This is a genomic window from Micromonospora sp. CMU55-4 (genome assembly GCF_011602315.1).
Lineage (GTDB): Bacteria > Actinomycetota > Actinomycetes > Mycobacteriales > Micromonosporaceae > Micromonospora > Micromonospora chalcea.
Genome location: NZ_JAAOLH010000023.1, coordinates 1 through 57,671 on the forward strand (window position 1 = coordinate 1; position 57,671 = coordinate 57,671).

49 protein-coding genes and 1 tRNA gene are annotated in these 57,671 nt (G+C 72.0%); 28 read left to right on the forward strand and 22 right to left on the reverse strand.

The annotated features are described in order from the left end of the window. Positions 1-92: 92 nt before the first annotated feature. Positions 93-1,724, reverse strand: a complete 1,632-nt coding sequence (locus HA073_RS28205) for a hypothetical protein (RefSeq protein WP_166457680.1) — start codon at positions 1,722-1,724, stop codon at positions 93-95. Here HA073_RS28205 and HA073_RS30800 point away from each other — a divergent pair, their 5' ends adjacent. Continuing rightward, positions 1,725-2,753, forward strand: coding sequence for a Replicase polyprotein 1ab (locus HA073_RS30800; protein ID WP_240926008.1), 1,029 nt, complete (start codon positions 1,725-1,727; stop codon positions 2,751-2,753). Between the two features lie 71 nt (positions 2,754-2,824). After that, the gene (locus HA073_RS28215; protein ID WP_176722855.1) at positions 2,825-3,820 is read left to right on the forward strand and encodes an HAD-IIA family hydrolase; all 996 of its coding nucleotides are present in this window, start codon (positions 2,825-2,827) and stop codon (positions 3,818-3,820) included. A 42-nt stretch (positions 3,821-3,862) separates the two neighbouring features. Here HA073_RS28215 and HA073_RS28220 read toward each other — a convergent pair whose 3' ends face one another. Further along, entirely contained in the window at positions 3,863-4,198 is a 336-nt protein-coding gene (locus HA073_RS28220; RefSeq protein ID WP_043324901.1) for an SCP2 sterol-binding domain-containing protein, read from the reverse strand. A gap of 112 nt (positions 4,199-4,310) precedes the next feature. On the opposite strand from HA073_RS28220, the gene HA073_RS28225 reads away from it, so the two are divergent. The 13 genes from HA073_RS28225 (at position 4,311) to HA073_RS28285 (ending at position 20,279) form a co-directional block, all read left to right on the forward strand. Continuing rightward, positions 4,311-4,889 carry a phasin family protein gene (locus tag HA073_RS28225; protein WP_166457681.1) on the forward strand — a complete coding sequence of 193 codons (579 nt, stop codon included), beginning with the start codon at positions 4,311-4,313 and terminating at the stop codon, positions 4,887-4,889. After that, positions 4,886-5,113: a hypothetical protein gene (locus HA073_RS28230; RefSeq protein WP_030502668.1), complete on the forward strand. Its 228-nt coding sequence runs from the start codon at positions 4,886-4,888 to the stop codon at positions 5,111-5,113. The genes HA073_RS28225 and HA073_RS28230 overlap by 4 nt, the downstream gene beginning before the upstream one ends. A 21-nt stretch (positions 5,114-5,134) precedes the next feature. Then, positions 5,135-5,983, forward strand: a complete 849-nt coding sequence (locus HA073_RS28235) for a TlyA family RNA methyltransferase (protein WP_104115246.1) — start codon at positions 5,135-5,137, stop codon at positions 5,981-5,983. After that, positions 5,980-6,864, forward strand: coding sequence for an NAD kinase (locus HA073_RS28240; RefSeq protein ID WP_043324900.1), 885 nt, complete (start codon positions 5,980-5,982; stop codon positions 6,862-6,864). The genes HA073_RS28235 and HA073_RS28240 overlap by 4 nt, the downstream gene beginning before the upstream one ends. Before the next feature lie 600 nt (positions 6,865-7,464). Next, on the forward strand, positions 7,465-9,222 hold the full coding sequence (gene recN, locus HA073_RS28245) for a DNA repair protein RecN (protein ID WP_043324899.1): 1,758 nt from the start codon (positions 7,465-7,467) through the stop codon (positions 9,220-9,222). A 118-nt stretch (positions 9,223-9,340) separates the two neighbouring features. After that, positions 9,341-10,519, forward strand: coding sequence for a putative cytokinetic ring protein SteA (gene steA, locus HA073_RS28250; protein WP_043330324.1), 1,179 nt, complete (start codon positions 9,341-9,343; stop codon positions 10,517-10,519). Between the two features lie 28 nt (positions 10,520-10,547). Next, a complete protein-coding gene (locus HA073_RS28255; RefSeq protein ID WP_069089175.1) occupies positions 10,548-11,486 on the forward strand; it encodes a copper transporter in 939 nt (312 codons plus the stop codon). Positions 11,487-11,545: 59 nt separating this feature from the next. After that, positions 11,546-12,409 (forward strand): hypothetical protein, encoded by an 864-nt coding sequence (locus tag HA073_RS28260; RefSeq protein WP_166457682.1) that lies wholly within the window; start codon positions 11,546-11,548, stop codon positions 12,407-12,409. Between the two features lies 1 nt (position 12,410). Next, entirely contained in the window at positions 12,411-14,105 is a 1,695-nt protein-coding gene (gene murJ / locus HA073_RS28265; protein ID WP_166457683.1) for a murein biosynthesis integral membrane protein MurJ, read from the forward strand. Then, on the forward strand, positions 14,102-15,235 hold the full coding sequence (locus tag HA073_RS28270) for a glycosyltransferase family 4 protein (protein ID WP_166457684.1): 1,134 nt from the start codon (positions 14,102-14,104) through the stop codon (positions 15,233-15,235). The genes murJ and HA073_RS28270 overlap by 4 nt, the downstream gene beginning before the upstream one ends. Continuing rightward, a complete protein-coding gene (locus tag HA073_RS28275; RefSeq protein ID WP_113974874.1) occupies positions 15,235-17,643 on the forward strand; it encodes a hypothetical protein in 2,409 nt (802 codons plus the stop codon). The genes HA073_RS28270 and HA073_RS28275 overlap by 1 nt, the downstream gene beginning before the upstream one ends. Positions 17,644-17,946: 303 nt before the next feature. Next, on the forward strand, positions 17,947-19,677 hold the full coding sequence (locus HA073_RS28280; protein WP_043324896.1) for a CTP synthase: 1,731 nt from the start codon (positions 17,947-17,949) through the stop codon (positions 19,675-19,677). After that, positions 19,674-20,279: an NUDIX hydrolase gene (locus tag HA073_RS28285; RefSeq protein ID WP_166457685.1), complete on the forward strand. Its 606-nt coding sequence runs from the start codon at positions 19,674-19,676 to the stop codon at positions 20,277-20,279. Before HA073_RS28280 ends, HA073_RS28285 begins: the two co-directional genes overlap by 4 nt. A gap of 66 nt (positions 20,280-20,345) precedes the next feature. Here HA073_RS28285 and HA073_RS28290 read toward each other — a convergent pair whose 3' ends face one another. Beyond that, positions 20,346-20,717: a TM2 domain-containing protein gene (locus HA073_RS28290; protein ID WP_082930962.1), complete on the reverse strand. Its 372-nt coding sequence runs from the start codon at positions 20,715-20,717 to the stop codon at positions 20,346-20,348. A 171-nt stretch (positions 20,718-20,888) separates the two neighbouring features. Between HA073_RS28290 and ald the strand changes: the two genes are divergently transcribed. The 9 genes from ald (at position 20,889) to HA073_RS28335 (ending at position 29,463) form a co-directional block, all read left to right on the forward strand. Beyond that, the gene (ald, locus tag HA073_RS28295) at positions 20,889-22,004 is read left to right on the forward strand and encodes an alanine dehydrogenase (RefSeq protein ID WP_064446395.1); all 1,116 of its coding nucleotides are present in this window, start codon (positions 20,889-20,891) and stop codon (positions 22,002-22,004) included. Between the two features lie 11 nt (positions 22,005-22,015). Then, positions 22,016-22,987, forward strand: coding sequence for a tyrosine recombinase (locus tag HA073_RS28300; RefSeq protein ID WP_166457686.1), 972 nt, complete (start codon positions 22,016-22,018; stop codon positions 22,985-22,987). Between the two features lie 196 nt (positions 22,988-23,183). Further along, positions 23,184-24,107 carry a ParA family protein gene (locus HA073_RS28305; RefSeq protein ID WP_013285595.1) on the forward strand — a complete coding sequence of 308 codons (924 nt, stop codon included), beginning with the start codon at positions 23,184-23,186 and terminating at the stop codon, positions 24,105-24,107. Between the two features lie 41 nt (positions 24,108-24,148). After that, the gene (locus HA073_RS28310) at positions 24,149-25,216 is read left to right on the forward strand and encodes a ScpA family protein (protein ID WP_166457687.1); all 1,068 of its coding nucleotides are present in this window, start codon (positions 24,149-24,151) and stop codon (positions 25,214-25,216) included. Positions 25,217-25,220: 4 nt separating this feature from the next. Then, complete coding sequence (gene scpB, locus HA073_RS28315) at positions 25,221-26,225, forward strand: SMC-Scp complex subunit ScpB (RefSeq protein ID WP_166457688.1); 1,005 nt, start codon at positions 25,221-25,223, stop codon at positions 26,223-26,225. Further along, positions 26,212-26,982 (forward strand): pseudouridine synthase, encoded by a 771-nt coding sequence (locus tag HA073_RS28320; protein ID WP_043324891.1) that lies wholly within the window; start codon positions 26,212-26,214, stop codon positions 26,980-26,982. The genes scpB and HA073_RS28320 overlap by 14 nt, the downstream gene beginning before the upstream one ends. Positions 26,983-27,152: 170 nt before the next feature. Continuing rightward, positions 27,153-27,833 carry a (d)CMP kinase gene (gene cmk / locus HA073_RS28325; protein WP_064446391.1) on the forward strand — a complete coding sequence of 227 codons (681 nt, stop codon included), beginning with the start codon at positions 27,153-27,155 and terminating at the stop codon, positions 27,831-27,833. Next, positions 27,830-29,236 (forward strand): ribosome biogenesis GTPase Der, encoded by a 1,407-nt coding sequence (der, locus tag HA073_RS28330; RefSeq protein WP_166457689.1) that lies wholly within the window; start codon positions 27,830-27,832, stop codon positions 29,234-29,236. Before cmk ends, der begins: the two co-directional genes overlap by 4 nt. Positions 29,237-29,389: 153 nt before the next feature. After that, positions 29,390-29,463 (forward strand) — tRNA-Pro (locus tag HA073_RS28335). A 114-nt stretch (positions 29,464-29,577) separates the two neighbouring features. On the opposite strand, the gene HA073_RS28340 is transcribed toward HA073_RS28335, so the two are convergent. The 3 genes from HA073_RS28340 to HA073_RS30985 form a co-directional block, all read right to left on the reverse strand. Further along, positions 29,578-30,789, reverse strand: a complete 1,212-nt coding sequence (locus HA073_RS28340; protein ID WP_166457690.1) for a site-specific integrase — start codon at positions 30,787-30,789, stop codon at positions 29,578-29,580. A 3-nt stretch (positions 30,790-30,792) separates the two neighbouring features. After that, positions 30,793-31,002: an AlpA family transcriptional regulator gene (locus HA073_RS28345; protein ID WP_030504821.1), complete on the reverse strand. Its 210-nt coding sequence runs from the start codon at positions 31,000-31,002 to the stop codon at positions 30,793-30,795. Positions 31,003-31,782: 780 nt separating this feature from the next. Continuing rightward, entirely contained in the window at positions 31,783-33,705 is a 1,923-nt protein-coding gene (locus HA073_RS30985) for an Hsp70 family protein (RefSeq protein ID WP_166457691.1), read from the reverse strand. Between the two features lie 394 nt (positions 33,706-34,099). On the opposite strand from HA073_RS30985, the gene HA073_RS28355 reads away from it, so the two are divergent. Next, entirely contained in the window at positions 34,100-36,589 is a 2,490-nt protein-coding gene (locus HA073_RS28355; protein WP_309228068.1) for a LysM peptidoglycan-binding domain-containing protein, read from the forward strand. Here the strand turns inward: HA073_RS28355 and HA073_RS28360 are convergent. Next, a protein-coding gene (locus HA073_RS28360; RefSeq protein ID WP_225980853.1) for an IS5 family transposase occupies positions 36,573-37,438 on the reverse strand; the annotation gives its coding sequence in 2 pieces (ribosomal slippage) (positions 36,573-37,105 and positions 37,105-37,438; 867 coding nt in all). The genes HA073_RS28355 and HA073_RS28360 overlap by 17 nt on opposite strands. 411 nt (positions 37,439-37,849) lie before the next feature. Between HA073_RS28360 and HA073_RS28365 the strand changes: the two genes are divergently transcribed. After that, positions 37,850-38,938, forward strand: coding sequence for a hypothetical protein (locus tag HA073_RS28365; RefSeq protein WP_146074803.1), 1,089 nt, complete (start codon positions 37,850-37,852; stop codon positions 38,936-38,938). A 276-nt stretch (positions 38,939-39,214) separates the two neighbouring features. Here the strand turns inward: HA073_RS28365 and HA073_RS28370 are convergent, their stop codons facing one another. The 3 genes from HA073_RS28370 to HA073_RS28380 form a co-directional block, all read right to left on the reverse strand. After that, positions 39,215-40,072, reverse strand: a complete 858-nt coding sequence (locus HA073_RS28370; protein WP_104112994.1) for an IS5 family transposase — start codon at positions 40,070-40,072, stop codon at positions 39,215-39,217. A 100-nt stretch (positions 40,073-40,172) separates the two neighbouring features. Continuing rightward, complete coding sequence (locus HA073_RS28375) at positions 40,173-40,658, reverse strand: hypothetical protein (RefSeq protein ID WP_116510039.1); 486 nt, start codon at positions 40,656-40,658, stop codon at positions 40,173-40,175. Positions 40,659-40,951: 293 nt separating this feature from the next. Continuing rightward, positions 40,952-41,980, reverse strand: a complete 1,029-nt coding sequence (locus HA073_RS28380) for a C40 family peptidase (protein ID WP_166457693.1) — start codon at positions 41,978-41,980, stop codon at positions 40,952-40,954. Between the two features lie 362 nt (positions 41,981-42,342). On the opposite strand from HA073_RS28380, the gene HA073_RS28385 reads away from it, so the two are divergent. After that, positions 42,343-43,389 (forward strand): serine/threonine protein phosphatase, encoded by a 1,047-nt coding sequence (locus tag HA073_RS28385; protein ID WP_166457694.1) that lies wholly within the window; start codon positions 42,343-42,345, stop codon positions 43,387-43,389. Positions 43,390-43,721: 332 nt separating this feature from the next. On the opposite strand, the gene HA073_RS28390 is transcribed toward HA073_RS28385, so the two are convergent. From HA073_RS28390 to HA073_RS28445, 12 genes are all read right to left on the reverse strand, one after another. Further along, the gene (locus HA073_RS28390; protein WP_225980528.1) at positions 43,722-44,081 is read right to left on the reverse strand and encodes a hypothetical protein; all 360 of its coding nucleotides are present in this window, start codon (positions 44,079-44,081) and stop codon (positions 43,722-43,724) included. Between the two features lie 198 nt (positions 44,082-44,279). After that, positions 44,280-45,269 (reverse strand): DUF932 domain-containing protein, encoded by a 990-nt coding sequence (locus tag HA073_RS28395; RefSeq protein WP_166457695.1) that lies wholly within the window; start codon positions 45,267-45,269, stop codon positions 44,280-44,282. A 68-nt stretch (positions 45,270-45,337) separates the two neighbouring features. After that, on the reverse strand, positions 45,338-46,567 hold the full coding sequence (locus HA073_RS28400) for a MarR family winged helix-turn-helix transcriptional regulator (RefSeq protein WP_166457696.1): 1,230 nt from the start codon (positions 46,565-46,567) through the stop codon (positions 45,338-45,340). A gap of 170 nt (positions 46,568-46,737) precedes the next feature. Continuing rightward, complete coding sequence (locus HA073_RS28405) at positions 46,738-47,331, reverse strand: hypothetical protein (RefSeq protein WP_166457697.1); 594 nt, start codon at positions 47,329-47,331, stop codon at positions 46,738-46,740. A 12-nt stretch (positions 47,332-47,343) separates the two neighbouring features. Further along, positions 47,344-48,072, reverse strand: a complete 729-nt coding sequence (locus HA073_RS28410; protein WP_166457698.1) for a hypothetical protein — start codon at positions 48,070-48,072, stop codon at positions 47,344-47,346. 87 nt (positions 48,073-48,159) lie between these two features. Further along, positions 48,160-48,855: a hypothetical protein gene (locus HA073_RS28415; RefSeq protein ID WP_104113266.1), complete on the reverse strand. Its 696-nt coding sequence runs from the start codon at positions 48,853-48,855 to the stop codon at positions 48,160-48,162. 308 nt (positions 48,856-49,163) lie between these two features. Then, complete coding sequence (locus HA073_RS28420; protein ID WP_205798871.1) at positions 49,164-50,015, reverse strand: replication-relaxation family protein; 852 nt, start codon at positions 50,013-50,015, stop codon at positions 49,164-49,166. Between the two features lie 202 nt (positions 50,016-50,217). Beyond that, positions 50,218-52,683, reverse strand: coding sequence for a type IV secretory system conjugative DNA transfer family protein (locus HA073_RS28425; protein WP_166457699.1), 2,466 nt, complete (start codon positions 52,681-52,683; stop codon positions 50,218-50,220). Next, complete coding sequence (locus HA073_RS28430) at positions 52,680-54,431, reverse strand: VirB4 family type IV secretion system protein (protein ID WP_166457700.1); 1,752 nt, start codon at positions 54,429-54,431, stop codon at positions 52,680-52,682. The genes HA073_RS28425 and HA073_RS28430 overlap by 4 nt, the downstream gene beginning before the upstream one ends. After that, a complete protein-coding gene (locus HA073_RS28435; protein ID WP_166457701.1) occupies positions 54,428-55,321 on the reverse strand; it encodes a PrgI family protein in 894 nt (297 codons plus the stop codon). The genes HA073_RS28430 and HA073_RS28435 overlap by 4 nt, the downstream gene beginning before the upstream one ends. A 3-nt stretch (positions 55,322-55,324) precedes the next feature. After that, positions 55,325-56,305, reverse strand: coding sequence for a conjugal transfer protein TrbL family protein (locus HA073_RS28440; RefSeq protein WP_166457702.1), 981 nt, complete (start codon positions 56,303-56,305; stop codon positions 55,325-55,327). A gap of 2 nt (positions 56,306-56,307) precedes the next feature. Further along, positions 56,308-56,598 carry a pilin gene (locus tag HA073_RS28445; protein WP_166457703.1) on the reverse strand — a complete coding sequence of 97 codons (291 nt, stop codon included), beginning with the start codon at positions 56,596-56,598 and terminating at the stop codon, positions 56,308-56,310. Positions 56,599-57,054: 456 nt separating this feature from the next. Between HA073_RS28445 and HA073_RS28450 the strand changes: the two genes are divergently transcribed. Continuing rightward, positions 57,055-57,378, forward strand: coding sequence for a hypothetical protein (locus HA073_RS28450; protein WP_166457704.1), 324 nt, complete (start codon positions 57,055-57,057; stop codon positions 57,376-57,378). The last annotated feature ends 293 nt before the right edge of the window (positions 57,379-57,671 follow it).

Consider the following 57,671-nt stretch of genomic DNA (forward strand, 5'->3'; position numbering starts at 1 on the left):
TCTTCCAGTCGAGGGCCGCCCCAGCAGGGGCGGCCCTCGACTGCGTTAGCGTTCTCGGCGGAAACGCCATCAGGAAGGATGTACCTGTGAGCTCAGGACCCCAGGGCGGGGACCGCCCCCGTCGTTACGAGGATCGCGCCGACCGTGGCCAGGGGCGTGGTGACGCCGGCCGCGACGGCCGTCGCGATGACCGTCCCTCGTACCGGGGTGGCCGCGACGACCGCCCGGGCGGCTTCCGCGGTGGTGACCGTGACAGTGGCGCCCGTGGTGGCGACCGTCGCGAGGGTGGCTTCCGTGGTGGTGACCGCCGTGAGGGTGGCTTCCGTGGTGGTGACCGCCGTGAAGGTGGCTTCCGCGGTGGTGACCGCCGCGAGGGCGGCTTCCGCAGTGGCGATCGCGAGGGCGGTTTCCGCGGTGGCGACCGTCGTGAAGGCGGGTTCGGCGGTGGTGAGCGTCGCGAGGGCGGTTTCCGTGGTGGCGACCGTGAGGGTGGCTTCCGGAGCGGAAGCCGTCCGGGCGGCGACCGTCGCGAAGGCGGGTTCCGGGGCGGCGACCGTGACAGTGGCGCCCGTGGCGGCGACCGCCGTGAGGGTGGCTTCCGTGGTGGTGACCGCCGTGAGGGTGGCTTCCGCGGTGGCGACCGCCGTGAAGGTGGTGCCCGTGACGGCGGCTTCCGGGGCGGTGAGCGTCGCGAGGGCGGCTTCCGGGGCGGCGACCGCCGTGAGGCCGGCACCCGCGACGGCGGCTACCGCGGCGGTGACCGCCGTGAGGGTGGCTTCGCCGGCGGTGACCGTCGTGACGGCGGTTTCCGCGGTGGTGACCGTCGTGAAGGCGGCTTCCGGGGCGGCGACCGTGACGGCGGCTTCCGCGGCGGAGAGCGCCGTGAGGGTGGCTTCGCCGGCGGTGACCGTCGGGAAGGCGGTTTCCGCGGTGGCGAGCGTCGTGAGGGTGGCTTCCGCGGTGGCGACCGCGAGGGCGGTTTCCGCGGCGGTGACCGTCGTGAGGGTGGCTTCCGGAGCGGTGACCGTGACGGCGGTTTCCGCGGTGGTGACCGTCGTGAGGGTGGCTTCCGGAGCGGTGACCGTGACGGCGGTTTCCGCGGCGGAGAGCGTCGCGAGGGCGGTTTCCGGGGCGGCGAGCGTCGTGAAGGCGGCTTCCGCGGTGGTGAGCGCCGTGAGGGCGGTTTCCGTGGTGGAGACCGTGAGGGTGGCTTCCGTGGTGGTGACCGTCGTGAGGGCGGCGAGCGTCGTGAGGGCGGTTTCCGCGGTGGCGACCGTGAGGGTGGCTTCCGGGGCGGGGACCGTCGCGAAGGCGGCGAGCGTCGTGAGGGCGGTTTCCGCGGTGGCGACCGCCGCGAAGGCGGCCACCAGGGTGGCGACCGTCGGGAGAGCTACGCCGGCGGCGAGCGCCGCGAGGGCGGCTTCCGCGGCGGCGAGCGCCGTGAGGGTGGCTTCCGCCGCGACGACCGTCGTGACGACCGTCGGCCGGGCGGCTTCCGGGGCGAGCGGGACGGTGAGCGCCGTGGCTACGGTGACCGGCCGGGCGGCGACGACCGCCGTGGCAACTTCGGTCCGCAGCGGGAGCGCCGGGACGAGCGCGGCGAAGGGCGTACCGGTGAGGCGCCGGAGTTGCCGGACGAGGTCGTCGCGAGCGACCTCGACTCGGCTGTCCGGGCGGAACTGCTCTCCCTCGCCAAGCCGGTTGCGGAGACGGTTGCCCGGCACCTGGTCGCGACCGGGCTGCTGATCGACGAGGACCCGACGCTGGCGCTGGCGCACGCCATGGCGGCCCGCCGGCTCGCGTCGCGGATCGCCGCCGTGCGGGAGGCCGTCGGACTGGCCGCGTACCACGCCGGTGAGTGGCAGACGGCCATTGCCGAGCTGCGGACGTACCACCGGATGAGCGGTCTGCAGAGCCACCTGGCCGTGCTGGCCGACTGCGAGCGGGCGCTGGGCCGGCCGGAGCGGGCGATCGACCTGTTCCGCGGCGCCGACCGGGACAAGCTCGACCAGGCCGTCGCGATCGAACTGCTCATCGTGGCCGCCGGCGCGCGCGGCGACCTCGGGCAGAAGGACGCGGCCGTGGCGATGCTTCAGGTCCGCGAACTGACCGGCGACTCGACCGAGCCGTGGGCGGCGCGACTGCGTTACGCGTACGCGGACGCGCTGCTGGCGGTGGACCGGCGCGAGGAGGCGCGGGAGTGGTTCTCCCGGGCCGCCGACGTCGACTCCGAGGGGGAGACCGACGCCGCCGAGCGGCTGCTGGAGCTGGACGGCGTGGTCATCGAGGGCGACGACGAGCCCGAGGACGACGCGGACACGTCCGAGGCGTCGGCCGACGACGACGATGACGATGACCACGACGATGACGATGACGACGACGATGACGATGACGACGATGATGACGATGATGACGATGACGACGACCGTGAGGACGACGCGCGGCTTAGCGACGACGTCGTGTCGGGCACCGGCGGCGACGCGGCACGGGCCGGCTACCGGGACCGTGACGCGGGCGACCTGACCGACGACGAGCTGACCGACGCCGAGGCCGGCTCGCTCGCCACCGGCGCCCCGACCGCCGCCACGACGTCCGAGGACACCGCCACGTCGACCGCGGACACCGCCACGCCGGGCAGCACCGTCGCGGCTGCGGACGCCACCGACGTCACCCCGGCCGACAAGGCCGACGCCGACCGGCCCGCACCGGGCGACGCCGCGTCCGGCGAGGGCGAGGCGGCGGAGCGCCGGTGACCGGGTACGGCGGGGACACCGCTACCGGCGCGGACCAGGGGCGACCCGTCCGCGCCGGAGCGGCCGGCCGGCTGGTCGACGCGTACTCGCTTGTCGTCTTCGACCTGGACGGCGTCATCTACCTGATCGACCGGCCCATCCCGGGCGCGGTCGAGGCGGTCGGCCGGCTGCACGCCGAGGGGCGCGCCGTCGCGTACGCGACGAACAACGCCTCCCGGCGCTCCAGCGAGGTCGCCGACCTGCTCACCGGCATGGGCGTCCCGGCGCAGCCGGCGGAGGTGCTCACCTCCGCGGCGGCCACCGCCGAGCTGCTCCGGGACCGGCTGCCCGAGGGCGCGCCGGTGCTCGTGGTCGGCGCGGAGGCGCTGCGGGCCGAGCTGCGCGCGGTCGGCCTGCGGCCGGTGTCCACCGTCGACGAGGAGCCCGCCGCCGTGGCCCAGGGCTACGGTCCGCAGGTCGGCTGGTCCGACCTGGCCGAGGCGTCCCTGGCGGTACGCGCGGGCGCGCCGTGGTACGCCACGAACACCGACCGCACCCTGCCCAGCCCGCGCGGCCCGCTGCCGGGCAACGGCTCGCTGGTCGCGGTGCTGCGTACCGCGCTGGGCCGCGACCCCGACGTGGTGGTGGGCAAGCCGGAGCCGGCGCTGTTCACCACCGCCGCGCGCCGGGCCGGGGCCGGGCGCACGCTCGTGGTGGGGGACCGGCTGGACACCGACATCGAGGGCGCCCGCCGGGCCGGGCTGGACAGCCTGCTGGTGCTCACCGGGGTCAGCGACGCCGCCGAGCTGCTGGCCGCGCCCGAGGAGCGCCGCCCCGCGTACGTCTCGTTCGACCTGGCGGGGCTCTTCGACCCGGACGCGGTGGTGGCGGTGCCGGGCCGGGCGACCGCCGGCGGCTGGTCGGTGGCGGAAGCCGGCGCGGACCTCGTGCTCGACGGCGCGGGACCGCCGCTGGAGGCGCTCGCCGCGCTCTGCGCGGTGGCCTGGTCGGCGTCGGCCGGGCCGCGCGTGCGGGCGCAGTCCCCGGCGGCGGCGGAGGCGCTCGCCGCGTTCGGCCTCGACGGCTGAGCGGCGAAGCACCCCGACGGCGGCGCGGTCGCGGTGGACCGGCTAGAGCAGCTTGCGGAGCTTCATCAGGTCGAACGGGTTCGCCTTGATCGAGACCCGCCGGGACGCGACCGCCGACATCACGTCGAGCCGGCCGTTCACCAGCGCGACCAGGTCGTCACTGCCGGTGCTCAGCGCGATCTTCGCCTTCGGGTCGTCGCCGTCGGCCAGGTCGACCAGCCGCCCGCCCTCCAGCCGCCCGTGGAACGCGGTGCCGAGATCGGTGATCCGGCAGGCCAGCGTGCGGTCCAGGTCGATGCGTCCCTGCGCCTCGGCGTTGCGGTCCAGCCGCGCGGCCAGGTCCTGCAACGCCTGCCGGCACTCGTCCACGCTGGCCACATCGTCTCCTCACCACGAACCACGCCGTTTCCCGGCACCGTACCGCAATGGGGCGTCCGGGGTGCCCGGTAGCGTGGCACCTGCACACCTCGCCCCGCGGAAGGACTCAGGCATGCAGGACGCGTGGCGCGCCTACCTCGAGCTGGCCATGGGCCTGACGGAGGCGCCCCGGAAGAAGGCACAGGACGCGGTCATGCGCGTCGTCGGTCAGGGTGGCGCGACCGCCGCCCAGATCCAGACGCTCGCCGAGGAGCTGGTGGCCACCGGCCTGGCGAACCGGGAGTCGCTGACCAAGCTGGTCCGCTTCGAGGTGGACCGGGCGCTGGGCGCGGTCGGGCTGGCCACCGCCGACGAGGTCGCCGAGCTGACCCGCCGGGTGCACGACCTGGAGCGGCAGCTGCGCGAGGCGCGCGGCAACCTCGGGCCCGGCGAGACGCCGCCCGCCGGATCGTCCGAGCCCGCCGCCGCACCGGCCGGGACCGCCACCGCGCCGTCCGGCGAGACCGTGCCGCCGACCGCCGAGTCCGCGGCAACGGCGCCGACGAAGGCGGTGGCGAAGAAGACGGTGGCCAAGAAGGCGATCGCGAAGAAGCCGCCCGCCACCATGGCCCGTACCCCCGCCGACGGCTCGCCCGCCGCGCCCGCCCGGCCGGCGAAGAAGGCCACCGGCCGCCGGGCGGCCGGCTCGTGACCGCGCCGCGGCCCGGTCCGCCGCCGGGCCCGCGGCCCGGACCACCCCCGGGGGTACGCCCCGCGCCGGCCGAGGAGGTCGGCGAGGCGCGGCACCCGGCGGTGGACGCCGCGGTGCTCGGCATGGCCAACGCCGAGGCGCTCGCCCCGGCCGACCAGATCGCCCAGTACGAGGCGGCGTACGAGACGCTGCGCGAGACCCTCGCCACCATCGACCAGGCCTGAGCAGAGGCGGAGACACACCTGATGGCTCGTCGTACCCGGCTGGACGCCGAACTGGTCCGGCGCGGGCTGGCCCGCTCCCGGGAACAGGCCGCCGCGCTCGTGGAGGCCGGTCGCGTCCAGCTGCGCGGAGTGCGGGCACGCAAGCCCGCGGCGATGGTCGACCCGGCCGATCCGCTGCTGGTGACCGGAGAGGACCCGGCCGACGAGTACGTCTCCCGGGGCGGCCACAAGCTGGCCGGCGCGCTCGCCGCGTTCGCCCCCGGCGGGCTGACCGTCACCGGCCGGCGCTGCCTGGACGCGGGCGCGTCGACTGGCGGGTTCACCGACGTGCTGCTGCGCGGCGGCGCGGCCGAGGTGGTCGCCGTGGACGTCGGCTACGGGCAGCTCGCCTGGTCGCTGCGCACCGACGAGCGGGTGCGGGTGTTCGAGCGTACGAACGTGCGTACGCTCACGCCGGAGGCGATCGGCGGTCCGGTCGACCTGACGGTGGCCGACCTGTCGTTCATCTCGCTGCGTCTGGTGCTGCCGGCGCTGGCCGCGTGCACCGGCCCCGGCGGCGACCTGGCGCTGATGGTCAAGCCGCAGTTCGAGGTCGGCAAGGAGCGCGTCGGCGCCGGCGGCGTGGTCCGCGATCCGGCGCTGCGCGCCGAGGCGGTGCTCGACGTGGCCGCGGCGGCCGCCGGGCTCGGCCTGGGCCTGGCCGGAGTGGCGGCCAGCCCGCTGCCCGGGCCGAGCGGCAACGTCGAGTTCTTCGTATGGTTGCGCGGGGACGCGCCCGCCGCGGACCCGGAGCGGGTCCGCGCGGTGGTGGCCGCCGGCCCGCAGGGCGCCGCCACCACGGCGGCCACGACCGAGGAGGTGTCCGGGTGAGCCGCACCGCGCTGCTGGTGACGCACACCGGCCGTCGACGCAGCACCGAGCACGCGCGCGCGGTGGCCGCCGACCTGATCGCCGCCGGTTTCGAGGTGCGGGTGGTGGCCGAGGAGGCCGACGACCTGGACCTGCCCGGTGTGGTGCCGGTGACCGGCCCGGAGGCGGCCGAGGGCGCCGAGATCGTCTTCGCGCTCGGCGGGGACGGCACGTTCCTGCGCGCGGCCGAGCTGGCCCGTCCGGCGAAGGTCCCGCTGCTGGGCATCAACCTCGGCAAGGTCGGCTTCCTCGCCGAGGCGGAGATCGACGACCTGGACACCGCGGTACGTGACGTGGTCGAGCGTAACTACAGCGTGGACGAACGGCTCACGCTGGACGTCACCGCCGAGTTCGAGGGCGGGCCGACCATCGAGTCGTGGGCGCTCAACGAGATCAGCGTGGAGAAGGGCGAGCGCGCCCAGATGCTGGAGCTGCTCGTCGACGTGGACGGCCGGCCGCTGTCCCGGTACGGCTGCGACGGCGTGATCTGCGCGACCCCGACCGGCTCCACCGCGTACGCGTTCTCCGGCGGCGGGCCGGTGGTCTGGCCCGAGGTGGAGGCGCTGCTGCTGGTGCCGATCAGCGCGCACGCGCTGTTCAGCCGCCCGCTGGTGACCGCGCCGACGTCGACGTTCGTCATCACCGTCGACCCGTTCACCACCCTCGCGGTGCTCTGCTGCGACGGCCGGCGTGTCTACGACCTGCCGCCGGGCGCCCGGGTCACGGTGCGCCGGGGCACGTTGCCGGTGCGCATCGTGCGGTTGCGGGCGCGTCCGTTCACCGACCGGCTGGTGGCCAAGTTCGACCTGCCCGTCCAGGGCTGGCGGGGCAACCGTCGCTGACCGACGGATCAGCGGAAACCTCCGTTCGGACCACCGGTCCGGGCCGCCGCGCACGTTACGGTGAGCGTACGGGCCGCGATGAGGTGAGTCCGGGTGCGGCGGTGAGGCCCGCCGCTTCCGGATGCGTGGCCCGGATGTCGCGGGCTCGGCCAGGGGGTGGTCGGGGCCGCGACGGTCGGGACGCCGGAGTGTCGTAGCCGGCCGCGGCGGGCGGACCGGCGCGCCGCGCCCGATCGGGTGTCGACCCCGGTCGGGCGGACAGGTCGTGCAGCCGCCGCCGGAGGAAGCGGCGGCGCGCGAGCTGGGCGACGCGATCTCCGGCGTCCCGGCCCTCTACCGCGCTGCGCTCGTGTCCACCTGGCGACATGTCGCCGGTGCGGCGGCATCAGGTCGGCCGGCCGCCGTGCACCAGTGGGCAGGTCGCGGTGCGACCGTCCACCACGGCCGGTCGGCGGCCCAGCCGCTGCGCGAACTCACCGGCCCGGGCCGTGTCCGCCCGTACCGGGCTGCGGTGGAGCTCTTCCTCGTCCGGGGTCGGGTGCCCGCGGCTCGACCTGCCGGCTGGTCAACTGTCACACGGCGGGGCTACTGTCGGGTGCTGTGCTGGAAGAGCTGCGCATCACCGGACTGGGCGTCATCGAGGACACCACGCTGCCGCTGGCCGCGGGGATGAACGTCATCACCGGCGAGACCGGCGCCGGCAAGACCATGGTGGTGACCGGCCTCGGCCTGCTCTTCGGCGGCCGCGCCGACGCCGGCCGGGTGCGCGCCCAGCCGGGCCGCGCCGTGGTGGAGGGCCGGCTGCGCCTCGGTGGGCGGGTGGCCGAGTCGGTGCACGCCCGCATCCTCGACGCCGGTGGTGAGCCCGACGAGGACGGCTCGCTGCTGCTCAGCCGCACCGTGACCATCGAGGGGCGTTCCCGCGCGCACCTGGGCGGGCGGGCCATGCCGGTGTCCACGCTCGGTGAGGTCGGCGAGCAGGTGCTGGCCGTGCACGGCCAGTCCGACCAGCTGCGGCTGCTGCGCCCGGCCGAGCAGCGCGCCTCGCTCGACCGGTTCGCCGGGCCGGAGCACGAGAAGCTGCTCGACGCGCTGCGCGAGACGTACGCCCGGTGGCGCACGGTCGTCGACGACCTGGCCGACCGGCGGCGCAACGCGCGCGAACGCAACCAGGAGGCCGACCTGCTGCGGCTGGGCCTGGACGAGATCACCCGGGTCGATCCGCAGCCGGGGGAGGACGACGAGCTGAAGGCGGAGGCGCAGCGGCTGGAGCACGCCGAGGGGCTGCGTACCGCCGCGCAGGTGGCGCAGCAGTGCGTGGCCGGCGGCGTCGAGGCGGCCGACGACACGCCGGACGCGGCGGCGCTGCTGGGCACCGCGCGGCGCACGCTGGAGGCGCAGGCCGGCACCGACCCGGCGCTGGGCGAGCTGGCGGCCCGGCTGGAGGAGGCCGCCACGCTGGTCACCGACGTGGCCGCGGAGCTGTCCACCTACCTGGCCGCGCTGGACGCCGACCCGGCCCGCCTGCAGACCGTCTACGAGCGGCGGGCCGCGTTGCGCGGGCTCACCCGCAAGTACGCCGACGACGTCGACGGCGTGGTGGCGTGGGCCGAGCGGGCCCGCACGCGGCTGTCCGATCTGGACACCTCCGACGAGCTGCTGGACGAGCTGGACCGCGAGGCCACCCGGCTCGCCGGTGAGGTGGCCGACCTCGCCGGCCGGGTGTCGGCGTCCCGGCGGGAGGCCGCGGTCCGCTTCGCCGAGGAGGTCACCGTCGAGCTGGCCGGGCTGGCCATGCCGCACGCCCGGATCGAGGTGGCGGTGCTGCCGCGTCCGGCGGGCCGGTCCGAGCCGAGCCTGCCGGTCAACGGCGTCGAGACCGGCGTCGGCGCGGACGGCGCCGACGAGGTGGAGCTGCGGCTGCTGGCCCACCCGGGCGCGCCGGCGCTGCCGTTGCAGAAGGGCGCCTCCGGCGGCGAGCTGTCCCGGGTGATGCTCGCCATCGAGGTGGTCTTCGCCGGTTCCGGCGGCCCGCCCACGCTGGTGTTCGACGAGGTCGACGCGGGTGTCGGCGGTCAGGCCGCGGTGGAGATCGGCCGCCGGCTGGCCCGGCTGGCCCGCAGTCATCAGGTGCTCGTGGTCACCCACCTGCCGCAGGTCGCCGCGTTCGCCGACCGGCACCTGGTGGTGGCCAAGGACACCGGGGGAGCGGTCACCACGAGCGGGGTGCGCGTGGTGGAGGACACCGAGCGCGCCCGGGAACTGGCCCGGATGCTCGCCGGTTTGCCGGACTCGGATCTGGGTATCGCCCATGCCGAGGAGCTCCTGGCCGTGGCGGCCAAGGAAAGGCGTCCGTGATACCCCGATTGTGAGCGCAAGCACACCGGCGCGGGTTCCGGTGTGCTTCCCTGGGTAGGCGGCCCTGCTCAGGCATGTCGCGACAGCAAAACCTGCCTCACATGCCAGGATGGTCACGATGCGTCTACCCATACTGCGCCGGAGCCGGAACCCGGAGCCGGGCTCCATCGTCGGCACCGCGCGCCTCGACCGCCGGACGAAACGGCTGGTCGGGCGGCTGCGCCCCGGCGACATCGCGGTCATCGACCACGTCGACCTGGACCGGGTGGCGGCCGACTCGCTCGTCGCGGTGGGTGTGGCGGCGGTGCTCAACGCCAAGCCGTCGGTCTCCGGCCGCTATCCCAACCTCGGCCCGGAGGTGCTGATCTCGGCCGGCATCCCGCTGCTGGACGATCTCGGCGAGAGCGTCTTCGAGCAGGTCCGCGAGGGTGACCGGGTCCGCATCGAGGGCAACACCGTGTTCGTCGGCGAGGAGCCGGTCGCGCACGGCACGTTGCAGGACGCCGAGACCGTGGCCAAGTCGATGGCCGACGCCCGGGAGGGCCTGTCGGTGCAGTTGGAGGCGTTCGCCGCCAACACGATGGACTACCTGCGGCAGGAACGTGACCTGCTGCTCGACGGCGTCGGCGTGCCGGAGATCCAGACCCAGGTCCAGGGCCGGCACTGCCTGATCGTGGTGCGCGGCTACGACTACAAGGCCGACCTGGACGTGCTGCGCCCGTACATCCGGGAGTTCAAGCCGGTGCTGATCGGCGTCGACGGCGGGGCCGACGCGCTGGTCGAGGCGGGCTACACCCCGGACATGATCATCGGGGACATGGACTCGGTCACCGACGACGTGCTGCGCTGCGGCGCCGAGGTGATCGTGCACGCCTACCCGGACGGGCGGGCGCCCGGCCTGGCCCGGGTCAACGGGCTCGGCGTACCGGCGATCACGTTCCCGGCGGCGGCCACCAGCGAGGATCTCGCCATGCTGCTGGCCGACGAGAAGGGCGCGTCGCTGCTGGTGGCCGTCGGCACCCACGCCACCCTGGTGGAGTTCCTGGACAAGGGGCGCGGCGGCATGGCGTCGACGTTCCTGACCCGGCTGAAGGTGGGCGGCAAGCTGGTCGACGCCAAGGGCGTCAGCCGGCTCTACCGGCAGAGCATCTCCGGTTCGTCGCTGCTGCTGCTGGTCCTGTCGGCGGTGGCCGCGATGGCCTCCGCGGTGGCGGTCTCCACCGTCGGGAAGGCGTATTTGGGCGTGGTCTCCGAATGGTGGGACAATTTCGTGTTCCAGCTCGGCCAGCTCTTCTAGCTCCCCCGACGATCAAGAGGCTGCAAGCGTGATCAACTTTCGCTACCACGTGGTGTCCCTGACCGCGGTGTTCCTGGCGCTGGCGATCGGCCTGGTGGTCGGCACGGCCGCCCTCAACGGGCCGGTCGCCGACTCGCTCCGGGAGAACGTCAACGGCCTGCGCAAGGACAACTCGCTGATGCGCCAGTCGGTCAACAGCATGCAGAAGCAGCTGGAGACCGAGGAGGACTTCGCCGCCGAGGTGGCCCAGCTCGTCCTGCCCGGCAAGCTGACCGGCCGTCGGGTGCTGGTGCTCACCCTGCCCAGCGGCCGCGACCAGGCCGAGGGCGTGGTGAAGATGCTGCAGACCGCCGGCGCGGACGTCACCGGCCGCATCGACGTGCAGGACAAGTTCGTCAACCCGGACAGCAACAACAACCTGCTGGAACTGGCGGTCACCGCCCGGCCGAACACGTCCCCCGCCATCAACCTGCCCGGCAACGGGCACGGCGTGGAGACCTCGAGCGCGCTGCTGGCGAACGTCCTGGTCGACCGTCCCGCGGGCACCCCGGCGGCCAGCGAGACCGACCGGCGCACGGTGCTGGAGCAGTACGCCACCGCCGGCTACCTCACCCCGGCGGACAAGATCTCCACCGCCGCCGAGGCGGTCGTGATGGTCACCGGCCAGCCGTACGTGGACAAGGACTCGGCCAAGAAGGACGAGTCGGTGGTGAAGATCGCCGTGGAGTTCGACCGGGCCGGCGCGCTGGTGGTCGCCGGCATGGGCTCGACCGGCGGGAACCTGGTCTCCGTGGTCCGCGGCGACCCGGTGCTGTCGCAGACCATCTCCACCGTCGACAACGCCAACACCGTGCAGGGCCAGCTGGCCACCAGCCTCGCCCTGGCGCAGCAGCTCACCGAGAAGAAGACCGGCCAGTACGGCGTGGGCGACAACGCCGCCTCCCGGGTGCCTACACTGCCCCGGTGACCGCTCGGGCCGCCCGGTCCGTGCCGCGTCGCGTTCGAAGTCCGGATCGAGGAGGTCCCGTGAGACTGGGTCGGCTGCTCGCCGTGGGCGCGGGGGTGCTGGCCGCCCGCTACACGCTGCGCCAGACGCGCACGTCGCCGGGCGGGCCGGCGCTGGAGCGCACCAACTACCGGGGCCGCACGGTGACCCTGGCCGCCGGTCCGGCCCTCGCCGTGGGCGCGGCGACCGGCGGCGCGCTGGGCGCCGGCAGCGCACCGGCCGGCGCCGCCGCGCTCGTCGCCGGACTCGGTGCGGGCGCGGTCGGCCTCTACGACGACGTGGTCGGCGCACGCCCCGAGCAGAAGGCCGCCAAGGGCTTCGCCGGGCACCTCGCCGCGCTGCGCGAGGGCCAGGTCACCGCCGGGCTGGTGAAGGTCGCCGGGGTCGGCGTGGCCGGGCTCGCCGCCGCGGCGCTGCTCGCCGCCGACCGGCGGGTCGCCGCGCACCCGCGCCGCCGGCGCGCCGGGGCGGTCGGCCGCGGGCTCGACGTGCTGCTCGGCGCCGGCGTGGTGGCCGGCACCGCCAACCTGGTAAACCTGCTCGACCTGCGGCCCGGCCGGGCGCTGAAGTCCGGCATGCTGCTCGGCGCGCCGCTGACCACCGGCCCGCACGGCGGCATCGCGGCGGGCGCGGTGGGCGCGTCGGCCGCGCTGGTCGGGGACGACCTGGGCGAACGGGTGATGGTCGGGGACAGCGGCGCGAACGCGCTCGGTGCGCTGCTGGGCGTGAGCCTGGCCGCGCGTACCGGGCCGCTGGGCCGCGCCGGCGTGCTGGCCGTGCTCGCCGCGCTCACCGCCGCCAGCGAGAAGGTCAGCTTCACCCAGGTCATCGCGTCCACGCCGGGGCTGCGGCACCTCGACGAACTGGGCCGGCTGCCCGACTGACGTGACGAAACCGGCACCTCTCGCCGCCGCCGGCCGCGTCGCCGGGGCGGCCGCCCTCATCGCCGTGCTCACCGTGGTCAGCCGGCTCGCCGGCTTCGGCCGCACCGCCGTGTTCACCTGGACGCTGTCCACCAGCGACCTCGGTGGCGCCTACCTGGTGGCCAACTACGTCCCGAACTTCATCTTCGAGATCGTCGCGGGCGGGGCGCTGGCCAGTCTCGTCGTACCGTTGCTGGCCGGCGCGGTCGAGGCCGGTGACCGGCGTGCGGTGGCCGCCACCACCGGGGCGCTGCTGACCTGGACGCTGACGCTGCTGGTGCCGCTGGCGGTGCTGGTGGCGATCTTCGCCGACCCGCTGCCGGGCCTGATCGGAGACGGTCTCAGCGAGGCGCAGCAGGCGTCCGGGGCCCGGATGCTGCGCGTCTTCGCGCCGCAGCTGCCGCTCTACGGCGTGGGCATCGTGCTCACCGGTGTGCTCCAGGCGCACCGCCGGTTCGCCTGGCCGGTGATCGCGCCGCTGCTGTCGAGCATCAGCGTGATCGGCGTCTACCTCGCCTTCACCGCGACCGAGGGGCGGCTGGCCACGATCGGCGAGGCCGGGCGCGGCGGCGAGCTGCTGCTGTCCGCCGGCACCACACTCGGCGTGGTGGTGCTCTCGCTGTCGCTGCTGATCCCGCTGCGCCGGCTGAAGCTCCGGATCCGGCCGGGCTACCGGTTCCCGGCCGACGCCCGGGCCCGGGTCGGCGGCCTGGCCGTCGCCGGGGTGGTCACCGTCGCCGCCCAGCAGATCGCCCTGGTGGTAGCGCTCAACCAGGTCACCTACGGCCGGACCGCCGACGTCGGCGTCTACAACCTCGCCCAGACCGTCTACTTCCTGCCCTGGGCGGTGCTGGCGGTGCCGCTGGCGGTGGCCGCGTACCCGACGCTCGTCGCGGCCCGGGCCACCGGCGACGAGCGCGCCTACCGGGACACGCTCGCCCCGGCGGTACGCGGAGTGGTGCTGCTCAGCCTGCTCGGCGCCGCCGCGCTCGTCGGCACCGCGATCCCGGTCGGGCACTTCTTCTTCGCCGACCCGCTCGATGCGCGTACCGCGGCGGTCGGGATCGCCGGGTTCGCGCCCGGCCTGGTCGGCTACGGCCTGTTCGCGGTCCTCACCCGCGCCCTGTACGCCCGCGGCGAGACCCGCGCGGCCACCGTCGCGACCGCGCTCGGATGGCTCAGCGTGCCCGCGTTCGCCCTCCTGTTCGCCCAGGCGCTGCCGCTGGCCGACCGGGTCCTCGCGGTGACCCTGGCGACGTCGGCCGGCATGGTGCTGCTCGGCGCGCTGCTGATCGTCGCGGTCCGGCGTGCCGCCGGCGGCGAGGCGCTCGCCGGGATCGGCCGGGCCGGCGCCGCCGGACTGCTCGCCGCAGTGGTCGCCGGAGCGGGCGGGGCGGCCGTCGCGGCGGGACTCGCCGGGCTCGGTGACGGCACCCCGACGACACCGTGGGCCCTCGCGCAGGGCATGCTGTCCGGGGTCGTGGTCGGTGTCCTGTTCCTCGCCGTCGCCTGGCTGACCGACGCCCGCGACCTGCGGCCGCTGCTCGCGACCGTGACCCGCCGGCTGCGCCGGCGACGCCCGGCCGGTGGGGACGGCCCGCCGGCGCAGCAGCACCCCGGCGAGCGGGGCGACGGAAAGGAGACCGTTTCCTCATGACGGACGCCTCGCCCGCACCGCGCTGGCCCGGGTCGGTGGCCCTCGTGCTCGCCTCCAGCACCGGCGGGGTCGGGCAGCACGTGCGCTCGATCGCCGGGGGACTCACCGAGGCCGGAGCGTCGGTGCTGGTGTGCGGACCGGCCGCCACCGAGGAGCAGTTCGGCTTCACCGGCGTCGGCGCCCGGTTCACCCCGGTGGAGATCCCGGCCAGCCCCACGCCGGGCGACGCGCGCGCGGTCACCGCGCTGCGCCGGGCGCTCGCGGTCACACCCGTCGACGTGGTGCACGCGCACGGGCTGCGCGCCGGCCTGGTCGCGGCGCTCGCCCGCCCCACCGCGCCGCTCGTCGTCACCTGGCACAACGCGGTCCTCGCGAAAGGGCTGCGCGGCGCGGCGTCCCGGCTGGTCGAGCGGATCGTCGCCCGGTCCGTGCGGGTCGCGCTGGGCGCCTCCGCCGACCTGGTCGACCGCGCCGCCGCGCTGGGCGCCGCCGACGCGCGCCTGGCCCCGGTCGCCGCGCCCACGCTGCCGCCGCCGGGCCGCCGCCGCGCCGCCGTCCGCGCCGAGTTCGGCGTGACCGCCGACCGCCCGCTGATCCTCTCGGTGGGCCGGCTGCACCCGCAGAAACGGTACGACGTGCTCATCGACGCCGCCGCCCGCTGGCGCACCCGTACCCCCGCCCCGGTCGTGGTGATCGCCGGCAGCGGACCCGCGTATCTGCCGCTGGCCGCCCGGATCTCGGCCGCCCGCGCGCCGGTGACGCTGCTCGGGCACCGCACCGACGTGGCGGACCTGCTGGCCGGCGCCGACCTCGCCGTGGTGACCAGCGACTGGGAGGCCCGGCAGCTGTTCGCCCAGGAGGCGCTGCGGGCCGGCGTACCGCTCGTCGCGACCGCCGTCGGCGGGCTGCCGGAGCTCGTCGGCGACGGGGCCGTGCTGGTGCCGCCCGGGGACGTGGACGCCGTCGACGCGGCGGTGCGCGACCTGCTCGACGACCCCGTACGCCGGGCCGAGGTGGGCCGGCGCGGCCTGGCCCGGGCCGCGACCTGGCCCACCGAGGCGGACACCGTGGCCGCGCTCGCCGACCTCTACGCCGAGCTGACACCGCAGCACTCCGCCGGGAACCGCTGATGCTGCGCCGACTGACCCCGGTCCTGCTCACCCTGGTCGTGGTGGCGCTGGGCATCACCGCGCTGGCCGCCCGGCCGGACCGCGGCGCGGACCGGCCCGGCGCCGACTTCGTGGTCCTCGTCGGCGCGGCCGGCCTGCGCTGGGACGACGTCGACCCGGAGAACACGCCGACGCTGTGGCGGATGGCCGAGCAGGGCGCGATCGGCTCCCTGTCGGTGCGGTCCGCGCACCGGCCCACCTGCCCCGTCGACGGCTGGCTCACCCTCGGCGCCGGGAACTTCGCCGCCTGGCCGGGCGCCCGTCCGGGCGGTGGCTGCCCGGCGGCCGGCGTGACTGTGGAACGGCCCGACGGCATCGGCGCGAACCTGCCCGACCAGCCCAGCGTCGTGGCGCACAACCAGGAACAGCTCGCCTGGGGCGCCAAGCCCGGCGCGCTGGCCGAGTCGGTGCGCTGCTCGGTGGCGGTGGGGCCGGGCGCCGCCGTGGCCGCCGCCCGTCCGTTCGGCCGGGTCGACAGGTACGCGCCCACGCTGCCCGAGAACCCGGCGGAACTGCTCGGCTCCTGCGTGCTGAGCATCGTCGACGCCGGCACCGTCGACGACGACGACCCGGCCGTACGGGCCGCCCAGGCGCGGCAGGCCGACGCCCGGCTGGCCCGGGTCCTCGCCGCCCGGCCGCCGCGCTCACTGGTGCTGGTCGCGGGCGTCTCCGACACCGACAACCCGGCGCGGCTGCACGTCGCGATCGCCGACGGCCCCGGCTGGACGGGCGGCTGGCTGACCTCGCCGAGCACCGCCCGATCCGGCTACCTGCAACTGGTCGACCTGGCCCCGACCGTGCTCGCCGTACTCGACCGGCCGGCCCCGGAACGGGCCTTCGTCGGCCGTCCCGCGGTCACCGCCGACGACCGGCCCGACGACCTGCGGGCCGCGATCGAGGCGTCGGCCGACGCGGACCGGGAGGCCGCCGCCCAGCGGCGCGTCGCCGGCTGGTTCTTCACCCTGCTCGCCGCCGCCCAGCTGGCCCTCGCGGTGGCGGTGCTGCCGCTGCTACGCCGGGCCCGCCGCCTCGCCGGCCCGCACGGACCGGAACCGGTGTCCCGGCGCGTCGTCGCCGTGGTGGAGCTGCTGCTCATCGCCGCGGCGCTGGCCGTGCCCGCGGCGCTGCTGGCCGACGCCGTGCCCTGGTGGCGCGGCAGCCACGCCGGCGTCTGGTACGCCTCGGTGACCGCGCTGCTCGTCGTCGGCGGCACCGCCCTGGTCCGGTTCAGCCCCGGGCACGAGCGCACGCTCGGCCCGCTCGGCGCGGTCGCCGGGCTGGCCACGCTCGTGGTCGGCGTGGACGTGCTCACCGGCTCCCGGCTGCAGCTCAACGGCGTGGTCGGTTACTCCGCGCTGGAGGGCGGCCGGTACGCCGGGCTCGGCACCGTCGGGCTGGGCGTGTTCGTCGCCGGATCACTGCTGTGCGGCGGCTGGCTCGCCCAGCGGTTCCGCAAGGGCTGGCGGCCGATGGTGATGGTGGCCGTCGGCGGACTGGCAGTGGTGATCGTGGGCAGCCCGTACCTGGGCGCCGACTCGATCGGCGCGATCGCGCTCACCGCCGGCGTCAGCGTCGCCGCCGCCATCTGCACCGGCGGCTGGCTCACCGTGAGCCGACTGGCCTGGGCCACCATGGCCGCGCTCGCGGTCACCATCGGCTTCGCCCTGGTCGACCTGGGCCGTCCCGCCGACGAGCGGGGAAGCCTGGGCCGGTTCCTGGCCGCGCTCGGCGACGGCACCGGGGGGCTCACCGTGCACCGCTCCGGCGACTCCAACATCCAGACGCTGGTGAACAGCCCGCTCACCGTGCTGGCCCTGGCCGGGGCGGCGCTGGTCTGGCTGGCGCTGCTGCAGCCGTGGGGCGGCCTGATGCGGCTGTTCGGCATCTACCCGGCGATCCGGGCCGCGATGGCCGGCACCGGCGTGGCCGTCGGGCTGGGCGGCGTGCTGGGCGGCTCGGCGCTGGACGTGGCCGGCGCGGCGGCGGCGCTCGTGGTGCCCATGGCGGCGCTGTCGGCGCTGCGGGTGCTCGACCACTCCACCGACCGTACGCTGCCCGACAGCGGCCGCCCTGGCGGCGAGACGGACGCGGTACCACCGGGCGGCCCGGACAGCCCTTCCCGAGGCGGCCCCGCTGCCGGCGGCCCGCCTGACGGTGCTCCGTCGGCCGGTGACGGTGCTGGTGATGGTGGGTCGGCGGGCGACGGTCCGGCCGGTGACGGTGTGGGCGATCCGGGGGAGGCCGGGGAGCCGGCCGGACCGGGTCGGCAGGGCCCGGCCGGCACGGAAACGCCGAACGCATCGCCCGGCGCCGGGGCGCGGGTCCCCGCACAGCCGACCCCGGCCTCCTCGGAGGTCCCCGCCGGCTGACCGGCCCGCGCTGCCCGCGCGGGCGTGCCGCCCCCCGCCGCGCCCTCGCCAGATCGGGGAGGTGGCGGGGTCAAGGCCCTGTGGAAGGCACCACATCGGCGGGGTGGTGTCGATCAAGGGCCCGGACGGGGCACGGAAGAGCGCCGCACGAGGGCCGGCACGGGCCTCACGTGCGCCGACAGCGGGTGCGACGCCGGCTCACGGTCCGGATGGTGTTACCGTGGAATCCCGTGGATCGCGTGATCACTTGTCTGATCGGCACGGCGGTTCGCACGACCGCTACGGACGACACGGGAGCAGGCCTTGGCCCCTACAGCACGGACGACCAGGCACATTTTCGTCACCGGGGGCGTCGCCTCCTCGCTGGGTAAGGGCCTCACCGCCTCCAGCCTCGGCAGTCTGCTGACCGCGCGCGGACTGCGCGTGGTGATGCAGAAGCTCGACCCGTACCTGAACGTCGACCCCGGGACGATGAACCCGTTCCAGCACGGCGAGGTCTTCGTCACCGAGGACGGCGCCGAGACCGACCTCGACGTCGGGCACTACGAGCGGTTCCTCGACCGGGACCTCTCCGGCAAGGCGAACGTCACCACCGGCCAGATCTACTCGGCGGTGATCGCCAAGGAGCGGCGCGGGGAGTACCTCGGCGACACGGTGCAGGTCATCCCGCACATCACCAACGAGATCAAGGCCCGCATCCGCGGCATGGCCGACCCGGACGCCGACGGCCAGGTGCCCGACGTGGTGATCACCGAGGTCGGCGGCACCGTCGGCGACATCGAGTCGCTGCCGTTCCTGGAGTCGATCCGGCAGATCCGCCACGACCTGGGCCGGGACAACTGCTTCTACCTGCACGTGTCGCTGGTGCCGTACCTGGCGCCGTCGGGCGAGCTGAAGACCAAGCCGACCCAGCACTCGGTGGCGCAGCTGCGCAGCATCGGCATCCAGCCCGACGCGCTGGTGCTGCGCTGCGACCGGGAGATCCCGGACAAGGTCAAGGAGAAGCTGTCGCTGTACTGCGACGTCGACCGGGAGGCGGTCACCGCCGCCCCGGACGCGCCGAGCATCTACGACATCCCGAAGGTGCTGCACCGGGAGGGCCTCGACGCGTACGTGGTGCGCCGGCTCGGCCTGTCGTTCCGCGACGTCGACTGGACCCGCTGGGACGACCTGCTGGAGCGGGTGCACCAGCCGCGGCACACGATCACCGTCGCGCTCGTCGGCAAGTACGTCGACCTGCCCGACGCGTACCTGTCGGTGAGCGAGGCGATCCGGGCGGCCGGGTTCGGCCACCGCGCCCGGGTGAAGCTCAAGTGGGTGCCCAGCGACGACTGCGTGACGGCGGCCGGCGCGGCCGCCGCGCTGTCCGGCGTCGACGGCATCGTCATCCCCGGCGGCTTCGGCGTACGCGGCATCGAGGGCAAGGTCGGCACCGCCCGGTACGCGCGGGAGAACGGCATCCCGCTGCTCGGCCTCTGCCTCGGCCTGCAGTGCATGACCATCGAGGTGGCCCGTCACCTGGCCAACCTCGACGGCGCGAACTCGCTCGAATTCGACGAGGAGGCCGTGCACCCGGTCATCGCCACCATGGCCGACCAGGAGGACATCGTGGCCGGCCGCGGCGACCTGGGCGGCACCATGCGGCTCGGGGCGTACCCGGCGAAGCTCGCCGAGGGGTCGATCGTCGCCGAGGCGTACGGCAGCACCGAGGTCAGCGAGCGGCACCGCCACCGGTACGAGGTGAACAACGCCTACCGGGACCAGCTCACCAAGGCGGGGCTGACGATCTCCGGCACCTCGCCGGACGGGCGGCTCGTGGAGTTCGTCGAGCTGGACCGCAACCTGCACCCGTTCTTCGTGGCCACCCAGGCGCATCCGGAGCTGAAGAGCCGCCCCACCCGCCCGCACCCGCTGTTCGCCGCGTTCGTCGGCGCCGCCGTGGCGTACTCGCAGGCCGACCAGCTGCCGGTGGACCTGGACGGCGCGGCGAAGAAGGCCGGCCGCGGCGGCGGCGCCAAGGCCCAGGCCAAGTGAGCGGCGTCGAGCACCGGTACGAGGTGACCGCGCGCCGCCAGATCTGGTCCGGCCGGATCTTCTCCGTGGTCAGCGACGACGTCACCATGCCCGGTGGCGGCGAGGCGACCCGGGACTACGTGCGGCACGTCGGCGCGGTCGCCGTGGTGGCGCTCGACGACGCCGGTCAGGTGGTGCTGATCCGCCAGTACCGGCACCCGGTCGGCCGGCACCTGTGGGAGCTGCCCGCCGGGCTGATGGACGTCGGCGGCGAGGACCTGGCCGCCGCGGCGCTGCGGGAGCTGGCCGAGGAGGCCGACCTGACCGCGGCGCGCGTGGACGTGCTCGTGGACCTGCACAGCTCGCCCGGCTTCTCCGACGAGATGGTCCGGGTGTTCCTGGCCCGCGAGCTGGCCGAGGTGCCGGCGGAGCAGCGGCACGACCGGCACGACGAGGAGGCCGACCTCCAGGTGGTCCGCGTGGACCTGGACGAGGCGGTGCGGATGGTGCTGGCCGGTGAGATCACCAACGCGTCCTGCGTGGCCGGGCTGCTCGCCACGGCCCGCGCCCGGGAGACCGGCTTCACCGAGCTGCGCCGGCCGGAGGCGCCGCTGCCGCGCTGATCGGGAACCGACGACGAAGGGGCCGCGCGGCGCTCTGCGCCGGGCGGCCCCTTTCCGTTGCGGTGGTCAGTCGCGCAGCGGGCGGCCCTGCCCGTCGACACCGCCGTTGACGAGGATCAGGATGCCGTCGACGAGGCCCCAGATCGCGCCGATGCCGCACGTCACGAGCGTGACGATGAGCTGGATGACACCGGTCTTGGTGTCGCCCATGTAAAACCGGCCGATGCCGAAGCCGCCGAGGAGGATCTGGAGCACACCCGCGACGACCTTGCTCTTGTCCGAGACGCCCTGCGGGTACTGCTGGTAAGGAGTGGTCATGAGCGGACACAATAGTGATCGACTCGCGTCCTGTCGGCCCCGGCACCCCGGTCGTGGAAGGATATTTACCGAACTCTGTCCTGTCGGCTGATGACGTCTCCACCGGCCAGCCTGGCCCATGCCTGACACACCGTCAGCACCAGCGGGCACCGGATGTCACAGTGTCGCCGTCCGTGGGCTTCCCACGGCTCTAGACTGCCGCCGGCGGGACCGGTGTACCGCGCCGGCAACGGAGCCGGCGCGGCGCCGCGCAGTCGGGGGTGAGCAGCCCCGGAGGAAGGTGTCTGCATCGTGAAGGTCGGAATCCCCCGCGAGGTCAAGAACCACGAGTACCGGGTGGCGATCACGCCCGCGGGCGTCAACGAGTTCACCCGCCACGGCCACGAGGTCTTCGTCGAGGCCGGCGCCGGCGTCGGCTCCAGCATCACCGACGACGAGTTCGCCGCCGCCGGCGCGAAGATCCTGGCCACCGCCGACGAGGTGTGGGACACCGCCGAGCTGGTCCTCAAGGTGAAGGAGCCGATCGCCGAGGAGTACCACCGGATGCGCGAGGGACAGGTGCTCTTCACGTACCTGCACCTGGCCGCCTCCCGCGAGTGCACCGACGCGCTGGTCGACCGCAAGGTCACCGGCATCGCGTACGAGACGGTCGAGCTGCCCGACCGGTCGCTGCCGCTGCTCGCCCCGATGTCCGAGGTGGCCGGCCGGCTCGCCCCCCAGGTGGGCGCCTTCTACATGATGCGCACCGGCGGCGGGCGGGGCGTGCTGCCCGGCGGCGTCTCCGGCGTGTACGCCGCAAAGACCGTGGTCATCGGCGCGGGCGTGTCCGGCCTCAACGCCGCCGCCATCGCGCTGGGCCTGCAGTCCGAGGTGCTGCTGCTGGACAAGAACGTGGCCCGGCTGCGCTCCGCCGACGCCATCTACCGGGGCCACCTGCAGACCGTCGCCTCAAACGCGTACGAGATCGAGCGGGCAGTGCTCGACGCGGACCTGGTCATCGGCGCGGTGCTGGTGCCCGGCGCGAAGGCCCCGAAGCTCATCTCCAACGAGCTGGTCTCCCGGATGAAGCCGGGCAGCGTGCTCGTCGACATCGCCATCGACCAGGGCGGCTGCTTCGAGGACTCGCGCCCGACCACGCACGCCGACCCGGTCTACAAGGTCCACGACTCGATCTTCTACTGCGTGGCGAACATGCCCGGCGCGGTGCCGAACACCAGCACCTACGCGCTGACCAACGTCACCCTGCCGTACGCCCTGGAACTGGCCAACCAGGGCTGGCAGGCGGCGCTGCGCAACGACCCGGCGCTGGCGCTGGGCCTGAACACCCACGCCGGCAAGGTCGTCTACGGCCCGGTCGCCGAGGCGCACGGCATGGACGTGCTGCCGCTGGACGAGGTGCTGAGCTGACCGACGCCGCCGTGCGCGCGGCCGGCGCGGAACCCGCGCCGGCCCTGCGCCGTGCGGTCCGGACGTACCTGGACCACCTCACCGTCGAGCGCGGGCTGTCCGCGAACACGCTCGCCTCGTACCGCCGGGACCTGGACCGCTACCTCGCCACCCTGGCCGCCGCCGGGGTGGACGACCTGGCCGCCGCCGGGCCCGCGCAGGTCGAGGCCCACCTGGCCCGGCTGCGCGCCGGCGACGACGACCACCCGCCGCTCGCCGTCTCCTCCGCCGCCCGCGCCGCCAGCGCGGTACGCGGCCTGCACCGCTTCGCGCTGCGCGAAGGGCTCACCGGCGCCGACCCCAGCCGCGACGTCCGCCCGCCCGCGCCGCCGCGCCGCCTGCCCCGGGCGCTGCCCGTCGACGCGGTCCTGCGGCTGCTGGAGGCCGCCGGCCCGGCCGACGGCACCGGCGACGCCGCCGCCCGCGCGCTGCGCGACCGGGCGCTGCTGGAATTCCTGTACGGCACCGGCGCGCGCATCTCCGAGGCGGTCGGCGCCGCCGTCGACGACCTCGACCTGGACGCCGGAACCGTGCTGCTGCGCGGCAAGGGCGGCCGGACCCGGCTGGTCCCGGTCGGCGGGTACGCGGCCGACGCGCTGCGCGCCTGGCTGGTCCGGGGCCGCCCGGCGCTGCTCGCGGCCGGACGCGGCACCCACGCGGTGTTCGTCAACGCCCGCGGCGGCACGCTCACCCGGCAGGGCGCCTGGGCCGTGCTGCGCGCCGCCGCCGCCCGGGCCGGCCTGCCGGTTGACGGCCCCGACGCGGTCTCCCCGCACACGCTGCGCCACTCGTACGCCACGCACCTGCTCGACGGCGGCGCGGACGTGCGCGTGGTGCAGGAACTGCTCGGCCACGCGTCGGTGACCACCACCCAGGTCTACACACTGGTCACCGTGGAACGACTGCGCGAGGTGTACGCGACAGCGCATCCGCGCGCCCGCTGAGTCGCCGGCGTGGCCGGGCCCTGGCTGACGGGCCGCCGACACGCCGACCCGCTACCGAACGCGCTGCTGGCCGGTGGCGTACAGTCGGCATCGGCGCGGGCCTCCAGGTGCGACGGACCGGGGGTGCGCAGCGGCGCCGCGAGGGACGTCGGACGGCTCCGACGCCGGGTGGTCGTCGGGAGGGGGCAACGAGGACATGGCAGGAAACGGTGACCGTGCCGAGACCTGGACGTCGGAGCTCCGTGAGCAGCAGGCGACGCTCGGCGCCGATCTCGGCCCCGCCGACCCGGCCGCGTACACCATGCGCAAGCCGATCCCCGAACCCATGCCGACCGACCGGCACGGCCCGGCGCGGATCATCGCGATGGCCAACCAGAAGGGCGGCGTCGGCAAGACCACGACGACCATCAACCTGGGCGCGGCCCTGGCCGAGTACGGCCGCAAGGTGCTGCTCGTCGACTTCGACCCGCAGGGCGCCCTCTCCGTCGGGCTGGGCGTCAACCCGCACAACCTGGACCTGTCGGTCTACAACCTGCTGATGCAGGACGACGTCACCGCCGAGGACGTCCTGATCAAGACCGACGTGGCCGGGCTGCACCTGCTGCCCGCCAACATCGACCTCTCCGCCGCCGAGATCCAGCTCGTCAACGAGGTCGCCCGGGAGATGGCCCTGGCGCGGGTGCTGCGCACCATCCGCAAGGAGTACGACTTCATCCTGATCGACTGCCAGCCCTCGCTGGGCCTGCTGGCGATCAACGCGCTCACCGTCGCGCACGGCGTGCTCATCCCGCTGGAGTGCGAGTTCTTCAGCCTGCGCGGTGTCGCGCTGCTGCTGGACACCATCGACAAGGTGCGCGAGCGGCTCAACTTCGACCTGGAGCTCGAAGGCATCCTCGCCACCATGTACGACAGCCGCACCACCCACTGCCGCCAGGTGCTGCAGCGGGTGGTCGAGGCGTTCGGCGACAAGGTCTACCAGACCGTCATCACCAAGACGGTGAAGTTCCCCGAGTCCACCGTGGCCGGCGCCCCGATCACCACCCTCGACCCGGCCTCCTCCGGCGCCCGCAACTACCGGCAGCTGGCCCGGGAGGTCATCGCCGCCCAGGCGGACCGGTAGGGCGCACGCCGGCCGCCCGCCGCGTCGTCTACGGTTTCCCGGTGACCGCACCGCCCCTCGACCCGCCACACGGCGCCGGCGACCCCGCCGTAGCCGCGGAGCTGGCCGCCGAGGTCGACGGTGTGGTGCCCGCCGACGCGGGCACCGGCGAGCAGACCAGTGGCTTCACCGTCCGGCTGGACAACTTCACCGGCCCGTTCGACCTGCTGCTCCAGCTGATCAGCAAGCACAAGCTGGACGTCACCGAGGTGGCGCTGCACAAGGTCACCGACGAGTTCATCGCGTACCTGCGGGCGATGGGCGACCAGTGGGACCTGGACGAGACCAGCGAGTTCCTGCTCGTCGCCGCCACCCTGCTCGACCTGAAGGCGGCCCGGCTGCTGCCCTCCGCCGAGGTCGAGGACGAGGAGGACCTGGCGCTGCTGGAGGCGCGGGACCTGCTGTTCGCGCGGCTGCTGCAGTACAAGGCGTACAAGGAGGCCGCCGCGCACATCGCCGAGCTGGAGGCGGTCGGCGGCCGGCGCTACCCGAGGGCGGTCACGCTCGAACCGCGGTACGCCGAGGCGCTGCCCGACCTGGTGCTCGGCATCGGTCCCGAGCGGCTGCACAAGCTCGCGGTCAAGGCGATGAGCCCGAAACCGGTGCCCGAGGTGTCCATCGCACACGTGCACATGGTCCGGGTCAGCGTCCGCGAACACGCCGGCATCATCGCCGACCGGCTGCGCCGCGCCGGGATCGCCACGTTCTCGCTGCTCTGCGCAGACTGTGAGATGACGCTCGAGGTGGTGGCCCGGTTCCTGGCGCTGCTGGAGCTGTACCGGCAGGGTCTCGTGGCGTTCGTGCAGGAGCAGGCGCTGGAGGAGCTGACCGTTCGCTGGACCGGCCCGGTCGACGGCGAGGCGGAGCTGACCGTCGACGAGTACGCCGGCAGCCCCGAACCCACGACCACGTCCGTCCCCGCCGCACCGGCCGACGCCGCGGCTGCTCCGGCCGACGTCGGCGCCGGGGTGAGCGACGCCGCCGTGCCGGGCGACGTCGCCGCAGATGCCGCATCCGACGCCGCCGTGCCCAGCGAGACGGCGGACGAACACGCACCGACGCAGGAGTGAACGGATGAGCGACCAGGAACGCCGCGACTCCCTGGCCGACCAGGCCGCCGCATGGGTGCCCCCGTGGGAGCGTCCCGCCCCGCCCCGGCCAGCCCCGGACGATTCCGACGCACCGGCCGAGCACCCGGACCCCGACATCCCGGACACCACCGATTCCCGGGAAGCAGATCTCGACGCGACACCGGATTCCTCGGCGGATCTTGGAAGCGAAGGGCCCTCAGAGGGGCCCATTCCTTCCAAGATCGCCACGGTTCAGGGGGATCTTGGTACGGGGACGCCCCTCGGAGGGCGGGACCGTACCAAGATCTCGGGAGAGGCCGGGACGGACGACGCCGGGGGAGACGTCGGCCTGCCCGCGCGGGACGCGGCGCCGGGGGCGGGTGGGGGAGCGGGTGCTGAGGGCGTACCCGCTAAGCGGGGACGGCGGCGGGCCGCGCCGGAACCGCCGCCCGCGCCGGTCCTGGACGACGCGGAGCTGCGCGGCGCCCTGGAGGCGATCCTGCTCGTGGTGGACCAGCCGGTCAGCGAACTGGTCCTGGCCGAGGTCCTCGAACAGGCGCCGGAACGGGTCGGCGCGATGCTCGACGAGATCGCCGCCGGGTACACCGCCGCCGGGCACGGGTTCGACCTGCGCCGGGCGGCGGGTGGCTGGCGTCTCTACACCCGGCCGGAATACGCCACCTACGTCGAGCGGTTCGTACTGGACGGGCAGTCCGTGCGGCTGACCCAGGCCGCGCTGGAGACCCTCGCCGTGGTCGCCTACCGGCAGCCGGTGACCCGTTCGCGCATCTCGGCCATCCGGGGTGTCAACTGCGACGGGGTGCTCCGTACCCTGGTGGGTCGCGGCCTGGTCGAGGAGTGCGGCACCGAAGCGGACAGCGGCGCCTACCTCTACCGGACCACCACCATGTTCCTGGAGAAGCTGGGGCTGAACTCGGTGGACGACCTGCCGCCCCTGGCCCCGTTCCTTCCCGACGACGTAGAAGAGCTTGCCGATGCGACGCGATGACCGTGCCCCGAAGCCCGACGCCCCCGTGTACGAGGGCGCCGAGCGCCTGCAGAAGGTGCTCGCCGCCGCGGGGGTGGGTTCCCGGCGCGCCTGTGAAGACCTGATCTTCCGGCGCCGGGTCACCGTGAACGGGCGGGTGGCGCAGCTCGGCGACAAGGCCGACCCGGCCCGCGACGTGATCGTCGTCGACGGGGAGCGGCTCCAGGCCGACGTCCGCCTGGTCTACGTGGCGATGAACAAGCCGCGCGGCGTGGTCACCACCATGGCTGACGAGAAGGGCCGCACCGAGCTCGCCGACTTCATCGGCGCGCGGCTGGAGCAGCGGGTCTACCACGTCGGGCGACTGGACGCCGACAGCGAGGGCCTGCTCCTGCTCACCAACGACGGCACCCTCGCGCACAAGCTCATGCACCCGTCGTACGAGGTGCTCAAGACCTACCTCGCCGAGGTGGCCGGGCCGATCCCGCGCAACCTGGGCAAGCGCCTCGCCGCCGGCGTCGAGCTGGAGGACGGGCCGGTGAAGGTCGACGGGTTCAAGCTGGTCGACACGCTCGGCAAAACCGCCCAGGTGGAGCTGACCCTGCACGAGGGGCGCAAACACATCGTCCGGCGCCTGATGGCCGAGGTGGGACACCCGGTGTCCCGCCTGATCCGTACCTCGATCGGTCCGATCAAGCTCGGCGACCTGCGCACCGGGCGGCTGCGGCGGCTGACGAACGCGGAGGTCGCCGCCCTGTTCAAGGCCGTGGGTGACTGACCCGCCGATCGGGGTACGGCTGCCGGTAGGCTTCGACGCGGTCCGCGGGCCGGCGCGTGCCGCCCGGCGGGACGCCCGCGCGGCGCGGGCATGATTGACGACAGAACCATCCGCTCAACGGCGCCCGGGAATCCGGGCGACCCGCGAGGTACGGGCTGAGGAGGACAACGGTGGAGGAGAACGTACCGGCCGGGCGATGTGTGGTCGCTGTGGACGGGCCGTCCGGTTCGGGGAAGTCCACCGTGTCGCGGCGGCTGGCCGCGGGCCTCGGCGCCCGCTACCTCGACACCGGCGCCATGTACCGGGCGCTGACCTGGGCGGTCCTGCGCTCCGGCGTGGAACTCACCGACACCGAGTCGGTGGCCAAGGTCGCCGCCGAGGCCGACCTGCGCATCGGCACCGACCCCCAGGGGTACGCCGTGACGGTCGACGGCACCGACGTGTCCACCGCCATCCGCGGCGCCGAGGTGACCGCCGCGGTGTCCGCGGTGGCCGCCGTCGCCGCCGTACGCGAGCTGCTGGTGGACCGGCAACGGCGGGTGATCGCCGACGCGGGCCGGATCGTGGTCGAAGGCCGGGACATCGGCTCGGTGGTCGCGCCGGACGCGGAGCTGAAGGTGTACCTGACCGCCTCCGAGGCGGCGCGCGCGAAGCGGCGCAGCGCCGAGGACGCCGCCGACGTCGCGGCGACCGCCGCGGACCTGGCCCGCCGGGACCGCCTCGACTCGACCCGCAAGGTCAACCCGCTGCAGCAGGCCCCCGACGCGGTGGTGCTGGACACCACCGAGCTGGGCATCGACGAGGTAGTGGCCCGCCTGCGCGAGATGCTCACGGAGCGGGGTGCCGCATGAGCGACGATTTCGGCGGCTGGGTGGAGCTGCGCGAGCCGGAGGTCGACTCCGGTGAGCCGGCCGGCCCGCAGCCCGTGGTGGCCGTGGTCGGCCGCCCCAACGTGGGCAAGTCCACGCTCGTCAACCGCATCATCGGCCGCCGCCAGGCGGTGGTTGAGGACATCCCCGGCGTGACCCGGGACCGCGTGCCCTACGACGCGCAGTGGAACGGCCGGACGTTCACGGTGGTGGACACCGGCGGCTGGGAGCCCGACGCCAAGGACCGGGCCGCGGCCATCGCCGCCCAGGCCGAGACCGCGGTGGCGACCGCCGACGTGGTGCTGTTCGTGGTGGACGCCATGGTCGGCGCCACCGACGTGGACGAGGCCGCGGTGAAGATGCTGCGCCGCAGCGCCAAGCCGGTGATCCTCATCGCCAACAAGGCCGACAACACCACCATCGAGATGGAGGCGACCTCGCTGTGGTCGCTCGGCCTCGGTGAGCCGTTCCCGATCTCGGCGCTGCACGGCCGCGGCTCCGGCGACCTGCTCGACGCCATCCTCGACGCGCTGCCCGAGGCGCCCGCGATCGTGGAGAACCGGCCGCGCGGCCCACGCCGGGTGGCGCTGGTGGGCCGCCCCAACGTCGGCAAGTCCAGCCTGCTCAACCGCTTCTCCGGCGAGGAGCGGGCGGTGGTCGACTCGGTCGCCGGCACCACAGTGGACCCGGTCGACAGCCTGGTCGAGATCGGCGGCGAGACCTGGCAGCTGGTCGACACCGCCGGTCTGCGCAAGCGCGTCGGCAAGGCCAGCGGCACCGAGTACTACGCCAGCCTGCGTACCGCCTCGGCGATCGAGGCGGCCGAGGTCGCCGTGGTGCTGATCGACTCCAGCGAGGTGATCAGCGAGCAGGACCAGCGGATCCTCACCATGGTCGTCGAGTCCGGCCGGGCGCTGGTCATCGCGTTCAACAAGTGGGACCTGGTCGACGGCGACCGCCGCTACTACCTGGACAAGGAGATCGACCGCGAGCTGCGGCGCATCCCCTGGGCGATCCGGCTGAACCTGTCCGCCAAGACCGGCCGCGCCGTCGACAAGCTCGCGCCCGCGCTGCGCAAGGCCCTCGCGAGCTGGGAGACGCGCATCCCGACCGCGCAGCTCAACCAGTGGCTCACCGCGCTGGTCCAGGCCACCCCGCACCCGGTACGCGGCGGACGCGCCCCGCGCATCCTGTTCGCCACCCAGGCCGGGGCGGCGCCGCCGCGCTTCGTGCTGTTCACCACCGGCCCGCTGGACGCTGGCTACCAGCGCTTCGTCGAGCGCAAGCTCCGCGAGGAGTTCGGCTTCGAGGGCAGCCCGATCGAGATCTCCGTACGCCCGCGCAAGAAGCTCGGCCCCGGCGGCCGGGGCAAGGCCCACGGCTGACGCTCTACTTGCCGCTCTTCGTGTTGTCGCGCCACACCCTCCTAGGATGCTCTAGGGGGTGTGGCGCGCGGCGCGGGAGGGGCCTCTGCGCACGGTGCGAAGATCCTGCGCTAAGCTGTACCGGCTGCTGCAGGGGAGACCCGGCGGGGGCATCGGGACGTGGCGCAGCTTGGTAGCGCACTTGACTGGGGGTCAAGGGGTCGTCGGTTCGAATCCGGCCGTCCCGACAAAGAAAGAGCCCTGACCAGCAGGAACGCTGGTCAGGGCTTTGATTATCTTCGATGGAGATTTGAACCGCCCCCCGAAAACCCCCCGTTTACGCGGTGCGGCAACCAAGTTCGTCATCGGTGTGCATCGTTCTCTCCTGGCGACGATCCTTGGTTGCTCGGGTGGCTGCCGAGCCGTTCGAGGATGCCGGACACGTCTGGTGCTTGTACCGGCTTGGCGATGTAGTAGGTGTCGGTGACCTCCTCGCTGGAGTGCCCGAGTTGCGCTGCCGCGCTCTTGGTATCGATCTCCTCCTTGATGAGGGTGGCGACGGTCTTTCGGAAGGTGTGCGGGGTGACCCAGTCGAGGTCGGCTTCGGCGCGGGCCTGGCGCCACTGACGGCGGACGTTGTTGGGTGAGAGCCAGGTGCCTCGTCGGGATGCGAAGATCGCGTCGTGGGGGTTGTCCGCGGCAGTGAGTTTGCGGGCCATGAGCATGCCGACCGCGAACCGGGGGAGGACGACCCTGCGGTAGCCGGCGTCGCTCTTGGTCCAGGGCTGTCGGAAGAAGCCCTGGCTCTTGATGAAGACCAGCGTTCCGCAGATCGTCAGGGTTGGTCGTTCGGCGGCGAGGTCCAGGTCCTCCCAGCGGAGGGCCAGGATCTCGCCGATCCGGGCGCCGGTGGCGAGCATGAGGTCGACGACGTCGGCCAGGTCGCCGCTGTGCCGAGGCCCGGGCTTACCAGGGATCGGTCGCTGCCATTCGCGGATCGCCGTTCGGACGGCTTGGAGTTGCTCGGCGGACAGGACGACGACGGTGCGGCGGGGTTTGCGGAGTCGGCCGGTGTCGCGGACCGGGTTGGTGGGGATGGCGCCGTGGCGTACGGCCAGAGCGAACATCTGACTGAGTACGACCTTTACGCCTTTGGCGGCTGAAGGGCGGTCCTTGGCGATTTCGCGCAGGAACCGGTCGAGGCGTCCGACGCTGGCTTCCCGGATTCGGAGGTTGCCGAGGGCGGGCAGGATCGAGGTGCGAACGCTGGTCGCGTATCGGTGGATGGTCTGGGGCGCGATACGTTCCTCGGCGGTGATCTCTTCGACCCACAGGTCGGCGAGGGCGCTGATGCGCGTTTCGCGGGTGATCTCGTCGTCGGTGGGGGTGGCACGGTCGCGGAGTTTGGCCTTCAAGGCCCGTTCGGCGGCCGGGCCTGTGGTGTCGGTGGCTTCGATGTCGCGGGTGATGCCGTCGTAGTCGCGGAACCGGGCGCGTGCCCGGAATCTCTTCGGACCGAGTTTCTCGATCCGGATTTTTCCGGAGGTGCCGATGGCCAGTTCAGGTCGGGCCATGGTTCACCGCTCCGCGTCGGTGTGGTCTTCGAGCCAGCGTTCGACCTCGCTGCGCCGGTAGCGCAGGGTGTTGCCGACGCGGATGGCGCGAGGGCCCTTGCCTCGGCTGTGCCAGGCGTAGAGGGTGTTCTTGGGCTTGCCCAACCAGGCCGCAAGGTCGTCGATGGTCAGGAGCGGGTCTGGTCGCCATTCGGAGGCGGCGGGGCCGTTCATCGCCGGTCCAGGACGTCGGTCGAACCGGGCTGCCAGCGCCGCGTCGTGCGGTTGGCAGTTGGCCGGCGTGCGTCGGCACCTGGTCTGAATTCCGGGCCGGTTCGGGGTTGGGGCGGGCATGGATCGTGCTTCCTTTCGTTGGCCCGGCGCTGCTGGGGCCAGGGGTGAACGGGGTCGTCGCTACCACCCGCGGGTGCGACATCTGACAGCTGTGGCCGTCTATCCATCCGTTGCGTCCCCCAGGGGTCAAGCCAAGGGCTGGGCTCGTCCTCGAAGAGGCATCGCAGGCTCTGTATCGATCGCGGACGGACGGCGTCTCCCTGGTCCTGCGGACCGCTGGATGGCGGACAGAGGTCGTCAAACGAGCCCTCACTCGCCAGTTGCGAGACGCGGTGCGTCCCCGTACCGAGCTGGGCGTGGAAACGTGCGATCCGGGTCGCGGTGCTCGCGCGCCCGGTCATCTCGATGCAGATTGGGAAGCTCTGGAGTGTTCGCATCGTCAATTGCCTTTCGGTCAGGCTGATGTGTGGGTTGGTGCTGGTCGTGGTCTGCGATATCCGGGCGCGTGGAACCGGTGACCTCCTTGCTCCAGAGGGCATGCGCGGATGGCCCACCGAGCGGAGAGGCTCGGCAGGCTGGCTGGATTGAATGGACGGCCCGCCGAGATCGGCGGGCCGTCATCTGTTGGAGCGCTGCCTGGTGCTCACCCCGGTGGCGCCGTCATTGGCCGGACAGCGGTGAGGCCCGAGGGTTAGCGCCGGTGTTTGCTCTGACGACTCGTCAGGCTGTGTGGCTGCTGCCCGCGAGCCGGCGCAATGCCTGCCCGGCACCGGGGTAGGCGAGCCGCAAGGTGTAAGCGGCGAGTTGAACGGCCCACCAGGTGAGGGCGACGAGGTAACCGACCAGCAGGGCGCTGCTGGTGTCGCTGGTGAAGACGATGGCGTAGCCGATGGCGAGCCCAGGGACCGTGATGGTGCGGGTGGTGCGGCTTCGGCTGGCAGTCAGGGCAGTGGCGATGCCGAGCAGGGCTGCTCCGGCGCTGCCGATGAGGCCGGGCATGCCGGTCAGGTCGACCGGTGGGGTGAGGGTGATCGCCGCGCGCATGAGGCAGATGCCGGCGGTTGCGATGGCGGCGGGCAGGGCAGCCGGACGGGTGCGCGCGAGCCAGTTGGACAGTTGCGGAGCCGCGATGAGGGGAGCGGTGGCGGCGATGATCGCCGCGCAGGCGGCGAGGGGGAGTGCGGAGCCGAGGGTCCATTTCAGGTATGGCTCGTAGCCGAACTGGACGGCGGTGCCGGTGGCGAGGCCGTAGAGGGCGGCGGCGGTTGATCCGCCGACGGCGGCGGCGAGGTATCCGCGTCTGATGAGGTGGCCGGTGGTGGGTCTAGAGGTGGCTGCGTCGGTGGTGCCGGCGAGCCAGGTGGTGGGGGCGAGGTGCGCCACGGCGAATGCGGTGAGCATGGTGAGGGCACCGGCGATGCCCAGTTGAGGCAGGGAGAGGCGGACGCCGACGACCTGGACGGAGTAGGTCGTGACGATGTCCGCGGTGAGGATGGTCTGTAGGAGCACGGTGAGTGAGCAGGCGCCGAGGATGATGGCGCTGGTCAGGTCACGGACGCGGAGCCGAACTCGTGGCAGTGCGGTGTCGTTGGCGGTGGTTGCTGTCTGGTGATGGGCTGCGGTGAGCGAGAGGGCGCCGTCAGCGAGGGCGTGGGAGTGACCGTCGATGGCGGTCGGAGTGTGCCCGGTGATGGCCGCGAGGCGTTCTTGTAGGCCCGGGATTGCTTTGGTTTCCCGGTGGATCACGTGGCTGAGGTGCTGCTGGCTGATGTCGGCGGCGTCGAGGATGCCTTGGACGGCATTGGCGGTCTCGTCGAGGAGGGGCTGCGCTGCAGCGGTGACGTCGTCGCGGGTCAGAACGGCCGGTGGGCGGGGCGAGGGCAGGAGAACGGGTGCGCGTTCCTGAGTGGAGAGGGCGGTCCTGGCCTGGCGGATGGACTCCAGTAGTGCCGCGTCGGCTGGCTCGGGTGTGGCCTCTTTTTCGGTTCGTTGTGGGGGGTCGTCTGCGATGCTGCGGGTCAAGAGGTGCTGCGCGAGGTCGCGGTCCAGGTCGCGGCTCGGGCTCACCTGGCGGGTGGCGAGTTCCTGGTACCCGTCGCGGCTGGCTTGCAGGACGGTCAGCGTGATTGGACGCCGCTCGGCATCGCAGATCAGCAGACATGTGCCATCCGGGACGTGGCCGGCGGTCGCGTAAGCGGCGAGTGCTGCTGGCGCGGTGACCATGGCCGGTGCGGGCAGGCCCGCCCGGGCTGCCGCGTCGGTGAGATGCCCCCGTCGGCGTGGTCCCCAGGCCGATGGGATGGTCACGGTCAGAGCGGCGACCGGTACGGCGACTTGGCGGACTGCCTGGTCAGCGATGTGCCACAGCTGCCCGGCGAGCAGCTGTACGGCGTCCACCGGCGGCTCGGCGTCAGCCGCGTGCAGGAGGTCCACCGGGTCTCGGATGAACTGGTGACCTACCGAGGGCTCCGGCGGCCCGTTGACGCCGGGGTGTAGTTGACCGGCGGGGTCGATCACGATGCCGTGCGGCATGACGATGCGGCCGTTGAGCAGGACGGGGATCCGGGTGCCATCGCGGTCGACGGTGGCGGCGATTGCCGACGACGTGAGATCGATCGATAGTCGCGTGCCCCCGCTTGGCATGCGAGGCAGTCTCTCCCGACCGGGGAGTGGATCGTCAACCACGTTCTCGTCCCGTGATCGATTGTGCGCGCATGGTGAGAATCCTTCCTGAAGAGATGGCCCTCGATGGGTATCGCCGTGTATGCGAGAGGAAAGGGATCTACCAAGCGGGGGGACGGACAGGATGTCGCAGCAATCCCCGGACAGCGGCAACCGGCTAGCCGAATACGGGCGTCCCACGGTGTACGTCCCGCCCGTGTCGACACCGCCGCGCCACACAGCGGGGCGGGTGTCCTCCGTGATCCGACCAGTCCGGGCCACCGTGTCCACAGCCGTGTTCCTGGCCGGGGTACCGACGTTGCTGGTGTCCCTTGACGGGAACCCCTTGCGGAGGTGGCCGTCGTGGACGCAGGTGGTGGCATGGTTCGATCAGCCGAACGAACGGTTCACCTCGACCGTCCTGGCCGGCGCGGCTGTGTGGGCGGTGTGGCTGTTGTGGGCCGTGCTCGCGCTGCTGCTGATCGCCGAGCTGATCGCGCTGGCGACCCGATGGCGGATCCCGGTGCTACGGCTTCCCGCACCACTGCACCGGCTCGTGTTCGGCCTGGCCGGCACCGCGGCGATCGCCGTCACCTCCGTCGGCCAACTGAACACCGGCGGCGTTCGACCACCGGCGGCCATCGACGCGGCCGAGGCAGTGGCTGTTCCTCAGCAAGCTCTCGCGCAGGGGCCGGCGCTGATTCAGGTCGGCAACACCCGTTACCTGTACACCGTCGAGCGACACGACACCCTGTCGAAAATCGCCAAGCAGTGGCTCGGTGACGCCGGCCGCTGGCCGGAAATCTGCCGCATGAACAAACACCGCCACTTTCCCCAGGTCGGCGGCACCCTGCGCGACTGCGACTTGATCTACCCGGGCTGGGAACTGCGCCTACCCGCCGATGCCCAACCCCCACAGACCGCCATCCCGGACCGCCGCCCGCCCTCACCGCGACCCGGCACCGTCGCCCCATCCCCACCGCCGAGCAACCCGCCGAAAGCCCCGCAGACCACCGATCCACCCACACCGGACAACCACGAGACGGCCGCCACGCCCAGGAGCTCTTCGCCAACCACACCCACCGCACCGGATCCCGGGTCACCCACCGACGCTCCCACGCGTCCTCCGTCCTCGCCGGAAGCCGACGGCGCGCAACGCCCGCAGGACACCGACCACCAGCGGGGTCTGCAGCTGACCTCCGCGGAGTGGCTGCCCTGGTCACTCGCCGCCGCCATCAGCGCGGCAGCTGCCCTGGTGTGGCGACAACGCCGGCGCCGCTACACCGGAGACCCCCACGACGATCCACCCACTCACCTGCCGCCTTCGGTGGCCGAGCTACGCCGTGCCGTGGCCCGGAACCCCGAACTCCCGCACTCCGACGACGGGGCACCACTGGCCGCCCTTGTCCCGCTGCCGCCCGGTGGCGTCGGCCTCGTCGGCGACGGCGCAGCTACCGCCGCACGCGCCACCCTCGTAGCAGCGCTGGCTTCCGGCGACCCGCAACACCCCAACGCGCATGGCGAGGTCGTCATCGACGCCGCCACCCTCACCACGCTGCTCGGCACCGAAATGACGACCGTCAGCTCATGGCCGCGCCTGCATATCACCGACACCCTCGACGACGCACTCACCACGATCGAGACCCTGCTGCTGCACCGCAGCCGCCTTCTCGACGAACAGACGCTGACCGACCCCGACGAGCAGCAACAACCCAAGGCTCCGGAAGTAGAGGTTCTGTCTCCGGTCGTCCTCATCACAGAGACACCAGCCGCAGCAGCCGCAGCCCGCGTCAAAGCGGCTCTGGCCGCGGGCGCCAGCAGGCAGGTATTCGCGGTACTGCTTGGTGAGTGGCCCCCCGGCGTCACCATTGACGTAGCCCCAGACGGACGGGCCACCCTCATATCCGGTCGGCCAACCGAACCGCTACCGTCGCGCCTACCCGTGCTCGAACCCACCACAGCGATCCAGACCTTGACCACGCTGCGCGAAGCACAAACCGGCGAACCTCCAGCGACAACCTCGCCAGGCGTACCGGCCACGGTCATTGCCCTGCACGCCAGCCGGAACGACGCGGCATCTCAGGATCAGCCCGCGGCAACTGCAACTCCCTCCGCCGCTGTCGTCGGGAAGGCCCGACTTCGGGTGCTTGGCCCGCCGCGGATCGAGGACATCACCAAACCGGGACGGCCCCTGCGCGCCAAAGCCCTCGAACTCGCCGTCTTCCTGGCCTGCCACCCCGACGGCGTCACCACCCGGGACATCGGCGAATACCTCGAACCCGACGCCCGCCTCAGCCAAGCAGACCAACGCGTACACACCAACGCTTCGAACCTGCGACACGTCCTCGGCCGTGCCGGCACCGCCGAGACCAAAAACGCCTACATCATCAAAACCGCCGGCCGGTACCGACTCGACCCGACGACGGTCGACGTCGACGTGTGGACTCTCCGCGACCTCATGCGTCGCGCCACCATCGCCACCGGACTGCGCCGCCACGAACTGTTGACCGCCGCCTGCGAGCTCTACGACGCGCCACTGGCCGAGGGGCAGGACTACGAGTGGCTCCAACCCCACCGCGAGACGGTGCGCCGCTGGGGCACCGAAGCCCACCTACTCCTCGCCGAAGACCTGCTTAACCAAGACCCGCAGACCGCATCAGACCTGCTGAACAAAGCCATCGTCCTAGACCGGTACAACGAAGCCCTCTACACCAAGGCTATGCACGCCCGGCACGCCCTCGGCGATGCCGACGGCATTCGTACGCTTCTGCGCGCCCTGACGAGAGTGCTCGCCGACCTCGACGCCCAACCGAGCGAAGACACCATCGCCCTAGGGCGTGTCCTGTCGATCATGGGAGCCAGATGACGGCAGCGATCAGGACGAGGCCGGCTCGGTAGAGGGATGCGCGTTTGGCGTATCGCGTTGCCAGGTCACGCCACTGCTTGAGCCGGTTGAAGCAGCGTTCCACGACGTTGCGCTTCTTGTAGATCACCTTGTCGAAGGCCGGTGGTCGCCCGCCGTGGCTGCCCTTGGCGGCCCGGCGAGCGACCTGGTCGCTGCGTTCCGGGATGACGTGCCGGATCCCGCGTTGTCGCAGGGCTCGCCGGGTCAAGTCATGTGCATAGCCCTTGTCCGCGATCAGCACCTCCGGTCGCTTGCGGGGCCGACCCGGCCCGGGCTCGTTGACGCGGATCGCGTCCAGCAGCGCCAACAGCTGCGGGTTGTCGCCGGCTTGGCCGGGGGTGAGCAAGATCGACAGCGGCCGTCCGCGTCCGTCGACCGCGAGGTGCATCTTCGTGCTCAACCCGCCGCGGGACCGGCCGATGGCCTCGCCATCTTGCGCACCAGGCGTCGCCGCACTTGCCTGGGCGCCCCCTTTTTGCGGGCGCCAGCGGCATGCTGGTGCGCCCGCACGATCGACGAGTCGATGCTGATCGTCCACTGCACCGGTGTGCCGTCATCGTGCACCTGCGCCGCCGCGAGGATCCGATCCCATGTCCCGTCAGCGGTCCAGCGGCGTAGCCGTTCGTGGCAGGTCTTCCACGGCCCGAAGCGTTCCGGCAGGTCACGCCACGGCGCACCCGTACGCAGCTTCCACAAGATCCCGTTGATGACCTGACGGTGATCCCGCCACCGCCCCCGAGCTCCGCCAGGTTCCGGTAGCAGCGGCGCGATCACCGCCCACGCCTCATCGGTCAACTCACCACGACGCACCACCGGCACATCGTCAACGATCAACCACTACATGATCGGCAGGACACGCCCTAGGCGGCGGGCACGCGCAACTCGTCCCGTCCTGCGGCCTGTTCCTCCCTTGTCAGGTCTGTGACTCCGTGCCCGGCGAACGGTGCATCAACGTGCCCGGTCATCCGCTGGCCAACACCACCCTCCACCCCCAGCGCGTCCAGTTGGCGGAGCGGGCGCTGCGGGGAGAGGTGCCACTGCCCTCGTCCCTCGCCTGACCGGCCAGCCTCACTCGCCGGCGTCGGCGCCGGGCCGGGGTCTGACGGGCGCAGTCGGGACGCCGCGGTCACCGCGTCGGTCATCGTCGACAGGTCCACAGTGCAGAGACTCGACGCGTCGGGGGATGGAAGGTCGAGTCCCGCGTGCACTAGCCTGCGGCGCATGCGGACCGAGCGCGGGGTACGTCGATCTCTGCTGGCCGCCCTTGTCCTCACGGTGACCAGCATCGTCGTGAACTACTCGACGTCCCAGGTGCCCACCTTCCTGGCCGGCAACCTGTGGCTGGCGTGGGCGCTGACCGTCCTGTGCGTGGTCGCCTACCTGGTGCTGGAGTTCCGGCCCACCGCGGATCCGGCGGAGCTGGGACACGTCAGCCTGCGGGTGAGGCGACGTCACCTGCGTCCCGCCCTCGAACTGGACGCGATCCCGGTCGCCTCGAACGTCCGGATCAGCGCGGTCGAGTACGGCGAGGGCCCGCAGAAGCGGGTGCTGGTCCCGGGCCGCGACCTGTACGTCCTACCGGCCGACTGGTCGCTTGCCGCAGCGGAGGGGGCGAACCCCCGCAGGGTCGACCTGCGCACCGCCTTGACCGGGGCGGACCTCGCCCGGGCCACGCCGCTGCCCCATCGATTCGTGGTGCGCGGCACGTGTCGCGCGGCGGCCGGTGTCGTCCTGCACATCATCACGGACCTCGCCTACCTGCAAGCCGTCTCCGGACGGCCCCCGCACCGTCGCTTCGCCGCGGTCGGGCTGCTCGACCGCGGCGGCATACTGCCGTACGTCGACGGAGCGGCCCTGCACGCCGGGCAGGTCGAGGTGGCGCGATCGACGGGTACGCCGGGACTGGTCGTCGCGGTCGAGTGCATCGGCGGCCGGCCGGTGTCCCGTACGCCCTACCTTCTGGTCGTCCGTGCCGGGATCCGCTATCCCGAGGACGTCTGGCGCTCACCGGCGACCGGTCGCCCGCTCCTGTCGGATCCGGACCCGGAACGTGCCCGGGTGGCGTTCGAGTCGCCGCAGCCGAACGGGCTGGCGACCGACATGTTCGCCTGTGACCTCGACGGCCGAAGGATGAACAACCTGACCCGCAAGAGCGTCGACAGCTACGACGGTTTCGGGGACGGCACGCAGGTGACGTGGGTGGACCAGAAGCACCTGCGGGTGTTCTCGGAACTGGCTCCCGACCAGAGCACGCGCATCGTCCAGGACCGGGTCGAGGGGCGGCGTCGCCACGGCGACGAGGCGCGGTAGTCCGCCGGATCGGCGCACCCTCCGGCCACTGCCCTTCGAGGGTCGATCGATCAAGGAGTTCGTGTCAGGATCCATCGCGCGCTTGCGGCAGGCCCGCGTATCGTCCCGGTCGAGTGCAGTCAGGAGCATCACGGCCCCACTGAGCCATTTTCATCGTGATCGAGGGCTCCTGAGCAGGCGCGTAGCGGAGTGTCGCTGCTCCAGATAGGACGAAGCTCCCGGTAGGACAGCAGTCGACCAAGGCGCACTGCCCAGCACAGGAGCTTCGTTGCTGACCTATCCTGCCAGCATCCCGCTGTCCACGCCTGGGTCGCGCCAGGACGTGGTGGTGGTGCCGGTCAGCCGGCGGATGAGGTTCGCCGTCGAGGCCCACCAGGTGCGTGACACCGCGGAGGCGGGCCGGCTCTCGTATTCACGGACCAGACGGCGGTGCAGCATCAGGGTGCCGTTGGTCTGCTCCACTACCCACCGGCGGGCGATCGGCACGAACCCGGCCGTGGTGTCGGAGCGTTTGACCTGCTCGACGTCGATGCCGTTCACGGCGCCGTGGATCTGCACGTCGTCTTTGAACCCGGCGTCGACCCATGCCTTGGTCACCGTCGGGGTGTGAGCCACGACGTTGTCCAGCAGTCGCACGCCGATCGCGTTGTCGGTGACCGACGCCGCGGTGACCACGACCGCGATGATCAAACCGAGGGCGTCGACGGCCAGGCCCCGCTTGCGGCCCGGGACCTTCTTGCCGGCGTCCTTGCCGGTCGTCGCTGCCGGGACGTGGTTGGCGGCCCGGATCGACTGTGTGTCCAACACCACCGCGGTCGGGTCCTCTGCCCGGCCGGCCTTCTCCCGCGCCTGGCAGCGCAGCAGATCGTGGATCACCTGGTCGGTGCCGTCATCACGCCACAGAGCGAAGTAGTAGTAGGTGGCCGACTTTGGCGGCAGGTCGTGCGGCAGGTACGCCCACTGACAGCCGGTCCGGTTCTGGTAGAAGATCGCGTTCACGATCTCCCGCAGCTCGTAGCGGCCCTGATGCCCCGACACCGACGGATGCCGGTCCTTCCACGCCTGCAGGAACGGACCGACCACCGCCCACTGCTCGTCGGTCAGGTCACTCGGATACGCCGCTCGCTCGCCCATGATCGGCCCAACGCGACCGGGACCTCACCGGTTACGACCATCGCTCGCATTCACATCCCGAGCCAAGCCCACAATGGGCAAAGGCTACCGAACCGCCCTCTCAGGCAGCGTCCTCCAAGCCAGCGGCCTTGCGTAGCGCGACAATCAGATTTTTAACGGCGGTGTTGAATGCGACCAAATATGGATCGTCGGGCTCCACTTCCGGCTGGCCATGCTCGTCTACTGGGGCTTCCTCGAGCGCGTGCCAGCGTAGCGCCGAGTCCGCATCTTGGAACGCATCCCACTTCTTGATGAGGTCGCCCGTGCCGAGTAAGTGGAGTCGACCGCCGATCGTGGCTGCTGTCGTCCAGTCCGGGCTCGCTCGGTTCGTCTCGTACGGATCATCCGGATCACCTGACATTTCCAGCTGCTGCTTGCGCGCGTAGGCGAACTGCATCGCGTCGGCGTAGACGCTCAGTTGCTGGTCGTAGCGCCTGGCTTGGGCCGCGTTCCGTGCTGCGAATCGGCCCTGCAGAACCGGGGAGAGGACCCCTACGGTGGTGGTAGCGATGAGTCCGGCGATCGAGACAACGACGGTGGCGTTCACGGCGCTGCAGCCTACGCGGTGATGTGCTGCCGCGGGAACGAGACGTTGGTGCAAGCCGAGATAGTCCCGGCAGCACCGCGACCTGCAGACGAGTCGTTGAGGGGCCAAGATCGGATGCACGGTTCTGCCGCGATCCGCGCGCCAATCCGCGTCTACCGACCCTTCGTCGTGGGTGTCTAGACTGGATCGTCGAGTCGCACTTCAGTCGATGGTTGAGCAGATGCGAGGGCCACGGCGGTCGGCAAGCGGCATCTGGCGGCATCGACTGTCCCGAACCCAGGAACGTGCCCTTCTCAAGCAGGTTCCTGGACGATCCGTCGGATCTTGGCGATCTGGTCGTTCCAGCTGCTCAGTTGAGTGATCTTGACGACGTCGCCGGTCTGCGGGGCTTGGATGATGAGTCCTTCGCCGAGGTACATGCCGACGTGGCGTGGGTGGGCCGGGGTGCCGTTGCTGCCGGGGATCAGGATGAGGTCGCCGGGTAGCAGGCGCGTCGGGCTGGCTACTGGTGTGCCGGCATTGGCTTGGTCGGTGGTGATGCGGGGGATGGAGATGCCGGCTGCTCGGTAGGCGGCTTGCATCAGGGATGAGCAGTCGCACTGTTTGTGGGGTTCGTTGGAGTGTGGGTCGGTGCACGTGCCGCCGAAGTGGTAGGGCGTGCCGAGTTGGGCAGCGGCCCAGAACACTGCGGTTGTCACGGCTGGCGGGGTGTCGGAGGGCAGCGTGAATCCGGCCGGTAGGGCGGCCAGTGCGTCGGGGGTGCAGTCAGGGAGGGTGCTGGTGAGCTGCTCCACGAGGCGGAGGGCATCGTTGGTCCATGTGGCGTACGCGTTGGGGTAGGCCGATGCTTGGACCGCCTGGGCGGCCTGGGTGAGCGGCATCGATTCCCAGCCGGAAATTGTGAGGAGCTTGTCGAAGAACTTGCCTGCTTGATAGGCGGGGTCAGAAAGTTGCGCGACGGTGCCCCATCCCTGGCTTGGGCGCCGTTGGAAAACCCCGATGGAGTCGTGGTCGTTGCGGGTGCTTAGATGCGGCAGGTTGCGGAGGCGGGATTCCTGCATGGCGGCGGCGACAGCGATGACCCAGCCCCATCGAGGGACGCCTTTGGTGACGCCGATGTCGATGATGATCGCGGCTACGTCAACTTGCTCGACATCCCAGGCACCGACGGTAGGCGGTCGCCCGAAGGGATGCATGTTGGGTAGAGCGGCGGCGCCGCACCCTTTGGAGCCGCCGCCCATGACGGCCGTCAGCAGGAGCATGGGCAGGCCGAGGCAGGCAACGACGACGAGGCTGACAATGCCGGTGATGGCTCTGGTCATGGCGGCGGCCTTTCAATACGGCTGGGGATAGCTGATCGGACAGGGACAGCCGGGAGCTGTCGGTGTACGGGTTCCGGTGCAGAGCCAGGTACGCCAAATGTGCAGGCATGGGCGAGTGGCGCTGGGGACCTTGGGGTGCCGGTCCGCCCCGGCGACGCACGTCCGTTGCTTACGATGAGTAACCGGCGGAGGTGGGCCTTCGCCCGAATCGCGGCATAACGGGGAGTTGTCATGGCGCCCTGCCAGCATGCTCCGAACCCGTTCAGAACCGTCCCTGTCCGATCGGGCGCGTCAATTGGTCTGGCGAAGGAGACCGCTTCGCACCGTGTCAAAGGGCTGTCGCTCGACGGCATGATGCAGCGGTGCTCCTCACGCGACGTTCCCGCCATGACGGCGTCGCGGCGCTGCTGGCCGGGTGCACCGATGGTGAACTGGCAGCGTTGTTGCGGGCCGCGTCACTCGACGGCGTGGGCGTGGGCGGCAGCTCTTCGATCGCCGATGTCGACGGCGTGCCCGTGTTCGTCAAGCGGGTCCCGATCACCGACCGGGAGCTGGCTCATCCGCACAGCACGGCGAACCTGTTCGGCATGCCAGTCCGTTGGCAATACGGCATGTACCGCCTGGCTGGTCCGGGCTTCGGCGCGTGGCGCGAGCTGGCCGCGAACCAGAGCGTCACTGAGGGCGTCCTCGCTGGCGAGTCGGAATCGTTCCCGTTGCTGCACCATTGGCGGGTGCTGCCCGGCCGCCCGCCGGTCGCGGCCGAGCACCTCGACATCGACGCCGTCGTCGCCCAGTTCGGCGGTAACCAGGCCGTGCGTGCGCGGTTCGAAGCGCTGGCGGGCGCCACCGCGAGCCTGGTGCTGTTCCTCGAACATCTCCCCGACGAGCTGCCTCGCTGGTTGAGCGACCCGGTCGGCAGAGCCGCGGCGGTCGAGCGGCAGCTGTTCGAGATGGTGGCGTTTCTACGTAACCGCGAGATGCTGCACTTGGACGGACACTTCGGCAATATCCGGGCCGACGAAGAGCGGCTCTACCTCGTCGACTTCGGGCTCGCCACCTCACCGCGCTTCGACCTGTCGGACGCCGAGCGCCACTTCGCTGCCCGCAATGCCGGTCACGATGCCGACTATGCTTCCATGCGGCTGGTGAACTGGCTGGCCACCTCGGTATGCGGGGTGCCCGGGCCGGTCGGCGGCGGTCCCGTCGCACGCGACCAGTTTGTGCGCCGATGCGCGGCCGGCGATATCCCACCGGACCTGCCGCCGCCCGTAGGGGAAATCATCGCCAGACACGCCCCCGCAGCTGCCCGGATGAACGACTTCTGCTGGCGCTTGTTCGACGGCGACCTTCAGGCCGAGTATCCCGGCAACGGGAATACAGTCCAGATCGTTGCGGATCGGGCGAGTTGAGCAATGGAACTGTGCACTCACATCGGCAGATCCGCGCACTGCCGGGTCGACCAACATTACTGGCTGTAGTTGATCGTTGCAGAGCAAGCTCGGCCGCGAGCCGCAGCCGCACTTGCAGACGTCGATAGCTGCTGCGTACCCGGTGCCGTACCTGGCTCTGCACTCGAAGCCGTACGCCGACAGGAGCGCGCTCACCGGCGGCGGAGCGGACAGGTGCGCGGAGGGCTTCCAAGGTGGTGAAGCGGAGAATGACCGTGGGCCGCCCACGTGGGCGGCCACCTCAAATTGCTCGATCAGCCGATGAACGTGAGGCGTGTCAACACCGGCTGACCTCACACCCCTGTACCTCGGTCGTGCCTGGACCGGTCCTTAGTTGTCTGGTCCCTCGTGATGTGGCTGTAGATCGCGATGCATCGGAGGATCAGCTCGTGTGATGGCAGGGTCAGTAGCCGCTGCCGTTTGTCCTCGCGAAGCTTGTCCCAGATGAGGACAGTGACGCTGGCGGACCACACGTCCACAAGCACGCCGTCGATCTTGGCGTACTGCCGGGCGGTGACGATGCGTCGCAGCGTGTCGATGAGCGTGGCGTCGCCCGGCGGATGGTTGGCGTCGTCGGGTCGGGCGGCCTCGGGCAGCAGGGTGTGGCTGTTTCGCAGGTGTAGTCGATGCGCGGCGGGTTGTCGGTTTCCCACCGCTGCACGTCGGTGGCGGGTAGGCCACATACCGACTGCCGTAGATCGCGGGGGTGGCGGAGGTGGCCGGTCATCGGCGGATCCTTTGGTATGCATCGAGCCTTCGGGTGCTGGGCGGCGTCACGTGAGGTGTCCGTTCCTATGGGCCGGGGCAGCGGCGCGGGTGACCGCTGCCCCCGGAGGCGATGGATGTGGCGGTCAGATCTTCAGTAGGTCGAAGGCGGCGACTTTCAAGTCGCCGGTGTTGCCGGTCAGCACCCGGTTGGCGCGGACGAGGTCGTTCTTGGCGGGCTGGTAGTGGTCGAGGTATTCGGTGATGGCCTGGTATCCGGCCCACCGGCTGCCGGTGATGGCTTTCTGGGTGTCGGCCTCGCGGATCAGGTACTTGAGGGTGCCGAGGCGTTGTTTGGCGTTGTTCTTGGCCTGCTCGGACGCGGTGTCCTTGACCGGCCATACCTGCGCGACGACGTTTTCGAACTCGCGGATGGTCAGCTCCGCGTTGAGCATCCGTTCGGCCGCGGCCTCGAAGGTCTCCATGTAGGTCCACATCAGGCCGAGGGCTTCGCGGGCCTGGCTGATCTGGGAGTTGACGTTGGAGGTGTGCCGGAAGGTGTAGTGGCCGACGGCGTGCTGGAAGGCGGCGCGTTGGGTGTTGGCGCAGACCACCCGGATTGGGCTGGCGTCCACCCGCAGGGCGGCGCTGCCGTCGTGGGAGGTGGTGCCGATGAGGTACAGGTCGAGGCGGTCCACCCCGGCGATCTCCATCGCGTCGGGCAGCTTCATCGTGACGAACACGCTCTTGCCGCGGCGCAGGCTGCCGGCGGTTTCGAAGTGGGCGCCGCCGACCTGATCGACGAGGCGGTCGAGCATCTCGGCGCACTGTTCGTTCTGGACGACCGTGTAGTCGGTACCGACGATGCCCAGGTATTCGGTCTGGCCGGTGACCGGGTTGCGGCGTACGGTCATTCGCTTGTCGTCGGCGGGGACCTGTACCTCGACGCCGTTGACGATGTCGATGCCGACGGTGCGGATGGTGCGGACGCCCCAGTCGCCGAGGCGGGCGGCGGTCATGATCTTTTCGGCCTTCATCGTTTCCTGGGTGACGGTGCCGAGCTGGTGCCAGGCCGACAGGCGTGCGCTGGCAAAGGCAGTTGTTCCGTCGGTGTAGGTCTCGAGTTCGTGCGGCACGGATTCTCCTCTCGATGTGCTGGCGGGGCCGAGCACGCGGCTCGGCCCCCGCAGGGGAGTGGCGTTGGTCAGGACTGGTCGGTGCTGCCCGCGTCGGTCTCGACGGGGTTGTCGCTGTCGGGTTGCGCCGGGTGGACGAAGGTCAGCGGCGCGTCGGAGACCAGGAGGATTCGGCCGCTGGCGGCGGCCTTGGTGCAGTTGTTCCGCACGGCCCCGGAGCTGATCGCGCGGCCGAGTTGGCCGGCGAGCACGGTGGCGATGTCCTGCGGGGTCATTTGCTGGCCGGGGTTGGCGGCCAGGACGTCGAGGGTGAGTCTTTCCAGTTCGCCTCGGCTGAACGGTGGGCTGCCGTCGGCGTTGACGGTCCCGTCACCGCGCGGGCCGGTGCTGCGGGCGACGCGCGGCGTGCGGCCGGGGGAGCGCAGTGGCATGGCGACGACGTGGGTCTGTCCGTCTGCGTTGACGATGTGCAGCGTGCCGTCCGGTCGGATCAGGGGCAGCACCGCCGCTGCGGCGATCGCCATGCTCGCTTGGCCGCGGATGACCTGGGAGCACAGCGGGCAGCGGGGCGGCTCCGGGTTCGGGTCCACCTCGCTGGCTCTGGTCGGGCCGGCGATCCACCGCTCGGGTAGGCCGGGCAGTCGACGGGCGGCGTCGGCCTGTTCCATCGCGGTCAGCAGCCGGGACGCGGTGGCGTGTCCGATGCCACTTTCGGCCACGATCAGGTCGATGGTGGCGCCGGCGTCGCCGTAGTCGGCCAGGACTCCCTTGATGGCCATGACCTTGCGGTCGCCGGGCCGCGCCGGCTGGACCGCAACGACGGCGGAGCTCTCACCGGTCTCGCTGCTGTCGTCGTCGCGTCCGCGGCTGTCGGTCTGTTCGGTCTCGTCTCCCGCCTCATCCGGTGCCTTGTCCGCGTGGTCGTCGCGGGATGGATCAGCTGCGCCGCCGTTGACAGGTTCGCTCGCCGAGGTGTCGAGATCCGATCCGATGAGTTGCTCGCTCTCGTCCGCGGCGGCGGTCTGCTGGTCGCCGAGATCGACGGCAGCGTCCGGTTCCGCAGCGGCGGCGCCGTCCGGGGCGGGCAGGGCCCACCGGGTGGACGCGCTGTCGGCCGCATCGGCGTCGGTGTCCACCGGAACGATCAAGCCGGCGTCGGCCAGGGTCTTGAGTGCCTTGTCGGTGGTCGAGCGCGCCTTTCCGGCGCGGTCGGCCAACTCGTGCACGTCGCCCTGGCCAAGGTCGGTCAGGGCGTCGAGGACAGCCTGCGCTGCAGGCGTCAGGGACAGGTCTTTCATGGGGTTCCTCTCTTGGGGACGTAGTTCGGATAGCGGCGCGAGTGAGGCCGCCGGATGGTGAGCCGGGTCGCGGGTGATAGCCGGGGCGGCAGGCGCGCGTCGGGAGCGCCGTGCCGTGCGAGGTGTGCCATTCGTCGCCCGGTGAAGGGCGCCGCGATGCGACCGGTCGATTACCGGCCCGAGGTGGCGGGCGCGCCTGCCGCGGGCTGCAGCGTGTAGAGGCGGCCCTCGGTGCGGTCCCGGTAGATGCCGGCGTCGCTGTGGGACAGCCGCACCGAGCTGACGCTGCCGGGCGGCCGAAACCGGGCGTCGGAGCTGCCCACCCTGATGTGAGCGGTGTGTCCGGCGAGGTTCTGCGCGCGGCAGGAGTCGGTGTGCGGCAGAACGACCAGCACGGTGTCGCCGGGGTCGACGTAGCGCCGCCGTACCTGCTGCCCAGGGTGGGTCAGCGCGTAGGCGGTCCGCGTCTCGTCGCCGATGAGGGCGTCGATCCGAGCGTGGGCGTTGCGGTACTCGCCGGCCAGGTTCTGGATTGTCTTCGACGATCCCGTGATGGCGGCGGCGGATGCGTGTAGGTCGTCTTCGTTGAGGAGTCTGGTGCGCAGGTGGTCGACGGCGAGCAGCAGCTCGTCGCGTAGGTGTCGGAGATTGTCGGCGGCCTCGGGTAGGTGCGCGGCGGCGGGGATGGGGTCGACGGCGTGTTGGTCGAGGGTGCGGCCGGTCGCCGCGGTGATCCACCGCTCGACCAGGTTGAGGTGCGGCATCACGCTGCCCCGTCAGTCGGTGAGGTGGGCGAGTTCGGCGGGGGTGAGCTGTGCGGGAGTGCGGTTGTGCCAGGCGTCGGAGTGGCGCAGGTTCCACCAGCGCAGCAGCGTCCGGCAGGCCGAGGTGAGCTCACCCCGGATCGGCAGGGAGTACACCGTGGCGAGCGGGACCTGATGCGCACGGGCGACGTAGGCAGTCGGCGCCCATCCCCGTTCGGTGCGGGTGACCTCGCCGACGATGCGCTGCGGGTAGGGGATGTCGAAGGCGGCGGCGGCTTCGGCGTCGGGTATCACCAGCCACGTGTCCGGATCCTTGCGCTGCAGGGTCGCCACGCCGCGTGACGGGTCGCAGCGCCGCAGCAGCAGGTGTCGCTCGTCGCCTTCGTTCATCGGCCGGTGGTTGCGCCAGGCGCGGTAGCAGGCAGTGAGCGTGACGCCGAGGACGGTGTGCCGCTCGCGGGCGGCGAGCGCATCGGTGACGACCTGGTGGTGACCGGGGAGGTGAAGGCCGGCGTGCGCAGCCAGTCCTCGTCGGCCTGTTTCGGCGAGTGCACCCAGTCGGGTGAGGGCCTGGTCGAGGTTGGTGGTGCTGTCGGTGAAGTCGAGCGCGGTCTTGTGCAGGAGGCGGGCAAGGTCGCCGATCGGTTCGACGGTGGCGGTGTCGTGGCGCCACTGTTGCTCGGGCAGGACGTCGTTGGTGTCGGCGGCGATGCGCCGCAGCACCGGATCGGTCAGGAACATCAGGGGTCTCCTTCCAACGGTGGGGACATGGCGAAGGCCGGTCGCAGCAGGGCTGCGACCGGCCTCGGTGTTTCGGGTCGGGGGGTGTCAGGCGATGGTGACGGCGCACAGCCGCGCGCGTGGGTCGAGGCTGCGCAGGTAGGCGCAGGCGTCGTTGAGGAAGCGGAACCGGTCGGCGACGGAGCCGCCTGCCGGGGTGAGGAGGCGACCGTCGGTGGTGATCAGCGCGTCGCCGACCAGGGCGATGCGCCAGTGCAGGCCGGTGTAGGTGGCTTCGCCGGCTTGGTAGGCGGGCAGTTCGTATGGGTCGAGGTGGTGGGCGAGCATCGCCAGGACGCGGGGTTGCTGCTCGAAGCGTCGGCGGGCCTCGTGGGCGCTGACCTTGGCGGGGTCGGTGTGGTGCTGGGCGAGGTAGTCCTCGAAAGGCCGGGCCGGGGGAGTGGTCGCGGCGACGTGGGTGTGCCAGGTGCGCCAGCGCAGGGCGGCGTTGTGTGCGGCGGTGGCGGCGGTGCCGGTCAGGTCGAGGCGGCTCTTGCGGCCGCCGGCGGCGATGGTGATCGCGCCGAAGCGGCGGGCGGCGTCGAGCAGGTAGTAGCCGATGAAGCGGGTCAGCCAGCCGATGAGGCGGCGGTGTCGGACGCGGTAGCGGCGCGACGGCGTGCCGTTGGCTTGCAGGAGGTCGTGGACCTTTTCGGAGGCGGCGAACCAGTCGGCGTCCTGGCCGGGGGCGAAGCAGACGGTGATGACCTGGTCGGTGAGGGATGTGTTGGTGGGTGCGGGCATGACGGGGTGCTCCCTTCGCGAAGGCGCGGTTCGACTGCGGGTGTGGTGGTGCCACCGGGATGCGGCGTCTGTGGCGGAGTGCTGCCGGGAATGGCGCGGGGCGGGGTCACGGGGCCGACCGGATGGTGGGCTGAGGGGTGACCTGCTGGCGCGGGCAGATCCGGGGAGAACAGACGGGCTGCGGTGCGAACAAAAGAGAAGAAGCTGCACCGTAGCGTCGTGACCTGACAGCACGCCCTCGACCAGTAATCGTGATCATGCGCTTCACCTGCGTTGACAGGTTCCGGCGGGTCGGCTGACAGGTCGTGTCAGAGGACGAAGACTCCGTCGTCGAAGTTGGGGTTGTCCGCCACCGGCTGACCGTGGTCGGTGGGTAGCTGCGCGAGCCCGACTCGGCCGGTGGCGCCGACCGGCAGCCACACCGCTTCGGCTGGGTCCGTCTCGTGGGTGGCGGTGGCGACGAGGACGTCGCCGCGTCGCCCGCGTAGGAGCCGGTGCAGGTGTTCCTCCCGGGCGGCGCTGCCGAGCCAGAACAGCACCGGGTACCGGATGCCGACGCGTCGGGTCAGGGTGGCGTAGCGGTCGAGTTTGCCGATCAGCCGGCCCAGCGGCTCGGTGCCGGTGTCGGCCTCCAGCCAGAACCCGACGCTGGCGCCGGCGGCGGTCCAGATGCCGTGGCCGTCGGCGGTGATGGTGCGGAACTGCCGGGTGGTGGTGCGCTCCGACCACCACCGGTCCAGGCGCGCCTCGGGCTGGCGCCGGGTGTGGGTCTTGAGCCGGACGAAGAACTCGTTGACGGTGAGCAGGTGGGTCAGGGTCGGGCTGGCCGACACCCGTTGCACGGCTTGCCGGCTCGCCCGGGCGGTCGGCTCGGGGCGTTCGTGGGCGGCGGCCTGGAACCGACGCCCGTTGTGGCCGAGGGTCCAGTGCCACGGCTGGCTGCCGCCGCCGGTGCGCGCGAACCGGAACCGGTCCAGCAGGTCCAGCCCGTACAGCTCGCTGAGGCGGATCTGGCAGGTGCGTCGGGCCAGGAAGAACATCTGGTGGATCTGATCGGTGGTCAGGACCTGATGGTCGTCGAGGAGGTGGAGCAGCTGCCGGTCCCGGCTGGTGATGTGCGGGTAGATGGCCAGCAGGTCAGCAGAGCGTGATTGCGACATGGGTACCCCTGCGGAGAGAGTCCCGGTAGGGAGTCTGGACGAGTTGATCTCGCGGACAGGCTGACGGCGGGCCGGGTATGGGCAGTTCAGGTGCCTGACAGGTCGGCGGGCCAGGGCTCGGGTGAGGTCTCGTCTCGCCGACACCCCCAAGCGAGCCCTCACCCCAGCACCCAGACGAGGCCCGAAACGAGCAGGCCTTTGCTCAGCGCTCGCGGCCGGCCATGCGCCGTTTCATCGCCGAGCGGGCGACCTGCTGCATCGGCGGCTCACCGTCGGCGCGGCGGTGCGCGGCGGCGCACTCCTGACGGATCGCGGTCGCCTCACCTACGAGGTCCGCCGGCGGGTTGGTGGTGAACGTGAACGCAGGCAGCTCCCGGTTGCCGACCAGCAGCCGCGCGGCGGCGGTGTAGACGTCGAGGTGGGCGAGGTCGTGCTCGTCGAGCTCCGGTCTGGTGTGGCGCGACAGTTCCCGGGCGTCGGCCGGGTCGACGTTGAAGAACAGCTTCGACCGGGCGTTGGCGGACACTGCTGCGGCGACATCCTTCGGGAGCTGCGCCAGGTCCTGGTGCGCCAGCACCAGACCCAGCCGGAACCCTCGCGCCTCGGCCAGCATGTCCCCGACCGAGCCGGGCAGGGTCAGGAAGTTCTGACACTCGTCGACGTACAGCACGGCGTCGCGGCGCTGGTCCTCCGGGATGCTGGCGCGGGCGATGGCGGCCTGCCAGACGCGGGCGACGATCAGCGAGCCCAGGATCCTCGTCGTCTCCTCGCCGAGCACCCCCTTGGGTAGCCGGCACAGCAGCACCCCACCGTCGAGGACCCGGCCCATGTCGAACGAGCTGTGCGCGTTGCCGATGACCGACTTGACGAAGTCGCGCAGCAAAAAAGCGCGTAGCCGGGCCAGGACGGGGGCGATGACCTGCCCGCGGAACTGCTCGTTGATGCCGTCGTACCAGACCCAGAACCCGCCGAGACCGTCCGGGTCGTCCAGGCCGTGGGTGAACCGGGCCCGGAAGTCCTTGTCCTGCAACAGCGACGGCACGAGGCTCAGCGTCGGTTTGGCGTGGCGCATCAGCGTCAGGCACGCCACCCGCATCGTGTCGTCCATCCGCGGCCCCCACTGCCCTTGGAAGATCTTCGCGAAGATCCCCACCAGGTTGTCCACCGCCAGGTGCGGGTCTCCCCGGTCATCGAGCGGGTTGAAGCAGCCGGGGTTCTCCTGGTCCGGGTCGATGATCACGATCTTGCCGGCCTGGGAGGCGGGGAGCCGGTCGAGGATGTCGGTGATCAGGTCTCCGCGCGGGTCGATGACCACCGTGCCGCGGCCGGCTTTGATGTCGCCGAGGATCATGTTCAGCAGCAGCGTGGACTTCCCGACGCCGGTCTTGCCGACCACGTGCACGTGCTGGCGGGCGTCGGTGACGGTCAACCCGACCTTGTGGCGGCCGATTTGCGCGCGGCCGAGCATCTTGACTCCACGCCCACCGCCGGGGACCTGCACGGGCGCCGGCACAGCCTTGGCTCGGGCGCGGTCGAGGCCGGGCACGGCGAGGTCTTGCGGCAGCGCGGCGAGGGCCGCGAGTTCCGCCACGGTGGCCAGGAACCCCCGCCGTAACCGCCGCCCGGCGAGGGTGGAGACCGGGTGGGGCATCTTCATGCGCCGCAGCCGGTTCGGGCCCGTGTACGTGGCGGCGGCCGAGGCGATGGTGTGCCCCAGCCCGATCAGCCGCTCGCGGGTGCGCTTGGCCCGCCCCGCATCCGGTGGTGTGGTGTCCGGGTCGCGGGCGACGGCGAACCGGACCGCGATCTCGAAGTGCGGTACCCGCACCGCCTTGTCCACGACCGTGCGGGCCTCTGCCGCGGCCACCGGATCTCGCTCGGCCACCCGACCCACCACAGTCGAGCCGCGCGACGGCCTGGACGGGCCGGTTGTGAACACGTCGAGCAGCCACAGCAGCGGCTCGACGGCCAGCCTCGCCATACCCGACACCGCCCGCGCGGCCAGATCCGGCCGCCCGTGCGGGTGGGTGGCGGCGGTTGCCGCCGCCCTTCGGGCGGCGCGGACCCGGCGGGCTCGCGCCGGCCGGGCGAGGACCTGCACGCAGGCGTGCTCGCGGGGGCCGACCTCGGCGCCGGCGGCGAGCAGCGCCCGCAGCGGATCGGTGTCGTGGTCGCTGCGCAGCGGCAGCCCATCGAGGTGCTGCGGCCAGTGCGCCCCACCCACCCCCTCACCGACCTGCGGCGGGATCGGCGCGGCGGCATCTGTGGTGGTGATGGTGGCGGCGGGCCAGGCCGCGCGGACGGCGGCCTCGACCGCGCCGGGCGGCACCGTGCCGGGCACCCAGACCCGGATGGTCAGCGCGCGGCCGGTCCACGTGTACTCCCAGCCGACATGCGGGTAGCCGAACACCCGGCGGCGCCACACCGACGGCGTGAGGACGCCGGTGAGGGTGGTCCAGAACGCTGCGGCGGCCTCGGCGGTGACCTGCGGTGGGGCGGCGACGGTCAGCCATCGCGCGCCGGCGGTGAACCGCCGGTGCCGCCAGGCGAGCATCTGGTCATGCCCGAACACCGCCGCGACAACGATCGCGGCAGCGACGAAGGCCAGCCACGGCCGGGCGAGCACCCAATGCCCCATCTCGGCGGCCCAGCCCGGGGTGGCGGTCACTCGGTCTCCCCGATGCCCGTGACGGCGATCGTGTGCTCCGCGGCCGACCCGACGCTGCGGAACGGGATCCGCGACCTGCCCGCGACGAGCAACCCCTCGCCCCGGGGCGCGACCAGCAGCAGCCGCGCCTCACCCGCGGTGAGGTTGAACGCCTCCACCACAGCGTCGATCGACTGGGTGCTCTGGCGCATCAGCACCTGCGTCGCGGCGTTGGACACCACGGCGAGCCCCAGGGCGGTCGACAGCACATCCGCCGCGTCCTGCGTGACGACGCACAACCCCGCCGACCTCTTGCGGGCCGCCTTCGCCATCCGGAACAGGAACCGCGCGCCTTCACCGTCGCGCATCAGCAGCCACGCCTCATCCACCACCACCAGATGCCGACCCCGGCTAGTGCCGGCCGGCGGGGTGTCGATGCCCGACCAGATCGAGTCGAGCGCCATCAGCGTGCCGATGGTCCGCAGCTCGTCGGGCAAATGTCGCAGCGACCAGACCACCAGGTGCCCGTGCGGGACCGTGGTGGTGGGCCCGTCGAACAGGCCGGCGAAGTTCCCAACCGTCCAGGGAGCGAGCCGGGCGGCCAGCTGCCCGGCGGCCGGGTCCCCGTCCCCGGCGAGCACCTCGGCCAGGTCACGCAGCAGGGGAGCGGGCTTCGTCCAGGTGCCCGGGTCGGCGTTGATGCCGGCGCGGGCGTAGGTCGCGGTGATGGCCCGGTCCAGGGCGGCGCGTTCGGCCGGCGGCGGGGCCGCGCCTAGCATGACCGCGATCAGCGTATGCAGGTACAGGCCGCGTCGGGTGAGCGTGTCCGGCCGCCGGTCGTCGGGCAGGTCGAGCGGGTTGATGCGCACCCCCGGCAGGCCCAGCTGCACGACCGTGCCGCCGACGTGGTCGGCCAACGGGGTGTACTCGTCCTCAGGGTCGATGACGCTGACGGTCGTGCCCTGATACAGGTTGCGCAGGACGTCGAGCTTGACGAAGTAGCTCTTGCCCGCCCCGGAGCGGGCGAGGACGACCGAGTTGTGGTTGTCCTGCGCCCACCGGTTCCACACCAGCACCCCGTTGGAGGTCGTGTTGACCCCGTACAACACCCCCTCCGCAGGGGCTATGTCGCCGGGTGTGGGGGCGGGGAGGTCCGGCGAGGCGAGGGGAAACGCCGCCGCGAGAGCGGTGGTGTCCAGCACGCGGCGCATCCGCAGCGGGTCCACCCCGACCGGCAGCGTCGAGAGCCAGCCCTGCTGGTGGCGGAACGTCGCCGGCTGCAGGTCCAGCAGCACACTCGCCGCAGCGGACTTCACGCCCGCGGTGAGGGTGGCGAGGTCGTCGAGGGTGCGGGCGTGCAGGGTGACGTAGATGCCGACCTCGAACAGCTTCGCCGCCCCGCGGGCGACACGCTCAGCCAGATCGGCGGCATCGGCTGCGGCGGCCTCGACCATCGGATCGCCCAGCCGCCCGGCGTCGGCGTCGAGCCGACGCGAGGATTCGAGGCGGGCGCGTTGCCGCTTCAGCATCGGCGCGGCCAACTGCGGCACCACCGGGTCCAGGTGCACCGCGACGTCGACGCGTCCCGGGTAGGACAGCAGCGGGTCGAGCCACGCCGGGCCGACCTCCGCCGGGTAGCCGCACACGACGTAGGTGGCGGCGTAACCGTCACCAACCCGCACATGCGACGGGGTAAGCGACAACGCGGCCGGCGACGGCATGCCCTCTACGCCTCGGACACTCTTCTTGGGGATTTTCCACAGGTTCATGTGCTGCTCCGCAGAGTGATGGGGACGCCGGGCACCGCGCGCGGGCCGGGCACCGGTGGGGAGAACGGGTCGACCGCGCCCGCGAGCGCGGCGCACACCGCAGACCCGTCCAACACGGCGGCGTGCACGCCGAGCCCGGACAACGCCCGCACGGCGGTGTCGCCGGCGCGCGCGCCGGTGACGACCGCCAGGACCTGCCGGCGCAACGGATCACGCTCACCGTCGAGCTCCAGCAAGAATTGGGCGTGGTCTGCGGCGGCGGCCTGCAGCGCCGGGTGCGGCAGGCGCCGCGCGTGATCGGCGACGGCCTGCGCATGGGCGCTGAGGTCGTGGCGCTGCGCGGCCACGACGATCTGCGCCGGCCCGGTCAAGCCGTTGAGGAACCGGCCGAACCCGTCCAGCAACGCGCCCTGCTCCCCGCCGGTGCGCAGGTGAATGTTGGTGGTGCCGCAGGCGATCACCACCTTCTCGCTGCCCCCGCTGGTGAGCACACCAGCAGGGCTGACCGCCGTCACCGGCGACCGCAACAGCGCCGGCACAATCGGCTTCCCCTCCACGGCCGCGCCCGGGACCGCGCGGGCCGCGCCGGGTGTCAGCACACGAGGGCTGTGAGAGAGCGTGAAGGCGTGCCGCAGCCACACGTCCAAAGACAGGCCGTCGCGGCGCCCGAGCGCCACCACGACCGCGACAGCAAACACGACAGCACCAACGGTGAGCCACACGGGCCGCGGCAGCAGATGCCCGAACGAACGGTAGACACCGGCAGCGGCCAAGCCGACGCCGCCGATGATGCCGAGCTGACGGAAGGTGAGCCCGAAAGCGACCCGGTCCGGCTCGTTGACGTTGGCCGGCACCACCGCACGCGGCGCCACATCATCCAGATTGTCCATTGATCACTCCGGGCTGGGGTAGACGCCAGGCATGTGGCGGTAGGGCGGTCGGATGGGGTTGCTCGACGCCAGCGGCGTGCGCCGGACCGGGGCGGCTCTGAGTCGGCCCAGGTTGCGGGTCATCCCCTGCAGGGCCACCGTTCGCAGGACGACGCCGCCGATGCCGACGCTGCGGCCCTGCTGACCGGAGAACCGCCGCACCAGGCTCGGAACCTTGACCGTCGTCCACAGCACGACGACCACGAGCAGCAGGTTCAGGGTGTCGGAGCCAGGCAGGCCGAGCAGGACCGGCAGGTTCCCCCGCGGATCGATCACCAGGTTGACGCCGGCCGAGAACGTGACCGCCTGGATCGTCGGGGTGGCCAAACAGCCCAGCACCGACCGCCACCACAACTGCGCGACCCCCTCGGTCCAGGGCGTCGCGTGGCAGGCCAGGGCCACCGGCGCGACACCGGCCAACACGACCAGCACCGCGATGCGGGTCAGCCAGCCGCCGACGAGCAGGAACATCAGCACCACGATCAGCAGCCCGATGATCAGCATCAGCAGACCAGAACTCGGATCACCCACCGCGGAAGCGAGCCGCGCTTTGACGAACGTGACCGCCTCGGTCGTCGGAGCGTCCACCCCGGCCAACGACGTGGTCAACGCGTTCGCCACCTCGATGAGCACACCGGTCAACGGAACCGCGAACGCCGACAGGACCATCCCAACCACGAGCCGCGGCACGAGCTGCTTGACCGTGTAGCGGGTCTCGACGGAGTCGCCCAACATGACCGCGGCGCCCGCGGCGACGATCGCGAGAATGAAGCAGGCGTCGACCACGAGGGCGCTCTTCCCGGCGATCGACTGCACCTGCGGCAGCCCGGTCACATCCGGCGACACGAAGATCGAGGACGTCAGGAAAGCCAGCAGCCCGCCAAGGAGATCGATCACCCGTTCCGCGAGCCAGCGGACCAGATCGTTCATCAACCAGGTGGTCATCCTCAGCCGCCGAGGATGCCCTGCAAAACCTGCAGGATCACCGGGGCCAACACCGCCAAGGCGTAGCCGACCAACGCGGACTTGAAGTTGCCCTTGGCCTGCTCGACCTGGGCCGGGTCACCGCCGGCGGCCATGTACCGCAGACCACCGATGACCAGGAACATCGTCGCGACCAACGCGATGATGCCCATGATCCAGCCAGTGATGTTGGAGATGACCTGATTGACGGAATTGACCGCTACCGGCTGTGGCGCGGCGGCGATCTCTGACAGGACGGACAGCGTCAGATGCATGACGGCACTCCAGAACAGTTCTGTGTGCCGCCCGGCGGGGATCTCGGGGAGACCGGTGTGAGTCGGTGGGGGCGCTCCTCCCTTGCGGTCTAGCGCAGGGATCGCGGTGTCAGTACGCCACGCCAGCCATGCCGAACTCACCTCAGGCCTCGCCGCGCGACCCCCGCCGGGCGGGCATGCCATGTCGGACATGCACCGCCCAGAACTGCGCTGTCAGACAGATCGAACCCGCCTGTCGCCTGTCACGCCCTGACACGACCAGTCAGCGAGCGGCGAACATTCGACCCCTGGCTCTGCTCGGGCCGGCCAGCGCCGGTCCAGCGCACCCTGCTGATGCGCCTACAACGCACTGAACTGGCCGATGAGAGTGCGCCCTTCTCCTACCGGAGAATTGGCTCACTGGCTAGCGGTAATCCGTTGGATCCGCACAGACATGGACTCCCCTAAGGTGCGTCTATGGCTCGCGACTACACCTCGGACGGCACCTACTGGACCGTCCGCAAGGTCGGCAAGGTCTACTGGGTCGTCCGCATCGACAACAACAACAGCGACTACCGCTGGGCCGAGATCTGGGGCGGCTACTACCGCGCCGGTGCAGCAGGCGGCGCTGCAGCGGAGCTTGCTTACAACCAGGGCAAGCGGGACGTGGCGCAGCAGCTGAAAGCAAGCCTGCACGGCGCGCTCGACTCGGTCGGCCTGGGAGCGCCGAAACCGGCACCGGTACAGCCGGATGCAGCAAAGATTGTGCCCGGTGATGATGAGGACTCGGACGATGAGTAGGGAGATCGCCCCTCGTCCCAAGCTCTGGGTGCAAACCGGGAGGTAACGACCCATCCGGCGTGTCGTTGTCTTTATGGTCGATGCCCTGTCGCTATGGTCTGTGCGCCCGAACGGTGTCGCGTACCGCCCCAATCCAGCCGCAGGTCAGACGGCGGAAGGCCGCTGGCCTGCGGAAGCTTCTGGTCCTGGTGACACGACTCCTCGCGCTGTCGGGACACGTCGGTCCTGGTCAACCCGAAGATTCGTAGCCCAGGGCCGTGCGGCAGCTGCGGAACTCCGGCATCCTGGGCGAT

Bases quoted from the DNA above. Each gene is read 5' to 3' on its own strand.
- HA073_RS28225 (WP_166457681.1), top strand. From the start codon at position 4,311: ATGCAGGACGCGTGGCGCGCCTACCTCGAGCTGGCCATGGGCCTGACG.
- HA073_RS28235 (WP_104115246.1), top strand. From the start codon at position 5,135: ATGGCTCGTCGTACCCGGCTGGACGCCGAACTGGTCCGGCGCGGGCTG.
- steA (WP_043330324.1), top strand. From the start codon at position 9,341: ATGCGTCTACCCATACTGCGCCGGAGCCGGAACCCGGAGCCGGGCTCC.
- HA073_RS28270 (WP_166457684.1), top strand. From the start codon at position 14,102: ATGACGGACGCCTCGCCCGCACCGCGCTGGCCCGGGTCGGTGGCCCTC.
- HA073_RS28275 (WP_113974874.1), top strand. From the start codon at position 15,235: ATGCTGCGCCGACTGACCCCGGTCCTGCTCACCCTGGTCGTGGTGGCG.
- HA073_RS28290 (WP_082930962.1), bottom strand. From the start codon at position 20,717: ATGGGCCAGGCTGGCCGGTGGAGACGTCATCAGCCGACAGGACAGAGT.
- HA073_RS28305 (WP_013285595.1), top strand. From the start codon at position 23,184: ATGGCAGGAAACGGTGACCGTGCCGAGACCTGGACGTCGGAGCTCCGT.
- scpB (WP_166457688.1), top strand. From the start codon at position 25,221: ATGAGCGACCAGGAACGCCGCGACTCCCTGGCCGACCAGGCCGCCGCA.
- HA073_RS28320 (WP_043324891.1), top strand. From the start codon at position 26,212: ATGCGACGCGATGACCGTGCCCCGAAGCCCGACGCCCCCGTGTACGAG.
- der (WP_166457689.1), top strand. From the start codon at position 27,830: ATGAGCGACGATTTCGGCGGCTGGGTGGAGCTGCGCGAGCCGGAGGTC.
- HA073_RS28340 (WP_166457690.1), bottom strand. From the start codon at position 30,789: ATGGCCCGACCTGAACTGGCCATCGGCACCTCCGGAAAAATCCGGATC.
- HA073_RS28345 (WP_030504821.1), bottom strand. From the start codon at position 31,002: ATGAACGGCCCCGCCGCCTCCGAATGGCGACCAGACCCGCTCCTGACC.
- HA073_RS30985 (WP_166457691.1), bottom strand. From the start codon at position 33,705: ATGCCAAGCGGGGGCACGCGACTATCGATCGATCTCACGTCGTCGGCA.
- HA073_RS28365 (WP_146074803.1), top strand. From the start codon at position 37,850: ATGCGGACCGAGCGCGGGGTACGTCGATCTCTGCTGGCCGCCCTTGTC.
- HA073_RS28370 (WP_104112994.1), bottom strand. From the start codon at position 40,072: ATGGGCGAGCGAGCGGCGTATCCGAGTGACCTGACCGACGAGCAGTGG.
- HA073_RS28380 (WP_166457693.1), bottom strand. From the start codon at position 41,980: ATGACCAGAGCCATCACCGGCATTGTCAGCCTCGTCGTCGTTGCCTGC.
- HA073_RS28400 (WP_166457696.1), bottom strand. From the start codon at position 46,567: ATGAAAGACCTGTCCCTGACGCCTGCAGCGCAGGCTGTCCTCGACGCC.
- HA073_RS28405 (WP_166457697.1), bottom strand. From the start codon at position 47,331: ATGCCGCACCTCAACCTGGTCGAGCGGTGGATCACCGCGGCGACCGGC.
- HA073_RS28410 (WP_166457698.1), bottom strand. From the start codon at position 48,072: ATGTTCCTGACCGATCCGGTGCTGCGGCGCATCGCCGCCGACACCAAC.
- HA073_RS28415 (WP_104113266.1), bottom strand. From the start codon at position 48,855: ATGCCCGCACCCACCAACACATCCCTCACCGACCAGGTCATCACCGTC.
- HA073_RS28420 (WP_205798871.1), bottom strand. From the start codon at position 50,015: ATGTCGCAATCACGCTCTGCTGACCTGCTGGCCATCTACCCGCACATC.
- HA073_RS28430 (WP_166457700.1), bottom strand. From the start codon at position 54,431: ATGAACCTGTGGAAAATCCCCAAGAAGAGTGTCCGAGGCGTAGAGGGC.
- HA073_RS28435 (WP_166457701.1), bottom strand. From the start codon at position 55,321: ATGGACAATCTGGATGATGTGGCGCCGCGTGCGGTGGTGCCGGCCAAC.
- HA073_RS28440 (WP_166457702.1), bottom strand. From the start codon at position 56,305: ATGACCACCTGGTTGATGAACGATCTGGTCCGCTGGCTCGCGGAACGG.
- HA073_RS28445 (WP_166457703.1), bottom strand. From the start codon at position 56,598: ATGCATCTGACGCTGTCCGTCCTGTCAGAGATCGCCGCCGCGCCACAG.
- HA073_RS28450 (WP_166457704.1), top strand. From the start codon at position 57,055: ATGGCTCGCGACTACACCTCGGACGGCACCTACTGGACCGTCCGCAAG.